Source organism: Siphonobacter sp. SORGH_AS_0500 (assembly GCF_031453245.1).
Lineage (GTDB): Bacteria > Bacteroidota > Bacteroidia > Cytophagales > Spirosomataceae > Siphonobacter.
Genome location: NZ_JAVIYT010000001.1, coordinates 4,698,529 through 4,756,199, shown reverse-complemented (window position 1 = coordinate 4,756,199; position 57,671 = coordinate 4,698,529). Strand labels below are relative to the sequence as shown.

Genomic DNA, 57,671 nt, shown 5'->3' with positions numbered 1-57,671 from the left:
AAAAACGTATTAGGTCTGGGCTATACCTATAATGAAAAAGAGAAATGGAGCACATCTATTTTTGGAAAATACCTTTACCAGAATACCCCCGGTCAGCAGGCGTTTAATAAACTGGGATTCGGGGCTGCCGTCAGCTATTTCATAACACCCAGCCTCCAATTGAAGGCATCGTATGAACGTGCCAACCGTCTACCCGAGGCAAACGAACTTTTTGGTGACGTAGAGTTAGTACAGGGTAATCTTTCGCTGAAACCCGAAGAAAGCCAGAACATTAATGCCGGATTTAGTTACGGTTTTGCTGCCCGGGAAGATCATCGCTTTCTGATTAATGCCAACGCGATTTATCGGTATTCCTACAACTACATCTACTCCAGGCTAAATCAAAACCAATCCGCCTTAATACTGGATAATTTGGATGGTGTGTTTACCATGGGTGGTGAAGGCGAACTGCGGTACTCCTATAAAAAGTTTCTCACGATAGGCACAACCCTTACCTATCAGTACCTGCAAAATCAGCAGCAATACGTATACGATAACAATAATAATCTGGTATTGAGTCCGGTATACAAAGATCAGATGCCAAATATTCCCTACCTGTTCGGGAATGCGGATGCTTCGCTCACGCTACGAAACCTGGGACAAAAAGGCAACGTGCTCAACATTGGTTATAACCTGCTCTATGTGCATGCCTTTTGGTTATACTGGCCTAGTCGAGGGGGCAATGATGGTGGAGATAAATATGGAATTCCCATGCAATTATCTCATGATCTCAACGCCGTTTATAGTATCAATAATGGCCGATACAATATTGGGCTGGAAGTAAGAAATCTTACGGACAGACGACTTTATGACAACTTTAGCTTACAAAAACCTGGTCGTGGCTTCTACGTGAACTTACGCTATTTCTTTAATTCTTTCAAAATATAATGTGCATGAAATTAAGATCGACCCTCGCTCTGGCGGTTGCGGCTGGCCTGCTGGCCTCTTGTAGCTCCAAAACTGAAACTACCCCGGCAAATTCTGGGAATTACATCATTACGGTTAGTCCTGCGGCTACCACAGCAGTAGCAGATTACTTACTTACGGCTAAAAGCCTGGATAAAGACACGATCTCAACCAAAGGAAATGGCATAGAGCAGGATGGATCTTATCGGTATTATGTAACGCACAACGGCAAGTTCTTTAGCATGCTGTACGGACAGCAGAACCCAGGAGCCGTTACCGCTTACAATATCCAGGATGGAAAGCTCAATAAGCTAACTAATTTCCAGACGGAAACGGTGCAGGCTTTTGCTCCGGTAAATGATGATTTGTTACTCTTCAAAATTTCGAGGAGTTTGACGGCCCCTACGTCAAGCTGGTACAAAGTCAATACCAACAGTCTAACGATTACTTCTGAGGGAACAGTCAATACGCTGGAAATGACTAAACTAGGGGAGTTAGCACACTTTACCTGGATTAAACAGGTAGGAACAAAAGTGTTTGCCCCCTATCAAACCATCTACGACCGCAGTTTCAATACCAAATATCCTGATCAAGGTTCTATCGCCATTTTCAATTATGCTGATATGAAACTGGAAAAAGTAATTACAGATACGCGTATCAGCTTCATTGGTCGCTATTTCCAGGATGGTCTTTCGGTACAGGAAAATGGAGATGTATACGGATTCTCTCCCGCTACTGCCATCACCGATGGGAAAATGTCGACGACCAAGCCTTCAGCGATTGTAAAAATCAAATCAGGTACGACGGAATTTGATCAAAGCTACTTCTTTGACGTAGAAGCGGCCAGCGGTGGCATGAGCATTACTTCGTGGCAATATTTAGGTAATAACACGTACGTCGTCAACGCGGTGGCTAAGTCAGAAAAAACTTCCGCTTACGCAGCAGGCGTGCGGATAGGGATTGTGAACGTAGTTGATAAAACCTACAAAGCAGTTACGGGTTTGCCCGAAGCCGCAAGTATCTCTGAAATAACGACTAACAACTATACCCCGAAAGATGGTAAAACGGGCTACGTTGGAGTAAACCTGAAAGACGGTACTAGCTACGTTTATAAGATTGATGCCAGTACACAAACGGCTACGAAGGGTTTACGAGTGGAGGGAGGAACCATCACGGCTATTCAACACCTGGACTAAGCTTTCAGAATAGGATTACGATAGAACCGGAAGATACGCAGGTCTTCCGGTTCTGTCGGTTTGTAGAGATAACTGACCAATCATGACAATCTCCTTATGGTAAGTACCTTATTTCTGATTCAATTTGTCGCTTTTTACTTTTGGCAACTTACTTCGGCCTCGAACAAACGACCCGTCACGGGGGGATTTTCGGCCTATATGCTCAGGGATAGATCCCGAACCCGTTTCATTGGAGGAGTACTAGTTCTGGCGGCTTTGCTGGGTTTTATCTTCACCTGGGGCATCGCCAGCGGCATCCTTGGTTTTATCGTGGGATTGATGGGCGTGGGTTGTCTTTCGGTAGTGATTGACCCTTTTAATTACCTGCGGGTGCAGGGGCTTGCAGCGATCTACGTGTGTTGTGTCTTACTGGAAATGACAATTTAACTATGCCTGCCAACAAAAAATACCTGACTAAATCTCCCTGGATTAAACTCTCTAAACTATTGGCTGGTTCGCTGGGTGGTTACCTGGTTACCCTCAGCTTTCACGCTGCCCTGACTCGCGTGTTTCCCAAGGAATACGTCATGATTACTTCCTTCATTACGGGTTATCTGCTCTGGGCGACGCTTTTACTAGTGGCGTTTCTCATCCCGAAAGCCTGGAAAACCTGGGCTATTTATGTGATGCTAATCGGTTTGTTTTCAGGAATTTACTTCATTTAATTGGCTATGGATAACCGGAAGTATAACATTTACTTTAATACGCACACCATCAGCGGCATTATCATCTGTGCCATTTTGTATGTGATGTTCTTTGCAGGTTCGTTCTCATTTTTCAAAGACGATTTGGCATCCTGGCAAAAAAACGAGTCGTATGTAAGTCACAAAGGAAAAATTACGAAGGATTTCAACTTCATCCTGGACTCTCTTTCCAGGCATCATACCCTCAAAGGACGGGATGTGGATTTTACCATTCAGCGTCATTCGGTGGGAGCCTACGTCGCCATGAGTACCTCGCACGACCCGGTCGTGCAAAAGATGAATAAGCCCAAGAAAAAGCCGGAAGCCAAACGCGGCGGCGGTCGGGGCAGACGCGGTGACGAGGACTCCGCTTTCTTTACTTATAACTTCAGCCAAAAGAAAGAAGCAGATTACGCCTCTTCTTATACCATAGGCGAATTTTTATATCGCTTGCACTTTCTGGCTCAGCTCAATCAGGTTTTCCCTTTCCGCATAGGGGTGCCTTTTGGGTATATGCTGGCGGGAATTATTTCTTTCATCTTCCTCTTCGCCCTGATTACGGGTTTATTACTGCATTGGGATAAACTAAGGTCTAACTTCTTTACCTTCCGACCCTGGAGTAAATGGAAGACAGTCTGGACCGACTTACATACGGTTTTAGGCGTAATTGGCTTTCCCTTTCAGCTCGTTTTTGCCTTGACGGGTATTATTCTGATCTTTAATTCATTTTTCATTATTCCTTATACCAAGCTGTTTTACCAGGGAAACGAAGAGAAAATCTATCAGGATTTGGGCTATGGAGTAAAGGCCGAGTATCCCTACGCAAACAAGCCTTTAATGGCCTCCTTCGATATCAATGGATTAGTTAGTCAGGTCCAGCAGCAATGGCAGAAAAGTGACATTAGTATGGTGGCCATCCGTAACTATGGGGATGAAAACATGCACGTTATTGTGCAGGCTAAAGCCCATACCGATGCTCAGTTGAATGGAGAAGGAGAAATCATTTACCGCGTTCGTGATCAGAAATTTATCTCTGAAAGCTCGCCACTGGAAATGCCTTCGTACATCCAGACAGTTAAAGGGTTCATTTACCACCTGCACTTTGGTGATTTTGGCGGAAGACCCCTTCGGGTTATCTATTTTGTACTGGGTATTATGGGGTGCCTGGTGATTAACTCGGGGGTCATGATCTGGCTGGTAGCTCGGGATAAGAAGAACATTCCTGCTCGTAAACGTACCTTTAATTTTTGGACAGCAAACGTATACCTCTCTTCGAGTTTGAGCCTGTTACCTGTAACGGCTTTTACGATGATAAGTCTGTTATTCTTGGAAAAACCCGGACAAAGCGACATTTACCACTGGTATTTTTATCCCTGGTTAATCCTGAGTGTGTATTTCCTGGTTCGTAAAGATCTGGATCTGGTCAATCGTCAGTCTACGTTCTTGTCAGCAGTGACTTGTTTTCTCTTGCCCGTACTCGACGGCATCGTTCGCGGAAACTGGTTCTGGAATACCTTTAGCCGCCAGGCCTACGATATTCTTTTCATCGATGTATTATTCCTGATTCTTTCCCTGATGAGCGGATTTGTTCTCTGGAAAATAGTGCAGAAACAACGCCTTCAGCCCAGCGAAGAAACTTCAAAAAACAAAGTGGGTCAGATGAGTCACGCGTAGTCAGGATAAGGCTTAAGTCACTATATTAGTTAGAAAGAAAAGAGTCCATCTGATGTTTAGTTGGACTCTTTTTCTTTGCAGGCTACAGTTAATACTCTCACTGATTTATAGGTTGTCCTGAATGAAAGGCTGTAGGCTTCTCTCTTCGTTTGAGAGTATGTTAGGAAGAAGAGCTTACCCCTCGCTCTGTCATCCAGAGCGAAGCGAAGGACCTTATTACTATTAGGAAAGTAGTTGATCTTGAGGAAACGCCGCCGTCGCTCAGCTCTAGGCCTCTGGCCAGTAGGATGCGAATCCTTAGCTAGTTACAGAACATGTATTCTTAAATAAAAACATCCTTACTAACCTCCGCCAAAGCTGAGCGATGGCGAGAGAAGTAGGGTAAGTAGCCAAGCTAATCTATTCACAAGAAAGTAATTGAAAGGGAAATAAGGTTCTTTGCTTCGCTCTGAATGATAGGCTGGAGGTATAAAAACAAAAGAAAAAGCCAGCAGATAGACTCTTGCTGATAATGAATCTGTAAGTTTATTAACTAGCTGAATAATAGTTATTTGTAGAGATATACTAGCATTTTTGTGACTTTTTTAAGCAGTTTTCCTGCATCTTTTCCTTTCTTTACGGCCCTTCAAAAGCATTGTTAAGCTAAGCCTACGTGAAAATTTATGACAGAAGAGCAGGTCGTACAACTGGCTCCTGATGCTGCCTCGCTGAAAGCGGGAAAAGCTTTAGCCGTCGAAAATAAATGGGTTACTCTATCCTATAATTCTCGGGTTCTTTGGGGCGAAGTGCAGGGAAGTGGCAAGGAACCGTACCGAACGCAGGTTGATTTACAGCAAACCGCTTTCAAGTGTAGCTGCCCGAGTCGAAAATTTCCTTGCAAGCACGGACTCGGCCTTCTATTACTTTTTGCCAAATCCGCTCCCGGTTTTAAAAATTCGGAAGATGAACCCGCCTGGGTGAGTGAATGGATTGGTAAACGTCAGACGAAAGCCGAAAAAGCTGCCGAGCCTGCCGCTGAAGTTAATCCCGAACAAAAGGAAAAAGACCGGCTCAAACGCCAACAGCAACGTTACCAGAAAGTAGAGGCCGGGGTAGGGGAGCTTAGCCAGTGGCTGCGAGATATGGTGCGGACAGGAACCCTGAGCGTGCCCGAAAAGGGGCCTCGCTATTTTGAGCAAACCGCCGCCCGCATGGTCGATGCTCAGGCTACGGGTCTGGCCAATGGAGTGAAAGCGTTTAACCATATCGCTTATTCGGGTTCCAACTGGCAGAGTGAGGTATTGAAGCAATGCAGTCAATTATACCTTTGGACGCAAGCCTTTAAAAACCTTCCTCAGTTACCGCCTCCGCTTCAGGAAGATGTTAAAAATGCCATTGGGTGGGGCCGGTCTGCCAAAGATCTGGGCGAAGAAGCGGAAAGCGTCACCGACGACTGGCTGGTGCTGGGCCGCATGAGCCGGGAGGAAGATCGCATTACCGTGCAGCAGAACTGGTTGTATGGGTATACGTCGGGTCGAATCGCCTTGATTCTCAACTTTTCTTATCAAAATGCGGGCGTAGAAACGCCGCTTGTACCGGGACGAATTTCTAAAGCTACGCTCCAGTTTTATCCTTCGGCCTTTCCTTTCAGGGCTCTGGTTGCTGAGCACAGGGGTTATATAAATACATACCTCGAAGCAAATGCTTTCCCGGATTTTTCCGAAGCCGAAACGTTTTTAAATCAAATCTGGCAAGCTCAGCCCTGGGCCGATGAAATTCCCCTTTGGGTGGATCAGCTTCAACTCGTAAAGGCTGAAAATGACTGGTTCCTTCGCGATAACAAAAGCCAGGTAATGTCCATTGATTCGGCTTTTGATGAGATGAAAATTCTTCAACTGCTAGCTCTGAGTGGCGGTCAGCCCATGCGTTTAGCCATCCTTTACAGCGAGGGTTACGTATATCCTTTAGGCTTTCAACTGGATGCCACTTATCACCTTTTATCCGTTTAAACCATGAATACCTGGAATGAATTAGTGCAGGTAGCTTTGCTGGGAACGGAAAAAAGTAAATTTTCTTCCGAAAGCTTACCGCAGTCCATCCAAACACTACTGGCTAAGGCCGACCCGCAGGATCGGGAAGGTTTTTTTCTGACAGCAGCGGCCCTGACCTATCAATACGAGCGTTCAGGGAAAAAACGGGCCCTGATGGACTTACCAGCCATAACGCCAGCGGAACAGGAAAGCCGCCTGGAAGCTCCAAAGGAAGCCGTCGATTTACTAAAAAGGCTTCTCGATCAGCAGCCTTTGAACGCCACGTTACTGAGCCTTTACTTACAAAAGCTTCAGGAAAAAGACTGGGTGATCCCTAGTGCTCATTTAGTGCAGGTACTTAATGTCGAAGATGCTCAGGTTCAAAAATCCCTTCTTCCCGTTTTAGGCAAGCGGGGCGAGTGGTTACGCTCGTTTCATTCCCCCTGGCAACAGGCCGCCGAAACAGACTGGGAAAAAAGCTGGCAGGAAGGAAAAATTGCTGAACGAAAGAAGGCTTTGTATGCTTTTCGGGAACAAAATCCCACGCTGGCTCGCCAGCGACTGGAAGAAAGCTGGAGCGAACTCGCGGCCCGCGAAAGAAAAGAGTTACTGGAAGTATTATCCCTGAATCTTTCTAAGGACGACGAGGCCTTTTTAAGAGCCATTCAGCAGGAATTAAAAGGGAACAAACCTTTAACGCAGGAAACCAGACAGCTTATTTTTCGCCTATTAGCCCTTTTATCCGCCGGAGCCGAACAGCTTTTTTTGCAGCAAAACCTTCCTACGTACATTATTCGGGAAAAGAAGTTACTGGGATTAGTTTCTACGCCCAAGTTGGTTTTACCCGAAGGCGAAGACACTTTTTTCTCCCTGCAACGCTTTGCTCAGGACTGGGGCTTTTATGATAAAAATCCAGATTCTTATCAATACCAGAGTTTAAGTGATTACTGGTTTTGGGAAGCGGTAGCTTTGACCAATCCCCAAATTTGGCGTGAAGCCTTAAAAACGGACTGGGCAGGCGTGGTGAAATTCTTTACCATTGAAAACGCCAAGGCCGACCGTTCGGCGGCTCGCCATAAAGCTTTATTGCTCGCCTCGGTTCGCTTTAATGTGCCCGAATTATTTGTAGAAGCCTATCAAAAAGGCGTTTCCTTTACGGGCGTTACCACGTTCTCGCTTCAGGATTACCAGTTCATCTTGCAACGTATCCCTTTCCGGCAGTTATATCTCCAAAAAAATGAGCTGTTGCAGGGCTCGTGGTCGGCGGAGTTGAGTCGACACATTTTTCAGGAACTGCTTGAACTCGTGAAAAGCTCACACGTGTATCTGGACTTTGCCCGGCAGGCCAGTGAGTACTGGTATGAGTTTTCGGATGCTGAAATAGATGGATTATTACCCGAAAACACGCCTTCGTATTACCGTTCCGGTGAAGAAAAATTAGCTGCTCAACTGAAAGAAATTCTGAGTCTTCGCCGCTGGATTCGAGCTTTATGAGGAGTTGATAGTTCTGGGCGGCCGCCGCTGCGGTTATTGGTTGATAGGCCGTGTTTTGTAGCCCAATAATAGATCATTAACTAATTACAAGAACGTAATTCATTCTAACCTACTAAAATTTTACCATGAACGCTTTACGCCAACACGCCGAAGAGCAATTTGCCCACGAGTTAGAAGAACTTCAAAAGCAGGATAATGGCCAACGTCCCCCCAACTGGATTCTTACGCCTCAATCAGTAGTAACTTACTTAATGGGAGGTACGCTGAAAAATGGATTTGAGGTAAGTCCCAAATATATTGGCAGTCGTCGCTTGATGGAAATTGCGGTGGCAACACTGACAACCGACCGGGCTTTATTACTCTACGGTTTACCGGGAACGGCTAAATCCTGGGTTGCTGAACATTTGGCCGCTGCCGTTTCGGGGAACTCAACGTTATTGATTCAGGGAACCGCCGGAACGGGCGAAGAGGCCATTCGTTACGGCTGGAATTACGCCCGTCTACTTTCCGAAGGACCCTCCGAAAACGCTTTAGTGGTTACACCAATGATGCGGGCGATGAAAGACGGGAAAATCGCCCGAATTGAAGAATTAACCCGGATTTCCGCCGATGTTCAGGATACGCTGATTACTATTCTGTCCGAAAAAACGCTTCCCATTCCAGAGCTTAATACCGAAGTGCAGGCTACCAAAGGTTTTAACGTCATTGCCACGGCCAACAACCGTGATAAGGGGGTTAATGAGTTATCCAGTGCTCTGAAACGTCGTTTTAATACTGTGATTTTACCCGTGCCCGAAAGTATGAATGAAGAGGTGGACATCGTGCAGCGTCGGGTAAGTAGTCTTTCCAAAAGCTTGGAACTGCCCGCTGAATTACCTAGGCTAGCTGAAGTACAGCGGTTGGTTACCATCTTCCGCGAGCTACGTTCAGGGGTGAGCGAAGATGGAAAAACCAAACTTAAAAGTCCATCGGGTACGATGAGTACCGCCGAAGCCATTTCGGTAATGAATAACGGCATGGCTCTGGCGGCTCATTTTGGCGATGGTAGGGTAACGGCTGAGGATTTGGCGGCGGGCTTGATTGGAGCCGTCGTAAAAGATCCCGTTCAGGATAAAGTCGTCTGGAACGAATACCTGGAAACGGTCCTTAAAACCCGCGAAAATTACCGTGACATTTACCGGGCCTGTAAGGAATTAAGCCTATGAGGATTCATTTGCTTGGCATTCGCCACCACGGGGTGGGTTCGGCCCGGCAGGTGCAGCAGCGGCTGGCCGAAGTACAGCCCGATCTGATTCTGGTGGAAGGTCCGCCGGAACTGACCGAACTTTTACACTGGATGGCTCATAAGGAGCTAACGCCTCCCGTGGCCATCCTGGCTTACGATGCGGACGATCCGCAGAAAGCCGTTTTTTATCCCTTTGCCGAATTCTCACCCGAATGGATAGCGGTTCGCTATGCTCAGGAGCAGTCCATTCCGGTTCGCATGACGGATATGCCTTTGGTGCACTCGCTGGCTACCAAAGCGGTTGAAAAGCTCGATAAACTTGAAAATGCCGAGCAGCCCCAGCGGCGGGTTTTTCCATTGGAAGAGTTGGCCCGGCTTGCGGGCTATGATAATTACCACGACTGGTGGGAAGAACGCTTTGAACAGGATATGAGCCAGGGCGAGAGCGAAGCGTATTTTCAGGCCGTTGAGTTAACGATGCAGGCCAGCCGTGAAGCTGAAGAGGGCATCGATCGAACAAACGATGAAGTTCGGGAAGCATTTATGCGACAGTCGCTTCGCGAAGCTCAGAAAGAAGGCTTTGAAAACATTGCCGTCATTTGTGGAGCCTGGCACGTACCAGCTTTGGGTGATCTGAAGACGACGAAAAAAGAAGATGCTCAGAAGATCAAAGGTTTGGCTAAAACCAAAGTTCGCCTGACCTGGATTCCCTGGACCAATTCCCGTATGAGCTGGTGGAGCGGCTACGGAGCAGGCATTCACTCGCCGGGATGGTATGAACACCGCTGGAAAAACCCGGATGATCTTGGCGAATGGTGGTTAACAAAAGTGGCCCGTTTGCTTCGAAAGCAAAAAGTAGACGTTTCTACGGCTCACGTCATTGAAGCATACCGACTGGCGGAGTCACTGGCCATTCTTCGCAACTTACCCAGAGCAGGACTTCGTGAATTAAATGAAGCCACCCAGTCGGTCATGTGCATGGGTGAAGGCATCCTAATGCGACTCGTGCAGGATGAGCTTATTATGGCTTACCGCATGGGAAGCGTGCCTCAGGAGTTACCAAAACTGCCAATTCAAACCGATTTTGAAACAAAAGCAAAGAAGCTTCGGCTCGAAATTCGGGAGGATCGCAAATACCTGGAGTTGGACCTTCGCAAAGAACTGGATCTGAGTCGGAGTATTTTCTTGCACCGTTTGCGGGTATTAGACATTACCTGGGCAGATTTGGTTCGAACTTCCAGTAAGGGAACTTTCAAGGAAGGCTGGCAACTGAGCTGGCGACCCGAGTCGATTCTCGAATTGATTGAAAAAGCCATTTGGGGTAATCGGATTGAAGACGCAGCTACGCAGTTGTTGTTCGATCAAAGCAAAAAAAGCACCTCCATTACCGAATTAGCTGCCAAACTCGAAGCGGCCATCCCCGCCGAGTTATTCGGAGTATTAGACGGATTAATTACCCGTATTAGCGATTTGGCTACGGTTTCAGCCGATATGCAGGAGCTGATGACGGCCTTAACGCCGCTAGTAACCGTAAGTCGCTATGGAAACGTTCGTAAAACGGATTTCTCGGCCTTAATGCAGGTCGTTGAAAGTTTGCTAACCCGCATCTGTATCGGCTTGCCTACGGCCTGTTATGGACTGGATGATGACAATGCCCGAAAAATGTTTACGCTGATTCGTCAGGTGGATGAATCAGTGATGCTCTTAGAGATCGAGCCGCTTCTATTGGAATGGCAAAATACGCTGAAAGTATTAGCCGATAAAGAGCAGATTCCGCCGCTGTTAAAAGGCGGTAGTAGCCGTTTACTATTTGATCGCCGCCTGCTCTCGGAAGAAACCATGGCTCAGCTCTTTGAACAGGCTTTGTCCAAAGGGTATGAACCCGCTTATTCGGCGGCCTGGCTGGAAGGTTTCTTAAAAGGGAGTGGACTCATCTTACTTTACGATCCTATTCTCTGGAAGTTACTTTATACCTGGGTAGCCGACTTAGATAACGAGGTATTCATCGAGCAACTGCCCGTCTTACGGCGAACCTTTGCCGAATTTGAAGCTGCTGAACGCCGAAAGCTGGGGGAGAAAGCCAAGAGCTTACCCGCATTACCCACTCGGACGGTAAGCCTGACGACGGATGATTTTGACTTTGAACGAGCCGAGGCGAGTCTACCCACTATGGCGGCACTTTTAGGATTGATGTAAGCAATGGAAAAGCAAGAAGAAACGCTTAAACGCTGGCGACTCTTACTCGGAGGCCAGAACGCGGACGGAACGGGCGTGAGCCTAAACGACCAGGAAAAGCAGATTGATGAAGCTTTATCGGCTCTGTATGATTTTGAACAACGAGGCAAGTTTGAATACGGACCTAACCAGAAAGGGGGCTCGGGGGCTTCGCAGCCTAATGTAGCTCGTTGGCTGGGAGATATTCGCCAGTATTTTCCTGCTTCGGTCGTACAAGTCATGCAGCAGGATGCTTTGCAAAAGCCGGACCTGCAAAAAAAGCTACTTTTCGAACCTGAAATTCTGGAGCAGGCCACGCCCGATGTACATCTGGTAGCTACATTAATGGAACTGGGAAAACTCATTCCTTCCAAAACCAAAGACACGGCTCGCCGGGTGGTCCAGAAAGTGGTGGATGAATTGCTGGAAAAGCTTTCACAGAATACCATTCAGGCTATTACCGGAGCTTTAAATCGAGGTGTTCGGAACCGTCGCCCCCGGCTCAATGAAATGGACTGGCCTTCGACGATTCGTAAGAACCTCCGTCATTATCAGGCAGACTATAAAACCATTATTCCCGAAGATCTCATTGGTTTTGGACGCAAAACCCGCCGCAGTTTAAAAGACGTCGTTTTGTGTCTGGATCAATCGGGTTCGATGGGAAGTTCGGTGGTGTATTCGGGCATTTTTGGCTCGGTTATGGCCTCCATTCCTTCGATAAAAACCCGCATGGTCGTTTTTGATACCGAGGTTGTGGATTTGACCGAAGATTTAAATGATCCGGTAGATTTGCTCTTCGGAGTTCAATTGGGAGGTGGAACAGATATTGACCGGGCTCTGGGGTATTGCCAGACGGTTATTCAAAAGCCTAACGATACGATTCTGGTATTGATTACTGATTTATACGAAGGCGGAAATCAGCAGCAAATGCGGCAACGCATGCAGGAAATTGTGGCTTCTGGCGTACAATTAATCTGTTTGCTGGCTTTGAACGATGAAGGAGCTCCGTATTACGATGCGAGAAACGCGAAGTTTTTAGGAGATTTGGGCGTTCCGGTTTTCGCCTGCACTCCCGATCTTTTTCCCGAAGTGATGGCTGCCGCTATTAACAAACAGGATTTAAAGCAGTGGGCGGGCGATCAGGACATTGCTCTGAAGGGATAATTACGAAAGACAAAAGACATGCAACTCATTGCTGATAGTGGTTCTACAAAAACCGACTGGCGGATGCTGGCCGATGACGGAAGTGTGGGACAAGCCCGTACGGTTGGATTTAATCCTTTTTACCAAAGTTCCGAGCAAATCGCTCATGAATTAAAGCTGAGTTTGAAGCCTAAAGTAAAAGAGCTGGTAACGGCTATTTTTTTCTATGGAGCAGGGGTTACGGGAGCCGAGAAGGCTCAGGTAATCATGGATGGATTAAAGGACGTTTTCCCGGAAGCTGAACACATCGAAGCCCATTCCGATATGCTGGGAGCGGCCCGGGCCTTGTGTGGGCGGGAAAAGGGCATTGCCTGCATTTTAGGAACGGGCTCTAACACCTGTCAGATTGAAAACGGTGAAATCACCCATAAAGTAGATACCCTGGGCTTCTGGCTGGGGGACGAAGGTAGCGGCGGTTATCTGGGGAAAACGCTCGTACAGACCTATCTCCACAAAGAGTTACCCCAAGCCTTACACGAAAAATTTGAAAAGCGTTACCCAAACCTAAACCGGGACGTAGTGCTGGAAAATGCGTATCAAAAGCCCTTTCCCAATCGCTATTTTGCCGGATTTTCCAAGTTTCTCTTTGATAACAGAACTGACGCCGCAGCCTATCAGATTGCAGCGAATGCCTTTGGTTTATTCTTTGAAAAGTACGTTCAAAAATATCCAGACTATTCAAACTACCGGGTTAGTCTGACGGGCTCAGTAGCGTTTTATTACTCGGATATTATTCGAAGAGTCGCCCGGGAAAAGAATATTACCATCGGTGTAATCATGGAAACACCCATTGCCGGATTGACGCTTTATCATCAGGGGAAATCATAAAAAAAGGCTGTTGAACATTTCTTCAACAGCCTTTTCATTAAGAAAGATTGGTAGTGTTTTCAGTGGATTCCAATGCTACCTTGTTTTCGAGTAAATCAGCTACCGTGTTTTGCTCTAATACGTGAAGGTTGGCATCCCGCCAGTTTCGCATGACATTTCGCAGCGTACAGGTGTGCTCATCGGCACAATCATCGCATTTCCCGTAGAAATACAGCGATACGCATAGGGTAGGCGAAATAGGTCCGTCAATGATGCGTAAGACCTTTGCAAAACTTACTTCCTCGGGTGGAATTCGAAGCATGTATCCTCCTCCTTTGCCTTTTTGACTTTGGAGTATGCCATGATTGCGTAGGTCCAGCAGGATTGCCTCCAGAAATTTCTTGGGAATTTTTTCCTGTTCGGCAATGTAGGAAATCAAAACGGGCTTTTGGTTTCCGTACTCCTGACCCAACACTTTCAGGGCTTTAAGAGCATATTTGGCTTTTTTAGAAATCATAATGATGAAGTAACCTTAAGAGCGGTTCTTTGTCAATTTTGCTTTGAATCTACGAAAAGTTTACCATATCTATCATTTCCCTAGGACAGAAAGGCTTCCCTGTTCGATGAAATTATATAATTCTTATTAAATACTTTCACTTCAGACTAAGCCTTTTACATCCCCAAACTCCGGTTACGTCAATTTATTTTATATAAAATGAAAGTTCTAGTAGACTTTTCCGAATGAATAACGACATTTAGTGAGAAAAAATCCATTTTTTTCAAGCATACGTCTTGGGAAACAGAAAATTCTGGCTAATTTTGCCGCTCGATTCTGAAAAAATGAGTTATCCGTTGTCTGTTTCGTAACAACGGCTCGGACGGATAACAGGTAACCAAATAAATAAATAAGGCAATGAAAAGAACTTTCCAACCATCAAATCGCAAGCGTCGCAACAAGCACGGCTTCCGCGAGCGGATGAGCACTCCTAATGGTCGTCGTGTATTGGCAGCTCGCCGTGCCCGTGGTCGCTGGAAATTGACCGTTTCTGACGAAAAACGTCACAAACAATAGTCAATAAAGATTTTCCGTACAAAAAGGACGCTTGCCCAGGGTAAGCGTCCTTTTTGTTTTCAAAGTAGAGACGCGACTTCATCACGTCTGGTTTCTCCTGCAAGCAAGTTAGGGAGTTACCCATGGCCTCCCGCCCTGGCTGGTGTCTTCACAGCCATTAATAAGCACAGTGGTTGGTGAGGACACCAACCATGGTAGAAGATTTTCCGTAAAAAAAGGACGCTTACCCTGGCAAGCGTCCTTTTTGTTTTCAAAGTAGAGACGCGACTTTATCGCATCTGGTTTCTCCTGCAAGCAAGTTAGGGAGTTACCCACGGACTCCCGTCCTGACTGGTGTCTTCACCAACCAGGGCGGAGAAAAGGTGGCTTTATTGCCTTTAAATTGTTAATAGAGGCGACAAAAGAACCTCATCAATTCTTTTGCTGACCGTTTTCAAAGCGGGCGGCTCCCAGTTTATTGCCCTTGGCATCGAAGAATTCTCCTTCTCCTGTCAGACTAATCATTCTGCCATCCGTAAACGTGCCTACCAGTTTGCGTCCATCGCCAAAGCGGTATTCTCCCTTACCAGCCGGCATACCTTTGGCATTGTAGGCACCATGCCAGCCGAATTCAGGATGAAAACGGCACAGGAAAGTATCGGGATTTTGCAATTGAACCACAATCTCAAATTGATCGGGATTGGCCTGTACATAGGGTACCAGGTAACGAGGCGTCGAGGAATAACCTAGGGCATCAATGACGACAAAATCAGCTTTTCGCTTGATTAAGTAATCGTGAAAATCCTTTTGGTTTTCGGTAAATGGGTAATTGGTAACGTAGCTATCCGAAAAAACAATGAATAGACTTGGCTTTCGGCAGATAACCATGGAGTTTTTTGGAGCGTATTCCCGAATCCAGGCTGCTGCTTGAAAATAGTTCTCGTGTGCCGGATCGTAATTGGGAACCCGGGCAAATTGTCGTAAATACTTAAGTCCCGAGCCTTCCCGCGTTTCGGTAGCCGTTTGCCCCACGAAACTCGGAACAAGTAATAAAAACAGGAGCGGCACCAGCGTTTGAGTAACTACACGATTCGTAACCTTTACTTTCGCAAGAGCTAAAATGATGAGGTAATACAGTCCATAAATGCCACAAAAAACAAAGAAAGGCACGATGTGAATCATGAGTCGATTCCCCGTCCAGACTTCAGGGTAGATGAGTAGTAGGGCAAAAGTTGCCAGTCCGTATCCGGCAATTAATAGCCGATACTGCTTGAGATGGTACCAGCCCAAAGCCATAATAGCCAGCAGTACCAAACTGCCGATCCATTCTTCCGAAGACACGGGTACTGAATAATCTTCTACGTTGGTGCTTAGCGTGGCCGTGGGAATTTCCCGGGTCAGGTAACGCTCGGTATTATGATAAAATCGCTCGACCCAGCCGCTAAAACCCTGCACGGTGCCTTCTTCAGGCCGCAACGGATTAATCATCTGCATATCGCGAAGGTGACTATCACCGCCGAGTTTGGAAGCCCGAATTTGCCAGGGCAGAATTCCCAGAAAAAAGACTATGGCCATTAACCCAATGTGCAGCCATTTCTTACGAAACAGCAGGTAAAGCCCTACGCCCGCCAATATCATCAGACCCGTTTGCCGGACGTAATACGAACAAACGACACCAATCATAAAACCCCAGAAGTAAGGATCTTTCCAGGCGGGGCGACTTAAATCAGCTCGTACAAAAAGCCAGATGGAGAGCAGCGAGATAAAGAAGTACGTCAGCTCGCTCATCATCATGGTGGAGTATTGAAGAATATGGAAATTCAGCAGTACCAGTAAAGCACTAACAAAAGCCAGGTGAATGTTGCGACTCATGCGGCGGAATAAGTCGAACATCAAAAGAATAGAGGCGATGAGAAAAACGCCGTTGAATCCCTGAATGGTAGTGGTTTTGGTCGAGAAAAACTTCATAATCATGGCAATTACGAAGGGATAACCCGGCGGGAAGTGATTCGCTGGTACTTTTTCTGGCCCGGTAATACCCACGTAGCCGTCCCCCTGAGCGATGGCTTTCCCGAGGATATAATAATCCGTGGCATCTCCGGTAAGGGAGATTTTCTTGTCAAAAATGTACTGAAAGACAAACCAGCCAATGACAATTAGTAAAAAAGCATAGATAAAGAGTAATAGCTTTTCCGAAGAAACCCCCAGGGTAGCCGCAGGGGTGGGGTGGGGGGAAGAAGGTGTAGTGGCTTTATTTTTCATTCATGAACCAGCTTTCGATCTGCCCAAAGATACAATTGAATTCCACACAACTCGAAAGAAGTGGGAACGGCCTTTCGATGAAGTAAAGAAGAACTTTTGCCGATTTGATTCTCAAACTCGTCTACGGAGTCGAATAGTTTCCCTAAAAACTGCTAAACTCGCAGTTAGATTGCAAAAAAATGGCCTCTCCACGTCGCATAACATTATGATTTTCCTCTTCGCTTATACTCTAAATTAAACATTTCAAAAATGAAGTCTTCCGTACGGATTCAATTAATGATCATGATGTTTCTCCAGTTTTTTACCTGGGGGGCCTGGTATGGTCAGGTAACCAAGTACCTGGGTACGACGCTCGGAGCGACGGGTGAGCAGCAGGGGGCCGCCTTCTCGACTTTTTCCATTGCCATGCTTATTGCTCCTTTTTTCGTGGGGATGATTGCCGACCGTTATTTCTCGGCTCAGAAAGTGATGGGTGTGCTGAATTTGCTGGGGGCAGGTGTTTTGTATTTTTTAACTCAGGCCGATAATCCCGATACGTTTTTCTGGTTGATTCTGGCGTACTGTTTAACCTTTACACCTACGCTGGCTCTGGCTACTACCATTGCCATGAATCAGATGGCGAGTCCTGAAAAAGAATTTCCTAACATCCGGGTAGCGGGGACAATAGCCTGGATTGTAGTGGTTAATATCATTGGTTCGCTCGGCGTAGGGGATCAGGTAACGATTTTCCAGTTTGCTATGCTTACTTCGCTACTACTGGGAATTTTCTCATTCTTTTTACCGGACACGCCTCCCAAGGCGGCGGGGCCGGCCCAATTCTCTCAGATTCTGGGTACGGATGCCTTTGTATTATTTAAGGATCGCTCGTTTGCGATTTTCTTTTTGTCTTCGATTCTGATCTGTATTCCTCTTTCCTTTTACTACGCCATGGCCAACCCTTCCTTAACGGATTCTGGCATGGCGAATGTCGAAAACAAAATGTCTTTAGGGCAGGCTTCAGAAGTTATTTTCATGCTTTTATTACCCTTATCCTACAGCCGCCTGGGCGTGAAGTGGACCTTCATTGTTGCTTTAATCGCCTGGATTTTACGTTTCCTTTGTTTTGGCTTTGGCGATGCGGGTTCGGGAGAATGGATTTTATACCTGGCGATTATCCTGCACGGCGTATGCTATGACTTCTTCTTTGTAACGGGTCAGATTTATACGGATAATAAAGCCGGTGAACGCATCAAAACTCAGGCACAAAGTCTGATTAGCTTTGCTACATATGGCGTGGGTATGGGCGTTGGCTCGTACATTGCCGGTGTTTTAAAAGATACGTTTACAACATCGACAGGCATGAACTGGAGTGGTTACTGGATGGTACCCGCGGGCATTGCTGCCGTTATTTTATTACTATTCATTGCCGTTTTCCGGGAAAGAAAAACCGAAATTAATGCATAAGTAACCGTTGGTTGTAAGAACAAAAAATCCCTCGCTAGTAGTTAGCGAGGGATTTTTTGTTCTTACCTAGAGGTTTGCCTAAAAGGCTTCGACTTCCGTTCCTGCGAGTGGAATAGTAATAGTGAAACTGGTTCCCCGGCCCACTTCTGATTCTACGTCGATGCGGGCTTTGTGCGACTGAATAATGCTCAGTGTTGCCGCCAGACCCAACCCAATGCCATTGTTTTTTGAAGTGAAATAAGGCTCGAACAAACGACCAAGGTTTTCAGCCGGGATGCCTGAACCATTGTCTTCCACGGAAATGTAACAGAAGTCGCCTGCCACATGATTCTGAACGTGCAGAATGCCCTCTTCGGGCTGCATGGCTTCAATGGCATTGACAATGATATTAAGAACGGCAATTTTGACTTTTTCTTTGTCTACCTTAATGAAGCAGTCTTCGCCGTAATCTTTTTGAAGCGTGATGTTTTTAAGTTGAATTCGATCCAGTGCCAGAGCCAGTGTTTCATCCAGCAACTGATGGACAGAAACATCGGCCAGGTTGATCTCTGCCTGACGAGAAGAATTCAGTAGCTCTGAAATCAAATCATTGATGCGTTGCGAGTTGCGTTTGATGATCTGCGGGTACATCAGCAGATCTTCTTCCTGCATACCCGTCAGTAACTCATCGGCTGACAGGTTAATATTGGTCAGCGGGTTGCGAACTTCGTGAGCCAGCGTGCGAACCAGACGAGCCGTAGCCGCCAGTTTTTCCGTGAGTAAAGTATCGCGTTCTGCTTTTTTACGGGCTGTGATATCATGCACAATACCCTGAATTTGTTTACTACCAAAACCATCGGTTTGTAAACTGGCGTAGATCGTACAGTAACGTTTGTCACCCTGACTGGTTTGCAGAGCTACTTCAAAATCTTCAATTTCACCAAACTGCTCCAGCATCGTCATGAAGAGGGCATAGCGTTCGGTACTTTCAAAGATTTCTGCCATCCGTTTTTTCGTGAATTCTTCGGGAGTATATCCGAGTAATTCACTACCGTTGGGATTGACATACAGAAATTCACCCGATGTATTGGCCAGAAAAATCATCTCCCGCAATTGATTAAATAAACTGCGGTACTGGCGTTCACTATCACGTAATTTATTAAGTGTGGTGGTCCGCTCCAGGGTGTAACGAATGCAGCGTTCGAGTTTTTCAGCGTTCAGATCACTTTTTACCAGATAATCCACGGCACCTCGACGAGTAGCTTCTTCGTCTACTTTGCGATCGCCCCGGCCCGTAAGTAAAACCATGGGTGTTCGCAGGCCAATCGCATTGGCCTCTTCGATGAGATCAAGCCCTGTTTTGGCCCCTAGGAAGAAATCAACGAAAGCGATGTCGGGTTGCTGCTCTTTAAGTTTAGCCAGAGCTGTAGAATAGCCATTGGCCCAATCCAGCGTAAAGTGATTGCCCGGAATATCCCGTAGCGAATCGCTGGTGAGCAGATAATCATCCTCATCGTCATCCACAATGAGAATCTTTGTAAAGTTATTCATAAGTCCTCCCTGCTCGCCAGAGAGCATTTGGTGGTGAAATAGATTAATCGGAAGTTACAGGTATCTGAACAATTTCAAACCAGTACTTGCCAAGCGATTTAGTAACTTCAATAAAGTCCCGGAAGGTAACAGGCTTAGTAATAAAGCAGTTAACACCCAGGTCGTAACTTCTTAAAATATCTTCTTCTGCATGAGAAGTCGTGAGAATGATCACTGGAATCCTACGAAGGTCGGGATGAGATTTGATATGCTTCAGAGCTTCGCGTCCATCCATTCGGGGCATATTCAAATCCAGCAAAATTAGGCCCGGTCTGGGGCTTAATTTCGGATTCTCGTACTTCCCTCGTCTTAATAAGTAATCGAGCAACTCCAGACCATCTTCTACAAAATGAATTTCATTGAGTATAAAGTTTTCTTCTAGTGCTTCCTGAGTCATCTCCCGGTCTTCTTCATCGTCATCAGCGATAAGAATCACGACCGGCTTCTTCTTACTAATCGTTTCCATAACACTTTTATTCTAAAGAAGAATACGTGTCGTCTGTATACACTATTTTCTTCCTGTTAAATGACAGTAACTTGCTGCTCAGGAAGTAGGAGTACGAAGGTTGTTCCCTGTCCGCTTTGGCTGGTGGCGTAAATAGCCCCCCCATGATTCTCCACAATTCGTTTGCAAATGGCTAGGCCCATTCCTGCTCCTTCATATTCTGAGCGGCCATGTAATCGCTTGAAAAGTGTAAAAATCTGTTCCGAATACTTCGATTCAAAGCCTATGCCGTTATCGGCAATGGTAAGCTTGTGGAAATTCTGACCCACTGGTAAACGGGCTTCGGCAATTTCTTGACGCGAAGCGGGTAGGGAGTTAATGGTAATGGTTAAAGAACGTTCGGGACTATTAAACTTCAGGGCATTACCAATCAGATTCTGGAATAGCTGGTGCATCTGAGTGGGTAAGGCCAGAATGGTTGGTAAGGACCCGATGCTGACGCTTGCCTGAGTTTCGGCAATACGCAGCTCAAAATCACTCAGTACATTCTTCACTACATCCTGAAGCTGAACGGGTGTAAAAGGCTCTTCGGGACGGGAAGCCCGGGAGTAGCTCAACAGGCTATCAATCAAAAGCTTCATGCGTTGGGTAGCCCCAAGCATCCGGGTTAGGTAATGAGCACCTTCGTCGCCTAAATTTTCCCGGTATTTGCTATTGATACGCTCCCCGAATGAAGTAATTTTTCGCAGAGGCTCCTGTAAGTCATGCGAAGCAATGTAGGCAAATTGTTCCAGCTCAAAATTAGACTGGTCTAGTGCCTGCATTTTATTTTCCAGCTCTTGCTGATACTGAACTTTAGCCGTCAAATCGGCTGTGATTCCTACTAAATGTAATTTCCCGGTAACGGGATGAACCTGCGTACGGCCCTGTGAAAGCAAAACAAGTTCTTTTCCTTCGTAATTCGTTACGCGATATTGAGCTCTGAAGGAAGTCTGATTATCAATGGCTTCTTGAATAAGCTCATAGGTATGTTGACGATCAGGCTCCAAAATTTGCTGAATGTACCAGTCAAAATTTAGTACCTCTTCGTCATGAGTTGGGATGTTAAAAACATCATATAAGCCCCTGGACCAGTGGATATAACTTTGGCCTATCTCCCAATCGAACGTACCAAATTGTAATAAAGATTCAGCTTCCCGAAGGTAAGAAGTACTATCATAAAGCTGAGACATAGTAAAAAGGGCAGAAGTTTAGAAATAGTTACGGCTCATCATACCCTAAAAAGAGCATGATGAGCCGTAAGAACTTAAGATAAATGGTAATTCTTCATTTTGTTATAAAGCGTTTTCCGGTCAATACCCAGAAGTTGAGCGGCTTTGCTTTTATTGAAGTTTACCTGTTTGAGCGTCTTGAGAATCATGTCATATTCCGCTTCCAGTGCTGCCGAACGCAGGTTGGGCTTTTCGCCTTTGTTGGCATCGGGCGTAGCAATGGCAATGGGAGGTTCTGTATAATAAGGCTGAGTTGGAATAACGGGAATGACCTGAGGTTGCTCTGGTACATACGTGGGCATCGGGGCCGAGTTATCCATGGATTGCAGCTTATTGAAATGGACAATTTCAAAAGGCAGGTCGCGAGATTGAATAGCTTCGCTATCGGTTAATAACGTAGCCCGTTTGATCACATTTCGCATTTCGCGTAAGTTACCCGGCCACTCGTAACGCATGAACAAATCCACAACGTCTTCGGCAAATCCACGCACTTGCTTACCCAATTCACCATTGGTTGCCTGAAGGAAATAATCGGCAAAGGTCATAATATCAGCGGGTCGTTCCCGTAGGGGCGGCACGTCGATACTAAACTCATTGAAACGATAGTAAAGGTCTTCTCGGAATTTTCCTTTTTTCGCAGATTCAATCAGACGTTCGTTGGAAGCAACAATGATGCGAACATCAATCGGTGTTTCTTTGGTGCCGCCCAATCGGCGAAGCTTCCGCTCCTGCACTACCCGCAATAAAGAAACTTGAACGTCGTAAGGCAAGTTACCTACTTCATCCAGAAAGAGAGTCCCACCGTGAGCTTGTTCAAAGTGTCCAATTTTCTGATTTAAGGCACCCGTAAAGGCTCCCTTTTCGTGCCCAAAAAGCTCGGACCCTGCCAGCTCTTTAGAGATCGCTCCACAGTCCATTGCGACAAAGGGACCACCGGAACGTTTACTGCGTTTATGAATCTCCTGAGCAACGGCTTCTTTTCCTGAGCCGCTTTCTCCGTAAATGATTACGCTATAATTAGTCGGTGCTACTAAATCAACCTGACGATAAAGATATTTGGATTCAGCACCATTTCCGAAGATGTATTGCTCTGAGCCTGAAGGCCGTTTGGCAGGTGCCTGGGTTGGAGCTCCCGAATCATTCGTCGCCGAAGGAGGCGGAGCCAGCGTGCCAGCTGCACTTTGCTCAAGGGCCTTACGAATGGTTACTAAAATTTCATCGGGAAACAGAGGCTTCGTTACGTAATCGTATGCACCCTGTTTCATTACATTAACGGCAATCTTAATATCTGAGTAACCGGTAATGATGATTACAGGAACCCTGGGAAACTGCTCTTTAATGCGAACCAATAACTCACCCCCATCCATATCGCCGAGGCGAAAGTCGGTCATGACTAGATCGGGTTTAAAATCAGTTAGTGTTTCAAGACCAGAGGTTCCATTATGAGCAATGGCGACCTCGAAGCCGTTACGCCCCAAGAATCGCCGTAGAAGCAGACAAATGTCCGTATCGTCGTCAATTACTAATATTCTCTGCATAAAAACCTGCCATTGCCCTCACTTAAAAAGAAGTCCTCATATTCCTTAAAGGAGGACTTATGTGTTTATCGTTAATACTATTGCTTTCCAAAACAAGGCTGACCTGTTATACGCCACGCCGGAACTGGGCCGATTGAATACCAAGCTGGTCGCGGTATTTGGCAACCGTACGCCGTGAAATCAAATAACCCTGGGTAGCCAATAATCGCATCAAATCAAAGTCATTGAAAGGATTACGTTTGTCTTCACAGGAGATATGTTCGACCAGAGCCTGTTGGATGGCCTTGTTGGATACTTCCGTTCCGTTCTCAGTACGGATACCTTCTGTGAACAGATCTTTCAGGTGAATAAGTCCGAAAGGAGTCTGAGCATATTTACCGGAGGTAACCCGGGAAATGGTCGAAATATCCATACCAATGCAATCGGCTACGTCTTTGAGAATCATAGGCTTAAGCAAACGCACATCCCCTGTTTCAAAGTAAGGACGCTGTAGCTGAACCAGAACCCGCATGGCTCGATGCATCGTGTTCTCCCGCTGACGAATGGCATCAACCAGCCACTGAGCTGATTGCAATTTATTTTTTAGGTAAGTAGCAGCACCGCGTTCACGGCTGGTGTCCACTAACCCAATGATAGAACTATTTACGCGAATATCAGGCCAGTTGCCGCGATTAAGTGCTACCTCGATTCTTCCATAATCATCATAGTGAAGTACATAATCAGGAATGATACCTCTTTTAATGACCATGGAATCGTTATTTCCGCCTACAATAGGTTTCGGATTTAACTTACCAATTTCAGCTAGAGCCAGGCGTAACTCGTCTTCATCAATTTCCAGGCTTTTACAAATCTTTTCAAAGTTACGATTTGAAAGCTCAGTAAAGCAGTTAGTAACGATTTCAACGGCCCGTAAGGAAGCTGGTGTAGCTCGACGGCTTTCGAGTTGTAATAATAAACATTCACGTAAATCCCGAGCTGCCAAACCAGCAGGTTCGAGTTCATCGTGAATGGCCGCAAGTACTTCTTCCACTTCTGAACCATCCACAAAAATTCCATGCCCGAATGAATAGTCATCGGCCAGAGAATCGGCATCGCTACGCAGAAAACCGTCGTCATCGAGTGAATCGATAATGAAATCGGCAATGCCACGCTGACGATCCTGTAGGTTCATCCACCGAATCTGTTCCTTGATTACTTCCCGCCAGGTTTCCTGTTCAACAATGGGAGTAGAGTAGAGGTCATCTTCAGCGTTAGGGTCTTGGCTTAAGCGTGTTTTATATTCAGGAATATCATCATTCGAAAATTCATCCCAGTCCCGATAATCTTCAACATTGGTCGGCGTCTCATAATCTGACGAAGAATCGTCGTGACTATCAGACATCTCCATTTCGTCGGTAGATTCATTTTCATTAGCTCCTTCTTCCAACAGAGGGTTCTCTTCCAGCTCATTACGAAGGTGCTGTTCGAGTTCCAGGGTAGAAAGCTGAAGGAAATTCAGGAACTGTATCTGCTGAGGGGCGACCCGTAGCGTTTGTTTTTGGCTTTGTGATAAATTAACAGACGTGCTCATAGAGTGGCTTGGATCATTAAGGCGGTAACTGAAGTACTTTACCTTATCATAAAGTCAAGCCATGTATTTCATTTTGAAAGTTATGTTGCATATTCGATACGAAATTAGAGGACTTAGCATACTTTTTTTGTTGATAATCAAGCGGTTTATACAATTATTTAAATTTTAGGCTTGATTTAACTTTCATTAACGGAAGTTTTCAGGGAACAGTAACTGCTTCAAATCCCCTCCTCCTATTTCCCCATGTTGTAGAAAATTTACCACTAGGTTTTGCCCTTTTTATAGATGAAGTCATCTAGCATCTGGTTACTTAACATTGCCGCAGCTTCCGCAATTGCTATTTTAATTCTATTAACTTATCTGGGACTGGATCAGGTGAAATCAACGGCCTGGTTTAGCGAACGCGTAGAGCATACCTATAAAACTATTAATGAAAGTGAGCAATTACTGGCTCACATGAAGGAAGCAGAATCCAGTAATCGGGGATACATGATTACCGCCAGCGAAACGTTTTTAAAAACGTATAAGAAGGCCCGTCGGGAGTATAACCTTTCGCTTAGACGGATGGCCAATCTAGTAATAGACAACGCCCATCAGATGAGGCGTTTGGCTATTTTTGAAAATTTAAGCCGGGACAAATGGCTGACGATGGATGAAAACATTCGGCTGCAACCCACCGTGAAAAAGCAGAATCTGGATGCTAATGTTCTGAAAGGTAAGGCCATCATGGATGCCATGCAGAAGGTCATTCTGGAAATACAGCAGGAAGAAAGTAAGCTTCTGCAAAGCCGGCTTAAGGCCCGGCAACGGGAGTTTAGTTTAGCACCAGCTTACTTGCTGATTCTGGCTCTATTAGCCGTTTTGTTATTAATCATTTCGGCAGGAATGCTGAACATAGAATTAAGACGCCGTCGTGCCACCCAGAAAGATCTGGAAAAAAAGATAGAAGCGTTAAACCGCTCAAACGCCGAGCTGGAACAGTTTGCTTATATCGCTTCGCATGACTTACAGGAACCTTTACGTAAAATAAGAGCGTTTGCTGATCGGTTACTGATTCGTCAGAAAGACAGTTTGTCTGAAGATGGGCAAACGATGCTTGACAAAATTTCCAATGCTGCCGAACGCATGCAGGGGCTGATTAACGATTTACTAACCTACTCGCGAATGGTAAGTCGGACGGATACCGCTCAGGTCGTTAATCTGAGCAGCTTGTTGGAAGAGGTCAAGGCGGATTTATCACTGATGATTTCAGAAAAAAATGCTCAGATTGACTGTGATGCCTTACCCACGCTGCTGGTTTATCCTACACAGATTCGGCAATTGTTTCTGAATTTGTTGAGTAACGCTCTTAAATTTCAACAAACGGGCATTAACCCTCGAGTAAGAATTAGTTACAAACAGGTAACAGGCCAGGAGATTCCTAACATCGATACGGATCTCAAAAAAGAGCAATCGTATCATCGCATTCGGATTAGTGACAATGGTATTGGCTTTGAACCCGAATATGCCGAAAAGATTTTTATCATCTTTCAGCGACTGCACGCCAAGACAGCCTATGGCGGTACTGGTATAGGCCTGGCTATTTGTCGCCGGGTGGTTACAAACCACGAAGGGTATATCTTTGCCGAGGGAAAACCCGGAGAAGGTGCTATCTTTACTATTTATTTTCCTATGGAAACCACCAGTCAGGAATTAGTAAATCCAGTCTTGGTCACGGGAAAGAATGAGCGAACCTATTGAATAAAGTGAAGGCTTTTTGTGCAAAATATGAATACTCAAATTCCTATATTGGTTGCCGATGATGACGAAGATGATCGTTTCCTGATTAAAACTGCGTTTCGCGACAGCCTGCTTGTAAACGACATCTTCTTTGTAGCAGATGGGGTAGAGCTCATGCAGTTTCTTCACAATGAAGGAGCTTATGCAGATCGTGGACGCTTTCCCAGACCCGGCATTATTTTTCTCGATTTAAATATGCCGCGTAAGGACGGCTGGGAGGCATTAACTGAAATTAAACAGAATCCGGACTTAAAAGCAATTCCTGTGGTTGTATTGACTACGTCCAATTCAGAGCGGGATATTCTGAAAACCTACGAATCAGGAGCTAACTGCTACATTACCAAGCCTATTTCTTTTGATCAGTTACTTCAGATCGTAAAGAGCTTCGGGCAGTTCTGGTTGAATATAGCTTCCGTACCCGGTAAATAAAAAAGCCAATTCGGGGAAGAATTGGCTTTCTTGCTAATTAAAGCGGCGTGCGAATGTTCAGATCAGGCGAAGTCAGAGGGAGTGTCTCAATAACTATGGCTTCTTTAGGTTCCGGGTCATGGTCTTCCGTCACATCTTTGAGCCAACTGAAGAACTTTTCCTTTAAGCTTTTTTCAGGTTTCAGGCTAATCTTAGCGGGAAAGGCTGGTCTTTCGTCCGTAACATTCTTTACCCATATAAGTGACTTCTCCAGAACCTGAGGACCATTTGAATTCAGAAAGTTCGTCGTTACCCGTTTAACCGCAAAAGGCACTAACATCCGAAGCGGCCAGGCGGCTCTTCCCAGGGGAGTAAACTGCAAGGCGAGATCTATACCTCGGCCAATGCCGTTACTAAACAGATTATTTTCAGGCTTGGCCATAAGACCAGAAACCGTGTTGATGACTTGCCGGGCTGGATTGATATCGTCTTTGATGCCGTCAAATTGACGTTTGATCTGTACCTTGGACACTTCAAGCTGATTCTTCAGCCGAGCTCTTTCCGCCTGCAAATCTGATAAATTTTCAATTTTTCTTTCCATAATAAGCTGAGTAAGGACTATCGTTTGTCTAACTATTATTTTTCTTCAGGCTTATAATAAAAGCGTTTGATGAAGGTATTAAGGATAGGGATTTTAATAAACTTATCCCGAATCATAAATAATACAAGTGTAATCAGGGCATAGCCCAACGCTACCAGACCAAACCCTGCGGCCACGCTACCCGTACTTTCGCCAATCCACCAGGCCAAAGCAATACTTCCAAAAAGGACAACCATTCCACCGAAAACCGATAAAATGATTATTGCAGCTAGAGAAGAAACAATATCTGCTGTTTTGTCGGCGGTCTGAAGCACTGCCATATTCCAGCGTGCTTCAATATATTCAGTAATACGTCCAAATAAATCCTCAGCAGATTCACGTATATCTTTCAGAGATTCCATAGATTAAATGCGGGTGAAACAGATAGATTTTGGTTCAAAAGAATCATTTTAATAAAGGAGAATCACTTCAAATCGCGTGGTGAAGAACAAACGGGGAACCCAAATCTGAGTTCCCCGTTTGTACATAGACGAACCGATCGGTAATTAGCTCAATTGTTCGTTTACTTTTTTCTTAGCTACATCAGCTGTATCTTCAGCTTTGCTCTGTAATTCATCGAATTTAGAACGAGCTTTGTCTTTCAGATCTTCAGCTTTAGAAGTAGCCTGGGTTTTCAGGTCGTCTAAAGAAATTTTGCCTTTCTGAATAGCTTTCAGAATTTCATCGGCAATATCGTTTACTTGTTTTTTTACTTTTCCACGTGTATCAGTTCCTTTATCGGGAGCGAATAACAGACCGATAACGGCACCAGCTGCGGCTGCAGTTACAATTCCCAAAAAGATTTTTCCATTATTTGACATGATATCCTCCTGTTTAATTTGTGAAACTTTTGATTCGTGTTGATAAATGAAACACCCGTGCCACCGCAAGACAATATAGGGATAAATACTTTGAAAATAGGTATAAAAACGCTTTTATTAATAAAGGAAGATATTTATAATGGTGATTCCTGAATCCCCATTTCGTCATCTTAGAAACGAATTAAGAACAAAATGGAGCAGATTGGGGAATTTTTCACACAGAATTGCTTTGGTATATTATTTTAAAAATACTTCCCGGATACCGCACCGTACAGGTGTTTTAGGTTAGGTGGAAGATCGGCATTGGGCAAATCCACCGGGTTTGCCCAATCTTTTTTAATCACGTCCTATTAAGAATTAAAATAATAACTAACAAGTAACACGGATGACTTAGGATATTTCCTATGTTTTAACTTATACGAGATATGCCCACGTATCTTCAGAGTATATATGGTAACAATATGAAGGTTTTAATCGTAGATGATGAAGAAGACTTATGTATGTTGTTAGGCAGCTTTCTGCAAAGAAAAAAAGCCGACGTAAGTTATGCTAACAACCTTCGTAGTGGTTATGAACAACTAATGAGCGTAAATCCAGACGTTGTTTTTCTTGATAACAACCTTCCTGATGGTACGGGGCTTGATGCTTTGCCTAGCTGGCGTCGACTATATCCTGGCAGTCGGATTGTAATGATTAGTGCGATGAGTAATCTTCGCGAAAAGGCATTAGCCTCAGGAGCAGACGCTTTCCTGGAAAAGCCACTTAGTTTTAGACTAGTAGAATCTGTTTTAGACTAATACAACCTATCACTTGATTATTGATACGAAGCTCGGGCATCTAGTCTGAGCTTTATTTATTTTTACGAATACAGGACATCGTTAGCATTTTTTCTACTAAAAATGATACAATCGTTGTACGAATAAGGAGCAATACTAGAATCTGCATTGCTCTTTATTCGTACGCTGACTTTCATCGGTGAATCTATACCCCAAAATGAGGTGATGGGGATTATTTTTCTACACTAAGTACATTTACTTATGATCGATGCTTTCTTTGGTTTCTTCTATCGTGCGATCAGTTTTGCGTTTAAATTCCTGCCAATCCGATTGAACTTTTAACTTTAGTTCTTTCAGAGAAACATCTAGTTTATCACGTTCTAATTCCAGCTTAGCCTTACGTTCCTGCCAGCGAACTTTCTCTTTTGCCTGAGCTACTTTAATTTTTCCATCAATTCGGTCAATTTCATTCTGCAACGCCGACTTTTGATCCTGAAGTTTTACTTTTAGTTCCGTACGCTCTGCTTCGAGATCTTCTTTGCCCTCTTTTGTCTCCTGGCGAACATCTGAAGCAATATCATCGTAAGCCTCTTTAGTTTTCTCAGCAGCTTTGTCGGCAGCATTTTCAATTTTATCCTGAGCTTTCTGGGCATCGTCAGCTACTTTGTGTTTGTCTTTCTGAGAGCAGGCGATGAATGAAGTGCTCAATAACAAAACTGAGCTGAGGTAAATGAAGGATTTTTTCATGATTAAATAAGTAGAAATAAGGGAGATACGTTAAACTACTTACTTAAATAAAAAAAGCGTACAGCAAAGGTCAGTAGGGCCGTGTACGCTTTAACGAAAGATTATAGATAAAAGGAGTGTGTAATTAATTCTACATTGCTCTGTCAATTTTGCTTAAGAGGAAGCGGAATGCGTAAGGGCAGAAGGCTGTACGGCCTGTACATCGACCTGTAAACTGCGGAAATTTACCCCTCCAAAATAAGAAGCAAATGCTACATCGGCAGCATCACGTCCGTACGCTACAGCTAATCGATTGCCTTTAGGCTCCGATTGCGTGGCGTCGAAGGTATACCAGCGATCTCCCACATAGGCTTCAAACCAGGCGTGTAAGTCCATGGGATCAAGTTTATACAGATAACCCACCACCATTCGGGCCGGAATATTGAGACTCCGGCAGAGAGCAATGCCCAAGTGAGCAAAATCCCGGCAGACGCCCACACGTGTCTTAGTAATATCCACGGCAGAGGTTGAGGCGTTCGTAACGCCATATTCATAGCGGACATTCTGATGTATCCACTGACGAATGGCTTCTACCTGAGCATACCCCAAGGAGTAACCTTTAGTAATATCGGCTGCCAGCCAGCCTAGTTTATCTGCTTCACAGTAGCGACTTTGAAGCAGAAACTGCATGACCTCATCGGGAACATTAGACACAGGAACCCAGTCGGCATTCATATGAATGTCAATCTGATCGGCACAGTCGGCAGTGACTCTTGATTCAAGTCGAAAAGGTCCGGGAGGAATCATCAGTCGCTGGCAAAGATTACCGTATGAATCAGTGTATTCGGTAATGGGAACAAGCGGGTCTACGATGTATTCTTCTTTAAGCACAAACTGGCCTACGCCACTGCGAGGACGTAGCATAAAAACAGCTGGAACCAGATAGAGAGCTTCCAGTTCAATTTGACAACTAGCTTCAATAAGCATATAGGGGTGGTGTTAATCAGAGGAGATAACCTTGAAAAAGCTAAGCCAGTTTTTCAGACTAGGCTTTTGGGTAAAAATAAGAAATAGGTGGCACTAAATTTTCAAATAAATGGGGATGTGTTGCTCAAAATGCTCTAATTCCAGGCTGAAAATGCAGATTTTATAATTTCTTAACTTCCCACACGCATGGATTCGAATGAACAAAGACAGATATTGAATTTTTTATATGCTGTTTGTAGTGATCGACTTGAGCAATACCGAAACGCTCAGGATGAAATTAAAGAACCCCATTTTAAGGAATTGTTTAGCCACTGCGAGCAGGAGTCGGCGGAAATGATGTCAGAAATTCATCAGTTACTGGAGCAACTGGGACTGGAGTGGGAAGAACAAAGCACTCTTTCCGGCGATTTGCACAACCTTTGGATTGACTTCCGCTCTAAACTTTCAGGACACGATACCAAGGCTATCTTAAAAGCTTTATTATGTGCAGAAGAAGCAAATCTTGCCAAGTATGCACAGGAATGCGACCAGATACAACTCAGTGAGGATAGCGTACAAACCCTATTACTCAAACATTACGGGGAATTGAAAAATGCTGTGCAGAGGCTTCGGGACTTCATTGAAAAACACGAAAAAGCAACGGAATTGCATTCAGAATAAAAACGCTTATAAATGAAAAAAAGACACGTTCCTGAAGAGCGTGTCTTTTTCATTTTTGCCAAGTTGTAAGTAAAACGGCGGGAGATATGGTAAAGTTTCACCTTTGAAAAATAATGCGATTATTTTCAGGAAAGTTTTTCAATTCGTCCTGTTTTATAATAAATCGCCCAAAAACCGCAGGCGGCCATGACGCAGAAGGTTACCATCAGCCACCAAACCATAGTAAAACCCATCCGGCTAATGAACTGCGTTCCGATTAGCGGAGCCGAAATCTGAGCGATGGACCAAGAGGCAGTATAGATAGCCGTGTATTGGCCACGATTGTGGGGTTTTGCCCGTTGTAAAGCATAGGTATTCATAAAAGGCATGGCCAACATTTCAGCAAAAGTGGCCGTTATCATCGCAATAACTAACCACCAGACGCCAAAGGTGACATTGAAAATAAAGTAGGAGCAAGCCACTAGTATACTTCCCATAGCCATCAAGTGTAGAGAAGGGTACCGATTTTCGAGTTTATGAACCAGCACCATTTCAATACACACAATCAGGATTCCATTCAGGGCCATTAAGGTACCGATCTGGTCTTCGGGTAAATGATACACCTGTTTATAGTACAGCGGAACAGTGGAAAATAACTGGAAAAAGCTGATGGCAAACAAGGTCACAAAAATCATGAAAACCAAGTATTTATAATCCCGGTAAGCCGAGTCGGTAGGGCTGGATTGTTCGGTGACTTCTTCGGAAGAACGGGAAGTTTTAGGTAAGATCAACCGGAGGAGAATAGCCGCGGCGATGCAGGTGCAGCCGTCTACCCAGAATAAAAGTGAGTAATTAACCGAAGCCAGCCACCCACCCACCGCCGGTCCTACTGACCAGCCCAGATTTAAGGCCAGACGATTTAATGAATACGAACGCGTTCGGTTTTCGGGTCTACTATATAATGCTACTGAAGCCGTCACGGCGGGGCGGAACGCTTCGGCTACGCTGCCCAGAACGAAAGTACCCAGACAAAGAGCTTCGAAGGATTGAAGCTGACCCACAACAATGAACATCAGGCCACCCAGGCCCAAACTCATCCACATGACGTTATAGGCTCCCAGTCGGTCGGTTAAGCGTCCGCCCACGAGGGTTCCAACGATGGAGCCTACGCCAAAAAGAGCCATGACGACGCCGGACTTATCAATGCTTAAATGCAGGGATTCCGTTAAATAAACTCCCAAAAAAGGAATTACCATGGTGCCGCAGCGGTTAATAAACATAACGGCTGCCAGTAACCACACCGATCGCGAGAGGCCACTGTAGGCTGAGCGATATAACTGAATGATCATGATCAAAGGGGGAAAGAGCGATAAAGATAATCATTCCCGGAGGTCTGTTCTTGTCGGGACGTTATTTTTGAAAACCAGTCCATAACTAACCAGTCATGAATAAAGATGCTTTACTCCAGGCGGCTCACTTTTGTGCCTACCAGGAACGTACCGTGCAGGATGTCAAACAGAAGCTCAAGAGCTGGGATGTATCAGAAGACGACTCCGAAGAAATCATCGGGCGGCTCATCGAGGATGGATATTTGAGTCAGGAACGTTATGCCCAGTCGTTTGCCCGGGGAAAATTTAGAACCCGGCAGTGGGGACGTTTGAAGATTGAACAGGAAATGCGTCGGAAAGGTCTCGATAGCGAAGATCGAAAAACGGGATTAGAGCAAATTGATGAGGAGCAGTACCTGGAGTCTTTAAAAAATCTGTTGAAAAAGAAGGACGCTTCCCTGAAAGATGAGGATCCCCGCGTTCGCAAGCAGAAGCTGGTTCGCTTTGCTCTGGGGAAAGGCTACGAGTCCGGTTTAGTCTGGAAAATTCTTGGCGAAGACTGGGAATAAGTGGCTCGGAGTTTTTAATGCATTAGGCCTCAAAACGCACGTTAAAGATGGATTTTGGTAAGGTTTCACCCGAAAAAATAGATCAGATAAACTTTCAGCTTCCACCGGATCATCCGGTGACAACCCAGGTTTTAGAAGCAGCCCCAACGCCGAACGAATTTCGGGCCTATGTAGGTTGTCCGGTTTGGCATGAAAAGAGTTGGTTTGGTAAAATTTATCCCTTTGGATTAAAAGAAAAAGAAGCCCTGCCACACTATACCGAGCAGTTCAATACCATCGAACTCAATACAACGCATTATCAGATTCCAAGTGATGAGACGATTGAACGCTGGAAGAAGGCGGCTACGCCGGGCTTTACGTATTGTCCTAAATTCCCGCAGGTCATCAGTCATGAGAAAGAGCTCTTAAACGCCGAGGAGGCCACGGCTTACTTTTGCCAGCAAATCCTGAAGCTGGGCGAGCACCTAGGGATTCCTTTCTTACAGATGGGCCCGGCGTATACGCCTCAGAAGGGAAAAGGGCTGGTAGAGTTTTTCAAACAGATCCCTTCCGGGCTATCCATTGCCATCGAGTTCAGGCATGCGGACTGGTTCAATCAGCCCCGAATCTGGGCTCGTACCTGCGAAGTGGTGGCTGAAGCGGGCCACGCTCTGGTCATTACGGATGTTTCTGGCCGGCGGGATGTTTTGCACCAAAGTCTGACGATTCCTAAAGCGGTGTTACGTTTTGTGGGTAATGAGTTACATCCCACCGATTACAGCCGAACGGATGCCTGGATTGAACGATTGAAAACCTGGAAAGAAGCTGGGTTAGAGGAAGTATACGCCTTTATTCACTGCGGTCAAAGTGAATGTGCTCCTGAATTGGCTGCCTATTGGGTGGAACAGTTCAATACGCACTTAAAGACGGATATAAAGCCACCTCGGTTTCTGCCTAAAGTTGACCAAATGGAGCTGTTTTAGTGCTAAAACAAGACCGTTGAATAAGTTTATTGGTACTTACCTAGCTATATACTAAAAGGCTTGGCTATTTTATTGATATTTATTAATAAATTGGTTGATCATACTTAAATAATTTGTATTTAGTACGATCACTAATTATGAAAAAAAATATTTTATGGATTAGTTTATGGCTATTGTCTCTAGCCAGTCTACAGGCTCAGCAAACGCTGGTAGTAAATGAGATAATGGCTTCTAATAGCCATTCAGCTAGTGATGGTTCTGGTGAATTTGAGGACTGGTTTGAGATTTACAATGCTTCCTCCACTACCATCAACCTGGCCGGATATTATCTATCAGATGATGCCGCTAATCCAAAAAAATATAAAGTTCCTGCGGGCTCAGGCACTACCCAGATTCCTGCCGGAGGGTTTCTGGTTATTTGGGCTAGTGAGGCCATAAATCGTGGACCTTTGCATACTAACTTTAAGTTATCAGCTAATGGTGAACAAGTAATTATTACTTCTCCCGATGGTATAACTACGGTAAACAGTGTCACGTTTGGCTCGCAAAAAACGGATGTTTCTTACGGACGAAAACCGGATGGCAGTAATGACTGGCTTTATTTTGTAAACCCTACTGCCGGATCTAGTAATAATGCAGTGGCGGGTTTGGCTGAGCTTTTGAAAGCACCTAGTTTTTCGCAACCGGGTGGTTTCTACGCTCAGAATATAAACCTAAGTATTTCTTCACAGGATCAGGGGACTATGATCTATTATACGCTGGATGGTTCAGAGCCAACCCCAGATAATTTAACGGCAAAAACCTTCACGTATAAAAATCAGTATCCTGAAGGGCCAAATCAGGGCTTTGGTCCTTTATTATCGGCTAGTTATCAGTCTTATGTTTATACCGGTCCTCTTACCATCAGTGATCAAAGCTCTAGTTCGAACAAACTTTCCGTAAAGTCATCTACTGCTAATTATGACCCGAATTTTTATTTCCCAACGAGTCCGGTTTTTAAAGGAACCGTAGTAAAAGCCAAGGCTTATAAAGCCAACGCCTTACCCAGTGAAACAATTACCCAAACCTTTTTCATTACTCCCAACCCCAATCGGTATAGCATTCCCGTAGTTTCAGTTTCACTGGAAGAAAAACACTTGTTTGACTACAATCAGGGTATATACACGGCTGGTGTCACCTTTGACAATAAACGAATTGAGGATCCTAATTTTTTTGCGACAGAATTCTGTACCAAAGGAAATTTTACGAACGAGGGAGAGGCTTGGGAGCGAAACGGTAACGTAGAGTTTTTCTCTACTAATACTACGGTAATCAATCAACCTGTTGGTTTACGAATTCATGGGGGATGTTCCAGTAGTATCTTCAGAAAAAGCCTGCGTTTATACAGTGATAGCGAGTTCGATTATCCTTTATTTACCGACCGGCCCTCTACTTTAGCTCATAAACGACTGATTTTAAGAAGCGGGGGTAACGATTACAAATACTCTTTACTAACGGATGCCTTTATGCAGAAAATGGTAAGGCATTTACCCGTAGCTACGCAGGCCAATCGGGCAGCAGTGGTCTTTTTAAACGGTGAATATTGGGGCGTTCACACGCTTGACGAACGTTACGACAAATATTACTTTAATAAACTTTACCGGGTTGCAACGGATTCCTTGGATTTGCTGACACTATCCCTTGGTATAGAGGTTGATGAAGGCGATCACACCACCTATGATGCCTTTTACAATTACTTTGCTAATAACAATCCAGTAAACTATACCTACGTGAAGACCTTAATGGATGTAGAAAACTTCACGGATTATTACATTGCTGAAATCTTCAGTTCTAATACCGATTGGCCTCATAATAATCAGGTTTTGTGGCGAAAACGAGTGACTCCCGGCACGCCAACCAATCACTATGGTAATGACGGACGCTGGCGTTGGGCATTGAAGGATATGGACTATGGTCTGGGACTGATGAATCAGTCTAACCATAATACGCTGGCAACAGCTACGGATAACGGTGTTTTTGGCGGTTATACTCGTTACCTGAGACGCTTGCTTGACATTGATGAGTTTAAAGTCTATTTCATCAATCGCTTTGCCGACTTACTCAATACCACCTTCAACCCAACACGGACGAGTGCAATGCTGACGGAAATGAAGAACGAATATAGTCCAGCTATGCAGGAGCATTTTACACGTTGGCCAGAAGGAAACACTTATCAGGGATGGTTGACGAATGTAGAAAAAATCAGGACATTTATTCAGCAGCGACCTGACTTTGTGCGGGAGCATATTCGTAACAAATTTGGATTGCCCGCTAATTACAACTTGACGCTGGGGGTATCTAATACTGAACAAGGATACATCAAAATTAATACAATAGAGTTAGTGCCCAGCACGGCGGGGGTTAGTCAAAACCCTTATCCTTGGACGGGAAGTTATTTTCAGGGCAATCCCATTAAGGTAACGGCCCGGTCTCGGGTGGGTTATAAGTTCATGCACTGGAAAGAAGCGAATACTATCATTAGTACGGATAGCGTCTATACCATCGCAAGTTTAAATTCAGCCCGAAGTCTGGAGGCCGTTTTTGCTTCAGATGCGGTAATTAAAGTAACGCCTACTCCCTACGCCTTGGCTCAATGCGACTATCGGATGGAAAGCTGGTCTTCTTCAGCCACAGCTGGTACGTATCCGCCCCATATGCAGTTTGTACATATGTCAACAGAAGATCCCACCCTTGTCGCTACGGTAGCGGATACCGTACTGGGTCTTTACAATCATACCTCTCGTACGCGACTTAACGGATTGAATGAAAATGGGTTTTCCTTTATTAACACTAGTGTTGATAATACCAATCCAGGGTATATACCTGGTCGTTTAGGCGGTGCTTTATTGGCCTTAAACACCCAAAATATAACCGAAGCTCAGGTGCAGTGGACGGGTGGAACCGTAACGGCAAATACTCGTCCCTATCGTATTCGTCTGCGGTACCGGGTGGGTAATAGTGGAGATTTTCAGGATTTACTCGATAACCAGAGTAATCCAATAGAATACGTTCGTAACATCACTGGACATAGTCAGATGATTGGGCCAGTGGCTTTACCCACGGCAATTTTGAATAAACCTTATGTGCAATTACTCTGGCAGTATTACTTCATGGGTACAGGTTCGGGGGCTCGCGATCAATTACGGGTAGATGACATCATCATTACCCGTGGCAAATGCGAAAGTGTAGCTTCGGGTATCTGGAGCGTTGCCAGTACCTGGAGTTGCGGTCGAATACCAACGGTTTGTGATGCCGTTACGATTCGATCTGGGCATACCGTAAAAGCTCAGAAACTGGTCACGTTGGGTAAAAGCCTTCAGATTGAAAACGGCGGAGTTCTTCAATATTTTGAACCTAACGCTACGCTAAACGTTTCTACGAATCCGTAGAATTATCTACAGGAGCAACCTAATTCTCAAAAAATACTCTACTTTTGCCCTATGAATTGCACCGTATTTCATCATCATCCTCACGCATTAATCCGCTCCAACAGGCTGATGTGATTCCGGTTTCCTGATACTGTCACTACCGAATAACAGATATGAACGCCTGATTCCAAGAATCGGGCGTTTTTTTATTCATTTCTCTGAATCAAAGCAATGAAAACCGTTATTATCAAATACAACGCCGGTAATGTACAGAGTGTGCGTTACGCTCTGGAACGAATCGGGGCGTCTTACCTCTGGACCGACGACGAAGAGGAAATTCGTTCGGCGGATAAAGTCATTTTCCCTGGTGTAGGCGAAGCTTCCACAGCCATGGCATATTTGAGGGAAAAGGGTCTGGATCAGGTTATTCCGACTTTAAAACAACCCGTTCTGGGAACTTGCGTGGGCATGCAATTGATGTGCCGCTTTTCCGAAGAAAATAATACGGACGCACTAAATATTTTTCCAGTGGATGTCAAACGTTTCCCCAGCGGGTCGTTGAAAGTGCCGCACGTGGGATGGAACAACCTGTACGACCTGAAGTCGCCCTTAACTAGCGGGTTAACGGAAAATCCCTTTGTCTATTTTGTGCACAGTTACGCGGCCCCCGTTAATGAATACACGGTAGCGACTTGTGACTATGTGGTTCCGTTTTCGGCCATGTTGCATAAAGACAATTTCTATGCGGCTCAGTTTCACGCCGAAATCAGCGGTAAGGAAGGACAAACCATTCTGGAAAATTTCCTGGCTTTATAATCAAACGAACCAGACGTGAGGAATCACGTTTCTACAAAACTATAACGTAACGGAATGTACATTATTCCCGCAATTGATTTGATTGAAGGCAAGGCCGTTCGATTGACTCAGGGCGATTATTCCCAGAAGACGATTTATAATGCCAATCCGCTCGAAGTGGCCAAAGAATTTGAAGGAGCCGGACTGATGCGTTTGCATTTAGTGGATTTGGACGGAGCTAAGGCCAAAAAGGTGATTAACTACAAAGTTCTGGAGCGGATTGCCAGTCAGACTTCTTTACACGTGGATTTTGGTGGGGGTGTTCAGTCGGATGAAGACTTAAAGATCGTTTTTGAAAGCGGGGCCAGACAGGTAACAGGGGGCAGTATTGCCGTAAAAAATCCAGATCTGTTTGAAAGCTGGCTGAGCCGCTTTGGTGGAGAGAAAATGATTTTGGGTGCAGATGCTAAAAACGAACGCATTGCGGTGAGTGGTTGGGAAGAAGGTACCGAACTTTGGGTCTATGATTTTGTGAAAAACTGGGAGGAGAAAGGTATTCAATACATTATCTCTACCGACGTAGCCAAAGATGGCTTACTTCAGGGACCCAGTTTTGACCTTTATAAGAAATTGCAGGAACAGTCCCCCGAGCTGAAGATTATTGCATCGGGTGGGGTAAGTAGCATGGATGATTTAACCAAACTCGCCGATATGAATGTGTACGGTGTGATTGTGGGCAAGGCTATTTACGAAGGAAGAGTTACCCTAAGTGATTTACGTACGTTCGCTTAAAGAAAATCAGGCATGTTAACCAAACGCATTATACCCTGTTTAGATATCAAAGATGGACGCACGGTAAAAGGTACCAACTTTGTTAATCTTCGCGACGCGGGTGATCCCGTTGAACTGGGAGCCCTTTACGCTGAGCAAGGAGCCGATGAACTCGTCTTTTTGGACATTACTGCCACGGTGGATAACCGCAAAACCCTGGTGGACTTGGTTCGTAAGGTGGCCCAGCACGTCAATATTCCTTTTACCGTTGGCGGCGGTATCAGTTCGGTTGAAGATGTTTCCGCCTTACTCAATGCCGGAGCCGACAAGATCTCCATTAACTCGTCGGCGGTTCGCCGTCCCGAGCTAATTGATGAACTGGCTCTGCAATTCGGTTCGCAGTGCATCATCGTCGCCATCGATACTAGGGAAATTTCGGTGCCTGTTCAGACCATCAGTCACCAGGAAAGAGTAACCGACCGTTTTGGCTCCGAACGTGTTAGCTCACACGATGAAAAGCTCATTATCGAACACATTGTGCATACCCACGGGGGAAGAAAGCCTACCGAGCTTCGCACGATTGCCTGGGCCAAAGAAGCTCAGGAGCGGGGAGCAGGGGAAATTTTATTAACCTCGATGGACGCCGACGGTACCAAAGCTGGTTTTGCTCTGGATTTAACGGCTACCGTTTCAGGAGCGTTGAGTATTCCGGTCATTGCTTCGGGCGGGGCGGGAAACATGGAACACTTCCAGCAGGTCTTTACTACGGGTAAAGCTGACGCAGGGCTAGCGGCCAGTATTTTCCACTTCCGCGAAATCGGTATTCCGGATTTAAAAAATTACCTTAAAGATCAGGGTCTTCCCATTCGTATCTAAGTCATGGAATCATTGGACTTTGCCAAGGCGGGGGGGCTTATTCCCGCTATTATTCAGGATGTTCTTACGAATAAAGTTCTAATGTTGGGCTTTATGAATCAGGAAGCCTATGAAAAAACCCAGGCTGAAAAAGTAGTTACTTTTTTTAGCCGGACTAAAAATCGTCTTTGGACGAAGGGGGAAACCTCAGGTAATTTTCTGAACGTCAAGGAAATTCGGGTGGATTGCGATCAGGATACCCTGCTAATTAAAGTGGAACCCGTCGGCCCGGTCTGTCATACAGGAGCAGATACCTGTTTTTCGGAAGAAAATCCTCGTTGAAATACATTACACGTATTAATAAAATCTATTATGTCAGTTGAGTTTTTAAATACTCTGAAAACCATCATCCGCGAGCGGAAACTATCGCCATCCGAAAGCTCGTATACGGCTAAACTTTTCGCCCGGGGCACAAATAAAATTGCTCAGAAAGTAGGAGAGGAAGCTGTGGAATTAGTAATCGAAGCCATGTCAGCTAATGACGAACTCTTCAAAAACGAAGCTGCCGACTTACTTTTCCATTACCTGATTTTACTGGAAGATCGCAATATTGATCTCGACGAAATCATTGCTATTTTAGAGGAGCGTCACCAGCAGCGGAAGTAAAATCGACGATTCTGAGGCGGAGAAGTAGATTTGGTACGAAATTTTTTTAGTAGTGCTTAAACTTTAATCCTTCTCCTTATGGGTCTCATTGTTCGATTATTAATTAATGCCGTTGTGGTATACCTGGTGGCAAGTTTTCTGCCGGGGGTATCCGTTGCCGGTTTCGGTACTGCTTTAATCGTTGCCGTTGTGCTGGCATTACTAAACACCTTTGTTAAGCCTATTTTACAGATTCTAAGCCTACCCATTACTATCCTGACATTAGGTCTGTTTCTATTGGTAATCAATATTTTAATTATCAAGCTAGCAGCTGCTCTCGTCGATGGTTTCTACGTAGAGAACTGGCTGATTGCCTTGATTTTCAGTTTTATAGTCTCGCTGGTTTCGAGTGCTCTGGGAGCGGCGGCTGAAGATTAGTTGCTTCTAGATAAGTAACCAAAGAAAAACCTCTTGAAACGGAAATCATTTCCCAGTTTCAAGAGGTTTTTTGCTGTACGTATAAGTCCATCCTGTAAAAAGCGAATAAGGCTAGTCCACAAAGGATAAGAAATAAGAGCAGGCGATCAAGTGTAGGTCAACGCATCAGAAGATGGCAACCCTAAAAGCTAGGCTAACTTAACATCAACGGCGTTAAGTCCTTTTTTACCTTCCTGAACGTTGAAAGTTACCTGATCATTTTCACGAATATCATCATTGAGACCGGTGATGTGTACGAAAATATCTTCGCCACCTTCGGTAGGAGTAATGAAGCCAAAGCCTTTCGATTGGTTAAAGAATTTTACTGTTCCTTCTTGCATGGTAATGTTTAATTAAATGAAAAATTGATTGATATTTTTTGATATGGTTCCGGTGTTAGCGTTTTGAGTCTAGTGTTCAGAAACGATAAGCAGAGCACGTACGCTGGTATTTTCATAGCTGGGTTATTGCAAAACCGGGATACGGGAACCAATGAGTTTTTGAATGTTAGTAAAATCTGCCTTTTCTTCCTGATCACAGAAGGATATGGCAACGCCGTTCATGCCCGCCCGGCCTGTTCTACCAATGCGGTGAACGTAGGTTTCAGGCACGTTGGGAATTTCGTAATTCACTACGTGTGGGAGTTCTTCAATATCAATACCCCGAGCAGCTACATCGGTAGCTACCAGCACACGGATACGGCTATCGCGAAAATCACTCAAGGCACGCTGCCGGGCGTTTTGCGATTTATTACCATGAATGGCTGCCGCGTGGATTCCCATTTTGCTTAACTGCTTGACCAGTTTGTCCGCACCATGTTTAGTACGGGTAAAGACCAAACTACGCAAAATGTCCACGTCCTTCAGTAAATCAACAAGTAAACGGGTTTTCTCGTTTTTGTTGACAAAGTAAACCGCCTGTTTCACTGTTTTTGCCGTAGAAGAAACGGGGGTTACATTAATTTCAACGGGTTGTCTTACGATGGTATTGGCAAATTTTCGAATACTGGTGGGCATCGTTGCTGAGAAAAACAGCGTCTGTTTTTTGACTGGCACTTTGGTAAGTACTTTCTTCACGTCATTCACAAACCCCATATCCAGCATTCGGTCGGCTTCGTCTAATACTAGTATTTTAATCTGAGAGAGACTAATCAATCCCTGTTGAAGCAAATCCAGCAGGCGGCCCGGCGTAGCAATGAGAATATGTACCCCTCTTTTGAGAGCAGCCACTTGCTTACCCTGAGGGACTCCGCCAAAAATAGCCAAGTGTTTTAGAGGCAAATACTTACCGTACATTTTAAAATTATCATCAATCTGAATAGCCAGCTCCCGGGTCGGTGTCAGGATCAAGGCCTGAATACCGGCTTTGGGACTCGAATTTGAATGAAGTAATTGTAAAATAGGGATGGCAAATGCTGCCGTTTTTCCGGTTCCCGTCTGAGCACAGCCAATAATATCACTGCCTTTTAAGATGGTGGGAATGGCCTGGGCTTGTATTTCCGTGGCCTGGGTATATCCTATCTCGCTAAGGGCTTTATAAATAGGAGATATAAGGTTAAATTCCTGAAAGTTCATTAATGTATGTACCGAACTATCGGTTTGTTATTTTGATGGATTAACGGGCCAAAAAGCCCATTGAATAGTAATAAAATCACCTCCCAAAACTATCATTTGATTGATCGTACCATTTGAATATTCTGACTAATGGATAAACGATTGGTTCAATTTTAATGGTGTGGAGGTAACTTGCTTTTTTACTATTATCCTTGATAATCAACAAAATACACCAGTAAATAATGAACTATATGCCTAAACCAGGCTTGCTTTTATATGGACTGAATGGTTTTTTACTGCACAAATGCAGATAAATGACTACTCTTTAGTGCAGTCTAAATACACACAGGGTTTAAATAAATTTGATTTTATAAAAGGGACAACTGAGGAAGCGAAAACTGCTTAGAGGGGAAGAAAATATTCCGAGCTAGATCAGAAGTAGCAAAGGCAGAAACTTTTATATGGTAAAGTTACATATAATTACCACAATGATAACTATCGCTTGTAATTTATAGTTCAATTTAAATTTACTTTTCTTTTTCATCCTCTGATTAAGGATGCTTTCTATTACAGAAAAGCCCGTTTAATCTTTATTTCATTAATCATAATTCACCTGAATCCACAGCGTTTTTACCCGGCCCTGATCGTCCACGCAGGAGATTTTTACCTTTCCTGCCGAAGGCTGACAAAAGACGGATTGCTGAGGAGCCGCCGAGCCGACTAAAACATCATTTACATACCAGTAAAGTGTCTTGGTATCGCTGGCCGTCTGGGCCGTTAGAGCTAACCGGGTCTGGTCTTTGCGGTTCAAACGGTAGGTTGACCCTTCCACTGGATACGTAATTTTCAGCGGAGAAGCATTCCCAAATACCCGGGTGCAGGAAGGATTATGCGGCGGAATTTTTTCGTAGGAGATATGGCGGGCTTCGTAATACTGCGTAAGCTGAGGCGGATCATTGGGAAGAAAAACCTGCTCAACGCCCGTTTCAGGCATGCAGTAAGGACAATAACTCATGCGACGCCGGACATCCAGCCAGACGCTTTTTTTGTGCTCGCAGACTTGGGTGCTGGAAACGCCCGGCAAGTAATAATCTTCGATTTGATGGGTACAGAAAGAACTGGGAATTTGCCCCGTTTCCTGACAAACCATTCGGTGCGAAAGTCCTTCGGGCTGAGCGAACCACTGAGCCGTAGAGTTATAATCAATGCTATTAAAGATCTCGAACAAAAGCGGCGTGGCAATATTGGCTCCGTTAAGTTCGGGCACGCCTTCGCCGGAAAAATTTCCTACCCATACACCAACGGTATAGTGAGCGTTATATCCGATACTCCAGGCGTCTTTCTTACCAAAAGAAGTACCCGTTTTCCAGGCAATGCGGGGCAGCCGGTAGGTGTAGGCGTAGTTATTAGGTAAATCGGGACGAGTAGGCTGGGTAAGAATCTGATTAATGAGAAAATTCGCTTCTTCACTAATCAGCGAAGTGGGGTTATGAAATTCTGGTTTTTGCAGGTAATAGGCTTTGCTAAACTGGCCCTGATTGGCAAAGCTGGCAAATAGGGTGGTTAACTCTTCTAATGTTACACCGCAGCCGCCCAGAATCATGGAGAGGCCCAGTTTGGAGGATTGCTTTTGAATGGTTTTGAATTCCGCTTTTTTGAGTTTTTCGAGGAAAGCTGTCGTTCCCAACTGGCTTAATACCTGAACGGCGGGGACATTAAGCGAATTAGCCAGGGCAAATTCTACGCTCACTTTGCCATGAAACTGCTGGTCAAAATTTTCGGGTTCAAACCCCTGAAAGTTGGTAGGAACGTCGTAGAGAATCGACTTGGGCGTAAGTAAGCCCGCATCAAAAGCCGTCGCGTAAAGCAGAGGTTTAAGCGTGCTACCGGGTGAACGAATGGCTCGAATCCCATCCACCTGTCCGCCGTCAGTGTTATCATTAAAGTCGGCAGAACCTACGTAAGCTTCCACGGCCATCGTACGGTTATTAATCACCAGTACAGCCGCATTGCGGATGTTCATCGCTTTCAAGCGGCTGACGTAGTTATAGGTTAACTTTTCAAGCGTGGATTGCCGGGCTCTTTGAAGGGTGGTTTTGAGAATGGGAGTATATGGAAGTTCACTTTTTAGTCTGAGGGCCAGGTGCGGAGCCGATTGTGGAGCGGCTACTCGTTTGGCCAGTAAAGGCTCGGCAATGGCATCCGTAATCGTTTGCGAATCAAATAACTTTTCTTCTTTGAAGTGTTGTAGCCAACGGTTTCGTTCGCTGAGTAAATAGGTGTTACTCTTACCGGGGCGAAGGCTGCTGGGGCGGTTGGGAATAATCGTCAAGGCCATTACTTCGGCCAAACTTAAGACTTCGGGAGGCTTTTGAAAATAGAGTAAAGACGCTGCTTTAATTCCCTCAATGTTAGAGCCGTAAGGCACCAGATTAATGTACAACTGAAGAATTTCATCTTTGCTATAATGGGCTTCGAGCTGAAACGCCCGCAGAATTTCAATGCCCTTACTCAGGTACGTGCGAGGGCGAGGTTCAAGCAACCGCACCACTTGCATGGTAATGGTAGACGCTCCCGAGCTTCGCTTGTTGCGGCTGAGGTTTGTAGAAAAGGCCCGGACCAAAGCCAGCGGATTCACTCCCGGATGGTAATAAAACCAACGGTCTTCTTTATGGATAAGGGTTGTGCGAAGCGTAGGGCTGATTTCTTCAAGTTCGGTATAAAGTCGCCATTTATCCTCTTCATTGAGAAAAGCGTGCAAAACCGAACCATCAGCCGCCTCTACCAGAGTGGAATACCGTGGATTTACCCGGAAGGGCAGTAAAAAATCCAGCAACAGGAGTGAGGCTGCCGTTAATAGAAAAATCCATACTGCTTTAGTGAACCGCATGGAGAACAAAAGGGGCTATAAATCGTCTACTACGTAAGTCTGAGCGGCCAGATCGTGCACGCACTGATGTAAACGGTTAAAAAGACCGAAGACGTATACCATATAAAAGTAGCCGCTGATTTCCTTCACTACGTTACGAAAAAGTGAATCTTTATAGGACAGGGGTTGCCCCGTTACTTTTACTACCTTCAGCTTTAGAATGCGTTTGCCAATAGTAGCCTGGTATCGCGAGCTTTCCTGGAGAAAACGGTAAAAGAAGCTAACGGGGATGGCAATCATCAGAAATTGGTAATAGACTTCGTAAAAGGCTTCAGGATTGGCATTAACCTGTTGAATATCCAGATTGAAGAGGGGAATACCTACCAAATACGCTAAGAGAAAGGAAAGAATATTAATCAGGATATTGTCAATTAAATTGGCCAGAAAGCGATTTCCTACACTTGCCAACACCAAATCTTCGGGATTCTGCATAAACTGAGCTAAAATGAGTCTACAAATGTAAAGGCTTTTAGCGGCCAGCAAAGCAGTTTTTTTAGGGTTAAAGCAGAATTTATTAGCCTATTTATTGACTTTCCAGTCTATATGTATTCTCTTTGTGTACGAATAGTTGCTTTGCTAATTATTTACTTATACTTCATCAACAGCGGTTCTACAACTCCCTTTGCCTGAATCGTCCCAATGATTTGGGCATAGGGCTTGTAGGACTTTCTCGCTCGACTTTCCTGATTCTTCCCACGGATAAAGACGTTTGTTACGGGCCTTTTAGCTAATACCCTAGGCTAAAGTGTCTATTTTTAGTTTTCAAATCCTACATTTGAAGTTAAATCATTCGGCAGCTACCCCTAACTGCTTCATCAACGACACCGACTTATCATGACTGCTTCCGATCAACGAGCCTACTTTTTTAAAATTGACACGACTATTAAAAAAGTCCGTTATGTTTTTCAGAAGCGATTGGATGAATCGGGCATGGAGCTGACGGTAGACCAATGGGTATTACTCGATCATATTCAGCATTTTCCGGGCATTAGTCAGAATGCACTGGCTGACAAAACGGCCAAGGATAACCCTACCGTTACCCGAATTCTGGATATCCTCGTTAAAAAAGGCCTCATTGAGCGGCGGATGGCTGAAGAAGATCGCCGAAAATTCAATCTGCACTTAACCCCGGCGGGCCTAGATAAATTTCATGCCGCTTTCCCCGTAGTAGCCGAGGTAAGGAAAATCGGCTGGGCCAATCTTTCCGATCAGGATTTCGACGATTTAGTACGAATCCTCGACACTATCTATCTCAACATCACGGGTTAGTTCAATTTTGAAGGAGTGAAGGGGGGAATGAGTGAATAAGTAATGGAGAATTTTGAGGGATGTGATAGCAAAGATGAAAGGGCATTAGCACTGTTCGTCCGCGACTGTCTTTCAGAGCGAAAAACCTTCTTACCCTTCAAAGCCGCCCCAACCGCAGGAGTTCTCTCACTACATCTAGTCTAACAGAGGTAATTTGTTAATGGGTAATTTTAAGTGATCCCATGCGGCTAATGAAATCAATGGATGACAGTCACTCCACTGCATTTAATCATTCTCTCACTCTTTCATTCAAAATTGCTGAAGTTCAACATTTGTCATCACGCCATAACTTTCATTTTGCAGCCGATCCAGCGAAGTCACTACGTAACGGTAATTCCCTGGGTTGGGGGGAGTATCGGTGTAGGAAAGCCGTGAGGCGTTGAGAATGGCCAGTATTTTAGAGGCGTTATTCAGAGCAATGGGTTCGTTATCCCGGAAGCGGTACACCACAAATTGCCGGGGTCGTTCACCATCAACGGCGGCAGGAGGTAACTGCCAGTTCATGATCACCTGATTATCCTGCTTGCGTACTTCAAATTCCTGCGGGGGTAAAGGCGGTGTTTTGTCCTTCCAGGGCATGGTTGGTACTAACGCTGGTAAGCGGTACAGATCCTGACGCAGGGTGTCTTGAAAGCCCTGATAGTTATTAATCAGCGAACGCGAGCTAAAGTAAATGCTACCCTGAATTTCCGGGTGTGTACGGTTAAATCGAATCTGAATGGGCATTTCGTCGGCTTTCTCCCAGCCGTTTTCTCCGTTCATTCGATAGGCTCCCTGTCCGATGTAAAGGTGCTTGCCAAAGCAATTTTTTCGCCACCATTCCACTAATGGCTGATAGGGCACGAGTTTATGATTGCGGTGAAAATAGACTTGAGGAGCAATGTAGTCGATCCAGCCCATTTTTAGCCATTTCCGCGTATCTGCGTACAGATCGTCATAGGAACTGAGACCACGGGTTTCGGAGCCGTCGGGAGCCAGCGAACTACGGTTTCGCCAGATGGCAAAAGGACTAATCCCAAACTTAACGTAAGGCTTATGAACCTTAATGGAATCCGAAATCTGATGGATTAACTGATCGATGTTATCCCGCCGCCAGTCGTGGATGTTGGCAAAACCGGCTCCGTATTTATAAAAACTAACCTGATCGTTTAAAACCTGCCCAACTACGCGGTAGGGATAAAAGTAATCGTCAAAGTGAATGCCGTCGAGGTCATAATTCTTAACGAGGTTAACCACGATCTGGGTAATGTAATTGCGAACTTCGGGAATGCCGACATTGAAGAGTTTCATACCGTCGTAGCTTAGCATCCAGTCGGGATGCTGGCGGCTGACGTGATCGGCAGTAACGTTGGGATGACCTTTAAAAACGGCCCGGTTGAGGTTAAGCCAGGCATGAAATTCCAGCCCTCGGTTATGCGATTCCTCGATCATGAATTCCAGCGGATCATAGAAGGGCTCGGGAGCTTTGCCTTGCTGGCCCGTGAGCCACTTAGACCAGGGCTCAATGGACCCTTTGGCGTAATAGGAATCGGCAGCATCGCGAACCTGCACAAACAAAGCGTTCATGCCCGATTTCTGGTGCTGATCAATAATTTGTCGAAAGGATTGTTGCTGAGAAGCCGTATTATAATCTCCCGGCTTAGGCCAGTCAATGTTATTAACCGTGGCTATCCACACGGCCCGAAGCTCACGCTTGGGAGAAATCTGCTGAGCACCAACTTGCCCACACACACATAACCAGAAAACGAAAAGCAGGCGTACACTCATTAAACCAGAAAGGATCGGATTGAATAGCAAAATAAGAGTATTCACGGTGACAAAACACCATAAATAGGGTAAAACTGCTTCTACCTAAAGCTATTCATGAAAACCGCTACTCCCCTGAAAAGGTTATGAGTAGCGGTTATTCTTTTTCTATTCCAGCTCTGATTTGGGGCTGATAACAGCCGGACGGCGTCTGGCCCGGCGTTCTAACAGCAGAAATAATGGAGGAATTAATAAGGGAGCAAAAAGGAGCGTGGAAGTAAGTCCACCGATGATTACAGTAGCCAGGGGCCGCTGCACATCCGAGCCAATTCCCGAGGAAGTAGCCGCCGGAACCAGACCAATGATCGCGACAATCATAATGGCCATAATTGCCCGAAGCTGTTCTTTGGAAACTTCGTAAACGGTTTCAAATAAATCACCCCCTGCCGTTTTCGCCCGATTAAGGGCCGAAACTAGTAAGACACCTGCCATAACTGAAATCCCGAAAATCGACACAAAACCTACCCCAGCCGATACATTGAAGTTATATCCCCGCATCAGCAAAGCGGTAATGCCGCCACCTAAGGCAAAAAGAATACAGGTTAACGTCAGGAAGGTATCCTGGAAATTTTTAAAGAGCAGGTATAAAAACAGGCTTACCACGACAACCGTCAGCGGAATGGTTAATAAAAGTTGCCCGCCGGCTCGTTCCAGGTTTTCATACTGGCCGCCGTAGATGACTTCGTAGCCTTCGGGAATGCTAACCTTGCCCTTGATCTTACCCTGTACTTCTTCTACAAAGCCGCCCTGATCCCGACCCCGAATATTGGTGCGGACGGTAACCATGCGTTTACTATTGATGCGGTAAATGTTGGTTTGGCCCTGTACATACTTAATGTCAGCCAGCTCGCTCATGGGAATTAAGGCACCTGAGGCCGCCGGAACCTGCAATTCCCGAATCACGTCAATTGAGTTACGGCTTTCGGGGGTAAAACGAATGACTAGATCATAACGGCGGTCTTCATCGTAAATCGTGCCCACATCCTTACCGCCAATGGCCGCTTCAACCATGGTTTCAACGTCAGAAACATTGACGCCGTAGCGGGCCGCAGCCTGTCGATTCACCTGAATGGAAAGCTGATCCTGTGGGCCTTCCTGTTCAATATTTACCGCCACTGCTCCTTTGGTTTGTTTGACGATGGCAGCAATGCTATCGGCTTTGGTGCGGAGCAAATCCAGGTCATTTCCCACGACGGAAATAGCTAAATCTGCCGCCGAGCCCGTTACAATTTCCATAACCTGATCAATAATAGGCTGTCCCGAAGAAAAGAACGAACCGGGAAAGGTATTCTGAAGCTCGGTTTGAATCCGGGCCACGAGATCTTTTTTTCGTAGACTATCCGTCCAGGTAGCGTAATCCTTTAATCCCACGAGAATTTCGGTTCGGTTGGGAGGGAAAGGGTCGGTTCCCGTATCATTTCTTCCGGTTTGGGTAATGACAAAATCAACGGGGTAATTTTTAGCAATAATCTGCCGGATTTTAGGAGCAATTTTGGCGTTTTCCTGAATGGTAACGCCCGAAGGCATAAACGAACGCAGGAATATCGAGCCTTCATCCAGTTCAGGAAGAAATTCCGTTCCCAGTTTAACGCCCATGCCAATCATCACAAAAACGACTGCGAAACCGATGGTTAATACTAGCTTAGGTCCGCGAAGTAAGTGTGTGAGCAACCGAGCGTAGCCTTTTTCGAAGGGATTCAGCAGGAAGTTTTTATGCTCTTTTGCGGGCTTAGCCGACGGGTCCAGCGATTTTTTAAAGGCAAAAGATACCAGCACTGGGATAAAGGTGAGAGCCGCCAACATGGAACCTACTACGGCAAAAGCCAGGGTTAGGGCCATGGGTCGGAAGAGTTTTCCTTCTACCCGCTGCATGAGCAGAATGGGTAAATAGGCCAGAATGATAATGGTTACGGAAAAGAAAATTTCCCGACCTACTTCCTGAGCTGCCGAGAGGGTAAGGGGAATAATGCCCCGCTGTTTTTCTTCCTGCGTGGCCGAACGATACCTTCGAATCAAATGCTCAACCATCACGCAGGCTCCATCGACAATGATACCAAAGTCAATTGCTCCTAGGGAAAGAAGGTTAGCTGGAATGCCCGCAATTTTCATGAGCATGAAGGCAAACAGCAGCGAAAAGGGAATGGTAATGGTCACCACCAAAGCCGCCCGGAAACTACCCAAGAAGAGGACCAAAAGTACAATGACAATCGAAATGCCCTCAAACAGGGTATGGGCTACCGTTTCTAAGGAGTGATCAATTAAAAAGCTCCGGTCATAAAGCACCCGTAGGGTAACGCCTTTGGGTAAATCACGAGCCTGTAATTCGGCCATTTTGGCTTTCAGGGCTTCCAGAGCTTCGCTGGGGTTTTCGCCCCGCCGAAGCACGACGATGCCTTCTGTTGAACCCGTAATGTCAACTTTAGCTTCTCGTACATTATAGCCCAGAATACCCGAAGGAGCTGGCGGAGAGATTTCCACCCGGGCTACGTCGGATAGGAAAACAGGCACGCCGTCAATGGCCGTAAGCACGATGGTTTCAATGTCCTTGGGCGTTTTTAAAACGCCTAATCCCCGCACGGCAAAGCCCTGTCCGCCCCGGTCAATGAGGTTACCGCCCGTGTTCTGGTTATTTTTGCTGACAGCCTCCATGACGTCCGTAAGCTTGAGATTGTACTTTCGAAGCTTGGTGGGGTCTGTTAGGATATGAAATTCTTTTAGTGGCCCGCCGAACGTTACCACATCCGCAATGCCGGGAACTTGCAGTAACTGCGGTACAATTCGCCAATCCTGTAAATCCCGAAGTTGCATGGGCGTATAGGTTGGCGGAGCTTCCACGACGTAACGGAAAATCTCGCCCACGGCGGTGGTCAGCGGAGCTAGCTCGGTGGTTACTCCATCGGGCAATTCGGCAGCGGCAATGCGTTCAAGAACCTGTTGTCGGGCAAAGTAATCCGTGACGGTTTCGTCAAAATTGAGCTGAACTACTGATAACCCAAAAATCGTACGTGATCGGCGATCCGTGACGTGGGGGGTGTTATTAAGAGCCCGTTCAATGGGAATGGTGACTTGTTGTTCGACCTCTTCGGCTGCTCGTCCATCGTACTTGGCAATGACAATGACGTTGGTATCGGCAATGTCGGGATAGGCTTCGATTTTGAGCATTCGAAAGCACCAGTATCCCAGACCCATCATGGCTGTTGCCAGGGCAATAACCACCCACCGATTCTTGAGGGAAAACAATAATAAACTGCGAATCATCGGGAATGTTAGCAAAGACTATTGGCCCAAAGCCAAGGGTCGGTTAGAAAATTTCTATGGGGTAAGCAATGATTTGAATCCGGGGAGAAAAGCTGCGAATCTCGCGAAGGGTAGCTCTTACCTTTTCCGTTTCTTCTTCAAACAGAATCACCACGGGCGGCTCGTCAAAGGAAAACAAAGCTCCGGGCTGAATAATGCGATGGTTCCCAATGCCACTAATGCCTTCAAACACCGAAGCCTGAGCAATGTCATGAGCGACCAGCCATTGCAGTAAGGTTAAGTATAAGGGATGCCCGTGAGCATCCATTTCGTCTTTATTAAGTAAAATCTGAGCCTGAAGCATCATGGTAGTTTTCAGTTTTCTGTTAAGAGTTTGCCGTTTTCGAATTAGTAAATACTAGAGGTTAGGAAAACTTGCCCCTTACTCATTCTATCATTCACTCCTTCAACATTAAAGCCCTAAAACCCGAAGCTGATGCCTTTGAGCTGCATGACGTTTTCCGTTACCACCTGTTCTCCGGCTTTAAGACCCGAGAAAATGACCAGGGCGTTACCCGTTTGCTGGCCCGTCGTTACCGAGCGGCGTTCGTAGGTCAAGGGCTTGGTTTCCACAAAAAGATAATCCTTACCCTGAATGGTCACCACGGCGGACTGGGGAACTGAAAGGTAATTCCCTTCGGCCAGACCAAAACGTACCGTGGCAAACATGCCGGCTTTGAGTTTTCCGCCCGCGTTATTAACCAGAATACGAAGTTTGATCATGCGGGTCTGAACATCAGCGATTTCGTTAATGGCCTGAAGAACTCCAGAGAATTCCTCGTTTGGGTAAGCGGTAAAGGTTAGCTTGCAGCTCTGACCTTTTTTCACACGGGTAAGCTGACTTTCGGGCACCTCGCAAACCACCCAGGCCGTTTGAGGACGTGCTTTTAATAATAGTTCTGCCGGAAAACCACCCATTTGCAGCCGGGCTTCGTGCTCAATGACGGCGGCTTCTTCGTTATCCAACTGGGTTTCGGCTTCGAGTACATCCCGTCCCGTTCCGGCTCCGTTAGCGGCCAGATCTTTGGCCCTGCTTACGTTGACTTTAAGCGTTCGGATGTTAATGCGGTGTTGAAGCAGTTGTGTGTAATGAGCAGCTAGTTGGGCATCATTAAAGAGAACCAGGTTTTGATTTGGGTTTTCCTGAGAAGCTAGTACGGTCGCCGCTACCTGAGCCGGTGCTTCAAAATGAGCCACCAGATTACTCGTGCTGGCAGTAATGGTTTTAAAGGCCGAAGCCATTTCCTTCGTAGGTAAAATGAGTACTTTGCCGTCCTGCTCAACGGTGGGGCGTAACAGTTCGGGTGGGGCTTTCTTTTCGGTTTTCTGACAGGCCATTATGCTCAGAAGCAGGGCCAAAGCCGCGATATATTGATTCATTACCATTGAGAGATTAATCCAGAACTGTATAAGACGTCAACAAAACTTTTTCGGTATTCAAACAGGGCATCGTAATAGGTCTGACGGGTGTCATACCAGGTACGCTGGGCTTCGAGGTAATCCACCAGCGTGGTAGCTCCCTTGAGATACGCATAGCGAACCGAAGCCAGTACTTTGTCCGATTGTAGCAAAAGCTGCTCGTATTGCTGAAGGGTTCGCTGATGATTTTGAAAGGATGTTAAGGCATTTCTGAGTTCGACGCTGATGCGTTTTTGGAGAAAAGTAAGCTGATCCTGAGCCTGTTGTTGAAGAATTTTAGACTTCTGAATTTCCCCCTGATTCCGGCTAAAAACGGGTAACTCAAAAGTCAGGAACACACCCGCGTAGGGGATGGCATTCTGTGGGTTCCAGATGGCTCCCATTTCATTGGCTGGTTTGGCCAGTACCTGTTGAAGCTCCCTATTTCGATTAGCCGCTTCCAGACCACTGCGGGCGGCCAGTACGTCCGAACGCTGGTTCTGGGAATACGTTAATAAGCTATCTACGCTGAAAGGTGAAAGCATGGGATCGTTAATGTCAAGCTGGATACTATCGGGCTGACCCATCTGAATGGTAAGCTCGGCCAGTTCATTCCGATACAGTTGTCGGGCCGTGCGAAGTTGCAGGGCATTTTGCGTAGAAAGCACTTCCGTCCTGGTAAGGTCCGTTGTACTAACTACCTTATTGCGGAGCCGCACCCGGTTGAGATAGACCAGGCTATCCAGGTTAATCTGGGTTTGTTCCAGAAGCGTCACCTTCGTAGACGCGTACCAGGCATCCAGCCACAAAAGAGCCGCATCGCGAAGTACATTCCTTGAGGTTTCCTTGACGTTATTGGCTGACAATTGAGTAAGCCCCTGAGCCAGACTTACTCGTCGGCTGCGTTTACCGTAAATATCAAATTCTTTGGTAAGCTGGAGCCAGAACTGCCGATTTTGGCGACTTAAGAAGGTACCATCGTTGGGCAAATGCCGAGGAGAAAGTTGAAAGAGGGTTTGATTATTCAAGAAAGGATTACTCTTCAATCCAGCCGTAATTTCATCCGATTGGGTTGCGGCAACATCCAGATTTTGCAGTCGTAGGGTAGGGTTACTCTGGCGAACTTGTTCGAGGGTTTTTCGGAACGAGTACAGCGTCTGGCCCCAACTGGAGCTCACCACGAGCATTACCAACCCGATGGTCAGTGCCTGTATTCTCATGTATTAACGTTTTTGGGGATAATAAATCAGGATATGCACCAGTCTAAAACAGACTGATGCCTGATAGCCGAGATAAGACGTTAGAAGGCTATGAAAGTCAAATGGCCGCTAATTTCGTTTTTGGAAGTGGAAAAGGATGGTTTGGTAGTGTTAATTTTTGATGAAATAGTGGTAAGGAAGTGGTTGGGTTTGGGCGTATTACGTCTGGCAAAAAGAGCAGATTTAAGGGGCAAACGCAAGTAATGTAGATTAGAAGAGTATTAAAAAACCTGGTAAGGTGATAGGAGAGCAGAGGGAGTAAAAGGCAGAAATGAAATCGGATCGTTCAGGTTCTGAAAAGTATTCAAAAGTATTTTTCCAGAACATAAAACAAAAAAACGGCATTGATGGAATTCAATGCCGTTTTAGAGATGTGGTAAAGGGCGGGTTCGAACCGCCGACACACGGATTTTCAGTCCGTTGCTCTACCAACTGAGCTACTTCACCTTATTTTCTTGTCCCTGACTGGTGTGTTTTGGGACTGCAAAAGTAGTGACTGAAATAGCCGAATGCAATACCTGTCTGAAAAAATTTCCCAAAAAAGTTGTTAATGATTGATTATCAGGATGAAAAATTTTCAAAAAAATCTAAAAGCCGGATCATAACTAAAAGTTGCTCAATCAGAACTATCCCCGTATGTTTGCACACAGTCTAAAATAGATGCCATATTTTTGATAACCGCTGAATAATCAAAATCAATAGGTAGGAATTATTCACACAATCAAAGAAGCGTATTACTAGTTAAGTCATGAATATAATTATTCCCATGGCGGGGATGGGCAAGCGGATGCGGCCTCATACGCTCAGTATTCCTAAACCTCTTATTCCTATTGCCGGAAAACCGATCGTACAGCGTCTGGTAGAAGATATTGCCAAAGTTTGTGCGACTCCCATCGATGAAATTGCGTTTGTCATTGGTGATTTTGGACAGGAAGTAGAGCAACGCCTGCTGGCCATTGCCGAGTCAGTAGGAGCGAAAGGACGCATTTGTTACCAAAATGAGCCTCTGGGTACAGCTCATGCTATTTTGTGTGGCGGTGAAAGCTTAAAAGGTAACGTGATTGTTGCCTACGCAGATACATTATTCCGGGCGAACTTTCATCTGGAAACGGAACAGGATGCCATTATCTGGGTGCAGGCGGTGGAAGATCCCAGTGCGTTTGGCGTGGCTCAGGTCAATGAAAACGGCGAGATCATCGGCTTCGTTGAAAAACCCCAGACCTTTGTTTCAGATCTGGCCATTATTGGCATTTATTACTTCAAGGATGGAGAAAACCTGAAGAATGAATTACAATACCTGGTGGATCATGACATCAAAGTATCAGGGGAATATCAATTAACCGATGCCATTGAAAACATGCGTCGTAAGGGAATGAAATTTATTCCCGGTCAGGTGCAGGAATGGCTTGATTGCGGTAATAAACAGGCAACGGTTGAAACCAATCGCCGTTACCTGGAATTTGTGAGCGATCAGAATCTGATTCACCCTTCGGTGAAACTGATTAATTCCGTCGTGATTCCTCCCGTTTTTGTGGGGGAAAACGCCGTGATTGAAAATACCGTGCTGGGCCCTCACGTGTCGGTTGGAAAGAAAACCAGCGTGAAAGACTCCGTGATCCGCAATTCCATCGTACAGGAAAATACGGTGATTGAAAGCGTAAATCTGGAGAATTCAATGGTGGGTAATTTCGTGCATTTGACCAGCAAAGCTGCGGATCTGAGTGTAGGAGATTACAATTCCATTACAGTATAGGAATGCTCTTCATAACGACTGAGTAATCAACTTTTTAGTTGAAAAATCAGACTGATTTTATTAATACTTTTGCTATTGAAATTATCTTCACTGGCGAAAGTATTAATTGTATCTGACCCTTCGTTGATGAAAACGAAGGGGGAGGAAATGTAGGTAAGGGTATTCCCTTCAAAGAAACATTTACGGGCTACTAACCAAAGTACCCCTTTCAAAGTTTATCTATCAGCGTTAGTAATTCCGCTGGCCATAGATTGCCTCCAGTGAGTTTAAGAAGTTTCGAGCTAAACCCGCACAGCTGTGTATGAAAGCAATCGCGTTAGGGATAGTAATGGCTGTATTGAGTTTGCCAGTTTCCGCTCAACAGAAAAAAAAGAAAGAAGCCCTCACTTCGGAACAGAAGGCAGAGGCTGAACGGGTATTTACGGAGGGCATGAAATTCTTCATGCAGGATGAATATGATCAGGCCATTCCCATTTTTGAAAAAGCCCTGGAATTATCGCCTGACAATTCGGGAATTCAGTTTTCATTAGCCAAATCTTACGAGAAAAAAGGCGATACGGACAAGGCGTTGCCACTGGCCGAAAAGTCGTTCATTGCTACGCCCGAGAATCGGTACTCAACGTTATTGTTAGCGGATTTATACGAGAAAAAAAACAAGTTTGCTGAAGCGGCCAAATTGTATCAGCTCTTGTTTACCCGTTACCCCGACAATGCCGAATACGCTCTGGAGCTAGCTTCCCTCTATATGCAGCAGGATCAGTACCCCGAGGCTTTGAAGGTGTATGAGCGGCTGGAAAAATCGTTAGGGATAACCGAAGAAATTAGCCGTCAGAAACAGTTGGTATTACTCAAACAGGGAAAAGTGAATGAAGCCGTTTCTGAAGGGCAGCGTTTGATTAATTCCGATCCCGGTGAAGTAGAATACCTGGTTGAGCAGGCGGAGCTTTTAATGACGCATGACCGTTCGAACGAGGCCATCCCGGTACTGGAGAAAATTCTGCAACTGCAAAGTAATAATGCTCAGGCTCACATCATGCTGGCTGAGTTATACCGCAAAAAAGGCGACCTTAAACGCTGCAATGAAGAGTTAGCCAAAGCCTTTTCTGATCCTTCGCTGGATGCGACAACCAAGGCCCGCGTGTTGA

Annotated in this window: 49 protein-coding genes, 1 tRNA gene and 1 pseudogene (2 of these 51 only partly in view); 28 read left to right on the top strand and 23 right to left on the bottom strand. The window is 45.4% G+C overall.

What is annotated here, in order from left to right; genetic code table 11:
• The 11 genes from QE357_RS19935 to QE357_RS19885 all read left to right on the top strand — a co-directional run.
• Positions 1-927, top strand: the final stretch of a protein-coding gene (locus QE357_RS19935) for a TonB-dependent receptor (protein ID WP_309711180.1). It extends 1,413 nt beyond the left edge of the window; only the last 927 of its 2,340 coding nucleotides appear in the window; the start codon falls outside the window, past its left edge; it ends in the stop codon at positions 925-927.
• A 5-nt stretch (positions 928-932) separates the two neighbouring features.
• The gene (locus QE357_RS19930; RefSeq protein ID WP_106637033.1) at positions 933-2,141 is read left to right on the top strand and encodes a DUF4374 domain-containing protein; all 1,209 of its coding nucleotides are present in this window, start codon (positions 933-935) and stop codon (positions 2,139-2,141) included.
• A 96-nt stretch (positions 2,142-2,237) separates the two neighbouring features.
• Positions 2,238-2,567, top strand: coding sequence for a hypothetical protein (locus QE357_RS19925; RefSeq protein ID WP_106637032.1), 330 nt, complete (start codon positions 2,238-2,240; stop codon positions 2,565-2,567).
• 2 nt (positions 2,568-2,569) lie between these two features.
• Positions 2,570-2,845, top strand: a complete 276-nt coding sequence (locus QE357_RS19920; protein WP_106637031.1) for a hypothetical protein — start codon at positions 2,570-2,572, stop codon at positions 2,843-2,845.
• A 6-nt stretch (positions 2,846-2,851) separates the two neighbouring features.
• Positions 2,852-4,537, top strand: a complete 1,686-nt coding sequence (locus QE357_RS19915) for a PepSY-associated TM helix domain-containing protein (protein ID WP_309711173.1) — start codon at positions 2,852-2,854, stop codon at positions 4,535-4,537.
• A 662-nt stretch (positions 4,538-5,199) separates the two neighbouring features.
• On the top strand, positions 5,200-6,525 hold the full coding sequence (locus QE357_RS19910) for an SWIM zinc finger family protein (protein ID WP_309711170.1): 1,326 nt from the start codon (positions 5,200-5,202) through the stop codon (positions 6,523-6,525).
• A 3-nt stretch (positions 6,526-6,528) separates the two neighbouring features.
• Positions 6,529-8,040 (top strand): DUF5691 domain-containing protein, encoded by a 1,512-nt coding sequence (locus QE357_RS19905; protein ID WP_309711167.1) that lies wholly within the window; start codon positions 6,529-6,531, stop codon positions 8,038-8,040.
• 125 nt (positions 8,041-8,165) lie between these two features.
• A complete protein-coding gene (locus QE357_RS19900) occupies positions 8,166-9,245 on the top strand; it encodes an AAA family ATPase (protein ID WP_307141517.1) in 1,080 nt (359 codons plus the stop codon).
• Complete coding sequence (locus QE357_RS19895; protein ID WP_309711163.1) at positions 9,242-11,461, top strand: DUF5682 family protein; 2,220 nt, start codon at positions 9,242-9,244, stop codon at positions 11,459-11,461. Before QE357_RS19900 ends, QE357_RS19895 begins: the two co-directional genes overlap by 4 nt.
• Positions 11,462-11,464: 3 nt before the next feature.
• Positions 11,465-12,643 carry a VWA domain-containing protein gene (locus QE357_RS19890; protein WP_309711160.1) on the top strand — a complete coding sequence of 393 codons (1,179 nt, stop codon included), beginning with the start codon at positions 11,465-11,467 and terminating at the stop codon, positions 12,641-12,643.
• A gap of 18 nt (positions 12,644-12,661) precedes the next feature.
• On the top strand, positions 12,662-13,510 hold the full coding sequence (locus tag QE357_RS19885; RefSeq protein WP_309711157.1) for an N-acetylglucosamine kinase: 849 nt from the start codon (positions 12,662-12,664) through the stop codon (positions 13,508-13,510).
• Positions 13,511-13,547: 37 nt separating this feature from the next.
• On the opposite strand, the gene QE357_RS19880 is transcribed toward QE357_RS19885, so the two are convergent.
• Entirely contained in the window at positions 13,548-14,006 is a 459-nt protein-coding gene (locus QE357_RS19880) for an Rrf2 family transcriptional regulator (protein ID WP_106637024.1), read from the bottom strand.
• A gap of 396 nt (positions 14,007-14,402) precedes the next feature.
• Here QE357_RS19880 and rpmH point away from each other — a divergent pair, with 396 nt between their 5' ends.
• A complete protein-coding gene (gene rpmH, locus QE357_RS19875) occupies positions 14,403-14,561 on the top strand; it encodes a 50S ribosomal protein L34 (RefSeq protein ID WP_093208143.1) in 159 nt (52 codons plus the stop codon).
• 411 nt (positions 14,562-14,972) lie between these two features.
• On the opposite strand, the gene QE357_RS19870 is transcribed toward rpmH, so the two are convergent.
• On the bottom strand, positions 14,973-16,802 hold the full coding sequence (locus QE357_RS19870) for a phospholipid carrier-dependent glycosyltransferase (protein WP_309711145.1): 1,830 nt from the start codon (positions 16,800-16,802) through the stop codon (positions 14,973-14,975).
• Between the two features lie 249 nt (positions 16,803-17,051).
• Between QE357_RS19870 and QE357_RS19865 the strand changes: the two genes are divergently transcribed.
• The gene (locus QE357_RS19865) at positions 17,052-18,245 is read left to right on the top strand and encodes a nucleoside permease (protein ID WP_106637021.1); all 1,194 of its coding nucleotides are present in this window, start codon (positions 17,052-17,054) and stop codon (positions 18,243-18,245) included.
• 78 nt (positions 18,246-18,323) lie between these two features.
• Here the strand turns inward: QE357_RS19865 and QE357_RS19860 are convergent, their stop codons facing one another.
• From QE357_RS19860 to rpoN, 5 genes are all read right to left on the bottom strand, one after another.
• Positions 18,324-19,775 carry a hybrid sensor histidine kinase/response regulator gene (locus QE357_RS19860; protein ID WP_106637097.1) on the bottom strand — a complete coding sequence of 484 codons (1,452 nt, stop codon included), beginning with the start codon at positions 19,773-19,775 and terminating at the stop codon, positions 18,324-18,326.
• 43 nt (positions 19,776-19,818) lie between these two features.
• Positions 19,819-20,280: a response regulator gene (locus QE357_RS19855; protein ID WP_106637020.1), complete on the bottom strand. Its 462-nt coding sequence runs from the start codon at positions 20,278-20,280 to the stop codon at positions 19,819-19,821.
• A gap of 56 nt (positions 20,281-20,336) precedes the next feature.
• Complete coding sequence (locus QE357_RS19850; protein ID WP_309711137.1) at positions 20,337-21,491, bottom strand: ATP-binding protein; 1,155 nt, start codon at positions 21,489-21,491, stop codon at positions 20,337-20,339.
• Between the two features lie 74 nt (positions 21,492-21,565).
• Positions 21,566-23,068 carry a sigma-54 dependent transcriptional regulator gene (locus QE357_RS19845; protein ID WP_309711133.1) on the bottom strand — a complete coding sequence of 501 codons (1,503 nt, stop codon included), beginning with the start codon at positions 23,066-23,068 and terminating at the stop codon, positions 21,566-21,568.
• Positions 23,069-23,174: 106 nt separating this feature from the next.
• Entirely contained in the window at positions 23,175-24,638 is a 1,464-nt protein-coding gene (rpoN, locus tag QE357_RS19840; protein WP_309711130.1) for an RNA polymerase factor sigma-54, read from the bottom strand.
• 285 nt (positions 24,639-24,923) lie between these two features.
• Between rpoN and QE357_RS19835 the strand changes: the two genes are divergently transcribed.
• Together QE357_RS19835 and QE357_RS19830 are read left to right on the top strand one after the other, a co-directional pair.
• Positions 24,924-26,378 carry a CHASE3 domain-containing protein gene (locus tag QE357_RS19835; protein WP_309711127.1) on the top strand — a complete coding sequence of 485 codons (1,455 nt, stop codon included), beginning with the start codon at positions 24,924-24,926 and terminating at the stop codon, positions 26,376-26,378.
• A gap of 27 nt (positions 26,379-26,405) precedes the next feature.
• Positions 26,406-26,846 (top strand): response regulator, encoded by a 441-nt coding sequence (locus tag QE357_RS19830; RefSeq protein ID WP_106637014.1) that lies wholly within the window; start codon positions 26,406-26,408, stop codon positions 26,844-26,846.
• A gap of 37 nt (positions 26,847-26,883) precedes the next feature.
• Here QE357_RS19830 and QE357_RS19825 read toward each other — a convergent pair whose 3' ends face one another.
• From QE357_RS19825 to QE357_RS19815, 3 genes are all read right to left on the bottom strand, one after another.
• The gene (locus QE357_RS19825; RefSeq protein WP_309711124.1) at positions 26,884-27,426 is read right to left on the bottom strand and encodes a hypothetical protein; all 543 of its coding nucleotides are present in this window, start codon (positions 27,424-27,426) and stop codon (positions 26,884-26,886) included.
• Between the two features lie 35 nt (positions 27,427-27,461).
• Positions 27,462-27,827, bottom strand: coding sequence for a phage holin family protein (locus QE357_RS19820; protein WP_106637011.1), 366 nt, complete (start codon positions 27,825-27,827; stop codon positions 27,462-27,464).
• 144 nt (positions 27,828-27,971) lie between these two features.
• Positions 27,972-28,286, bottom strand: coding sequence for a YtxH domain-containing protein (locus QE357_RS19815; protein ID WP_106637010.1), 315 nt, complete (start codon positions 28,284-28,286; stop codon positions 27,972-27,974).
• A 425-nt stretch (positions 28,287-28,711) separates the two neighbouring features.
• On the opposite strand from QE357_RS19815, the gene QE357_RS19810 reads away from it, so the two are divergent.
• Positions 28,712-29,083, top strand: coding sequence for a response regulator (locus tag QE357_RS19810; RefSeq protein ID WP_106637009.1), 372 nt, complete (start codon positions 28,712-28,714; stop codon positions 29,081-29,083).
• A gap of 234 nt (positions 29,084-29,317) precedes the next feature.
• On the opposite strand, the gene QE357_RS19805 is transcribed toward QE357_RS19810, so the two are convergent.
• Positions 29,318-29,809 carry a hypothetical protein gene (locus QE357_RS19805; protein WP_106637008.1) on the bottom strand — a complete coding sequence of 164 codons (492 nt, stop codon included), beginning with the start codon at positions 29,807-29,809 and terminating at the stop codon, positions 29,318-29,320.
• Between the two features lie 153 nt (positions 29,810-29,962).
• The gene (locus QE357_RS19800) at positions 29,963-30,775 is read right to left on the bottom strand and encodes a transglutaminase family protein (protein WP_106637007.1); all 813 of its coding nucleotides are present in this window, start codon (positions 30,773-30,775) and stop codon (positions 29,963-29,965) included.
• Positions 30,776-30,961: 186 nt separating this feature from the next.
• On the opposite strand from QE357_RS19800, the gene QE357_RS19795 reads away from it, so the two are divergent.
• Positions 30,962-31,435 (top strand): PA2169 family four-helix-bundle protein, encoded by a 474-nt coding sequence (locus QE357_RS19795; protein ID WP_309711112.1) that lies wholly within the window; start codon positions 30,962-30,964, stop codon positions 31,433-31,435.
• A gap of 125 nt (positions 31,436-31,560) precedes the next feature.
• Here QE357_RS19795 and QE357_RS19790 read toward each other — a convergent pair whose 3' ends face one another.
• Positions 31,561-32,763, bottom strand: coding sequence for an MFS transporter (locus tag QE357_RS19790; protein WP_309711109.1), 1,203 nt, complete (start codon positions 32,761-32,763; stop codon positions 31,561-31,563).
• Between the two features lie 95 nt (positions 32,764-32,858).
• On the opposite strand from QE357_RS19790, the gene QE357_RS19785 reads away from it, so the two are divergent.
• The 8 genes and pseudogenes from QE357_RS19785 to QE357_RS19750 all read left to right on the top strand — a co-directional run bounded on the left by QE357_RS19785 (position 32,859) and on the right by QE357_RS19750 (position 41,184).
• Positions 32,859-33,311 (top strand): regulatory protein RecX, encoded by a 453-nt coding sequence (locus tag QE357_RS19785; RefSeq protein WP_307141507.1) that lies wholly within the window; start codon positions 32,859-32,861, stop codon positions 33,309-33,311.
• Between the two features lie 47 nt (positions 33,312-33,358).
• A complete protein-coding gene (locus QE357_RS19780; RefSeq protein WP_309711104.1) occupies positions 33,359-34,273 on the top strand; it encodes a DUF72 domain-containing protein in 915 nt (304 codons plus the stop codon).
• Between the two features lie 137 nt (positions 34,274-34,410).
• Positions 34,411-37,701: a CotH kinase family protein gene (locus QE357_RS19775; RefSeq protein WP_309711101.1), complete on the top strand. Its 3,291-nt coding sequence runs from the start codon at positions 34,411-34,413 to the stop codon at positions 37,699-37,701.
• Positions 37,702-37,911: 210 nt separating this feature from the next.
• The gene (hisH, locus tag QE357_RS19770) at positions 37,912-38,496 is read left to right on the top strand and encodes an imidazole glycerol phosphate synthase subunit HisH (RefSeq protein WP_307141505.1); all 585 of its coding nucleotides are present in this window, start codon (positions 37,912-37,914) and stop codon (positions 38,494-38,496) included.
• A 54-nt stretch (positions 38,497-38,550) separates the two neighbouring features.
• A complete protein-coding gene (gene hisA, locus QE357_RS19765; RefSeq protein WP_309711098.1) occupies positions 38,551-39,267 on the top strand; it encodes a 1-(5-phosphoribosyl)-5-[(5-phosphoribosylamino)methylideneamino]imidazole-4-carboxamide isomerase in 717 nt (238 codons plus the stop codon).
• A gap of 12 nt (positions 39,268-39,279) precedes the next feature.
• Positions 39,280-40,122: an imidazole glycerol phosphate synthase subunit HisF gene (gene hisF, locus QE357_RS19760; protein ID WP_106636996.1), complete on the top strand. Its 843-nt coding sequence runs from the start codon at positions 39,280-39,282 to the stop codon at positions 40,120-40,122.
• A gap of 3 nt (positions 40,123-40,125) precedes the next feature.
• Positions 40,126-40,767, top strand: a pseudogene (hisIE, locus tag QE357_RS19755) (bifunctional phosphoribosyl-AMP cyclohydrolase/phosphoribosyl-ATP diphosphatase HisIE).
• A 78-nt stretch (positions 40,768-40,845) separates the two neighbouring features.
• The gene (locus QE357_RS19750; protein WP_106636995.1) at positions 40,846-41,184 is read left to right on the top strand and encodes a phage holin family protein; all 339 of its coding nucleotides are present in this window, start codon (positions 40,846-40,848) and stop codon (positions 41,182-41,184) included.
• Between the two features lie 188 nt (positions 41,185-41,372).
• On the opposite strand, the gene QE357_RS19745 is transcribed toward QE357_RS19750, so the two are convergent.
• The 4 genes from QE357_RS19745 to QE357_RS19730 form a co-directional block, all read right to left on the bottom strand.
• Positions 41,373-41,564 (bottom strand): cold-shock protein, encoded by a 192-nt coding sequence (locus QE357_RS19745; RefSeq protein ID WP_106636994.1) that lies wholly within the window; start codon positions 41,562-41,564, stop codon positions 41,373-41,375.
• Between the two features lie 123 nt (positions 41,565-41,687).
• Positions 41,688-42,797 carry a DEAD/DEAH box helicase gene (locus QE357_RS19740; RefSeq protein ID WP_106636993.1) on the bottom strand — a complete coding sequence of 370 codons (1,110 nt, stop codon included), beginning with the start codon at positions 42,795-42,797 and terminating at the stop codon, positions 41,688-41,690.
• Positions 42,798-43,374: 577 nt separating this feature from the next.
• Positions 43,375-45,666, bottom strand: coding sequence for a penicillin-binding protein 1C (gene pbpC / locus QE357_RS19735; RefSeq protein ID WP_309711091.1), 2,292 nt, complete (start codon positions 45,664-45,666; stop codon positions 43,375-43,377).
• 15 nt (positions 45,667-45,681) lie between these two features.
• Complete coding sequence (locus tag QE357_RS19730) at positions 45,682-46,137, bottom strand: RDD family protein (RefSeq protein ID WP_307141501.1); 456 nt, start codon at positions 46,135-46,137, stop codon at positions 45,682-45,684.
• A gap of 402 nt (positions 46,138-46,539) precedes the next feature.
• Here QE357_RS19730 and QE357_RS19725 point away from each other — a divergent pair, with 402 nt between their 5' ends.
• Complete coding sequence (locus tag QE357_RS19725; RefSeq protein WP_309711088.1) at positions 46,540-46,974, top strand: MarR family winged helix-turn-helix transcriptional regulator; 435 nt, start codon at positions 46,540-46,542, stop codon at positions 46,972-46,974.
• Between the two features lie 288 nt (positions 46,975-47,262).
• Here QE357_RS19725 and QE357_RS19720 read toward each other — a convergent pair whose 3' ends face one another.
• From QE357_RS19720 to QE357_RS19695, 6 genes are all read right to left on the bottom strand, one after another.
• Positions 47,263-48,825 (bottom strand): glycoside hydrolase family 10 protein, encoded by a 1,563-nt coding sequence (locus QE357_RS19720; protein WP_232793708.1) that lies wholly within the window; start codon positions 48,823-48,825, stop codon positions 47,263-47,265.
• A 102-nt stretch (positions 48,826-48,927) separates the two neighbouring features.
• On the bottom strand, positions 48,928-52,077 hold the full coding sequence (locus QE357_RS19715) for a CusA/CzcA family heavy metal efflux RND transporter (RefSeq protein ID WP_309711083.1): 3,150 nt from the start codon (positions 52,075-52,077) through the stop codon (positions 48,928-48,930).
• A gap of 43 nt (positions 52,078-52,120) precedes the next feature.
• On the bottom strand, positions 52,121-52,423 hold the full coding sequence (locus QE357_RS19710) for a DUF190 domain-containing protein (protein WP_106636988.1): 303 nt from the start codon (positions 52,421-52,423) through the stop codon (positions 52,121-52,123).
• Positions 52,424-52,536: 113 nt separating this feature from the next.
• The gene (locus QE357_RS19705; protein ID WP_309711079.1) at positions 52,537-53,496 is read right to left on the bottom strand and encodes an efflux RND transporter periplasmic adaptor subunit; all 960 of its coding nucleotides are present in this window, start codon (positions 53,494-53,496) and stop codon (positions 52,537-52,539) included.
• Complete coding sequence (locus QE357_RS19700) at positions 53,496-54,734, bottom strand: TolC family protein (protein WP_309711077.1); 1,239 nt, start codon at positions 54,732-54,734, stop codon at positions 53,496-53,498. The genes QE357_RS19705 and QE357_RS19700 overlap by 1 nt, the downstream gene beginning before the upstream one ends.
• Before the next feature lie 413 nt (positions 54,735-55,147).
• Positions 55,148-55,220: transfer RNA gene (locus QE357_RS19695), tRNA-Phe, on the bottom strand.
• Between the two features lie 301 nt (positions 55,221-55,521).
• Here QE357_RS19695 and QE357_RS19690 point away from each other — a divergent pair.
• Both QE357_RS19690 and QE357_RS19685 read left to right on the top strand, forming a co-directional pair.
• Complete coding sequence (locus QE357_RS19690; RefSeq protein WP_106636985.1) at positions 55,522-56,526, top strand: sugar phosphate nucleotidyltransferase; 1,005 nt, start codon at positions 55,522-55,524, stop codon at positions 56,524-56,526.
• 301 nt (positions 56,527-56,827) lie between these two features.
• Positions 56,828-57,671: the 5' end (the start) of a tetratricopeptide repeat protein gene (locus QE357_RS19685; protein ID WP_307141497.1), read on the top strand. Its footprint extends 854 nt past the window's final position; only the first 844 of its 1,698 coding nucleotides appear in the window; it begins with the start codon at positions 56,828-56,830; its stop codon lies beyond the right edge, outside the window.

Excerpts from the sequence above, each read along its gene's own strand:
- QE357_RS19925 (WP_106637032.1), top strand. The coding sequence starts at position 2,238 with ATGGTAAGTACCTTATTTCTGATTCAATTTGTCGCTTTTTACTTTTGG.
- QE357_RS19865 (WP_106637021.1), top strand. The coding sequence starts at position 17,052 with ATGAAGTCTTCCGTACGGATTCAATTAATGATCATGATGTTTCTCCAG.
- QE357_RS19700 (WP_309711077.1), bottom strand. The coding sequence starts at position 54,734 with ATGAGAATACAGGCACTGACCATCGGGTTGGTAATGCTCGTGGTGAGC.
- pbpC (WP_309711091.1), bottom strand. The coding sequence starts at position 45,666 with ATGCGGTTCACTAAAGCAGTATGGATTTTTCTATTAACGGCAGCCTCA.
- QE357_RS19805 (WP_106637008.1), bottom strand. The coding sequence starts at position 29,809 with ATGAAAAAATCCTTCATTTACCTCAGCTCAGTTTTGTTATTGAGCACT.
- QE357_RS19850 (WP_309711137.1), bottom strand. The coding sequence starts at position 21,491 with ATGTCTCAGCTTTATGATAGTACTTCTTACCTTCGGGAAGCTGAATCT.
- QE357_RS19830 (WP_106637014.1), top strand. The coding sequence starts at position 26,406 with ATGAATACTCAAATTCCTATATTGGTTGCCGATGATGACGAAGATGAT.
- QE357_RS19730 (WP_307141501.1), bottom strand. The coding sequence starts at position 46,137 with ATGCAGAATCCCGAAGATTTGGTGTTGGCAAGTGTAGGAAATCGCTTT.
- QE357_RS19815 (WP_106637010.1), bottom strand. The coding sequence starts at position 28,286 with ATGTCAAATAATGGAAAAATCTTTTTGGGAATTGTAACTGCAGCCGCA.
- QE357_RS19790 (WP_309711109.1), bottom strand. The coding sequence starts at position 32,763 with ATGATCATTCAGTTATATCGCTCAGCCTACAGTGGCCTCTCGCGATCG.
- QE357_RS19740 (WP_106636993.1), bottom strand. The coding sequence starts at position 42,797 with ATGAACTTTCAGGAATTTAACCTTATATCTCCTATTTATAAAGCCCTT.
- rpmH (WP_093208143.1), top strand. The coding sequence starts at position 14,403 with ATGAAAAGAACTTTCCAACCATCAAATCGCAAGCGTCGCAACAAGCAC.
- QE357_RS19725 (WP_309711088.1), top strand. The coding sequence starts at position 46,540 with ATGACTGCTTCCGATCAACGAGCCTACTTTTTTAAAATTGACACGACT.
- QE357_RS19820 (WP_106637011.1), bottom strand. The coding sequence starts at position 27,827 with ATGGAATCTCTGAAAGATATACGTGAATCTGCTGAGGATTTATTTGGA.
- QE357_RS19930 (WP_106637033.1), top strand. The coding sequence starts at position 933 with ATGAAATTAAGATCGACCCTCGCTCTGGCGGTTGCGGCTGGCCTGCTG.
- QE357_RS19780 (WP_309711104.1), top strand. The coding sequence starts at position 33,359 with ATGGATTTTGGTAAGGTTTCACCCGAAAAAATAGATCAGATAAACTTT.
- QE357_RS19710 (WP_106636988.1), bottom strand. The coding sequence starts at position 52,423 with ATGATGCTTCAGGCTCAGATTTTACTTAATAAAGACGAAATGGATGCT.
- hisH (WP_307141505.1), top strand. The coding sequence starts at position 37,912 with ATGAAAACCGTTATTATCAAATACAACGCCGGTAATGTACAGAGTGTG.
- QE357_RS19810 (WP_106637009.1), top strand. The coding sequence starts at position 28,712 with ATGCCCACGTATCTTCAGAGTATATATGGTAACAATATGAAGGTTTTA.
- QE357_RS19880 (WP_106637024.1), bottom strand. The coding sequence starts at position 14,006 with ATGATTTCTAAAAAAGCCAAATATGCTCTTAAAGCCCTGAAAGTGTTG.
- QE357_RS19870 (WP_309711145.1), bottom strand. The coding sequence starts at position 16,802 with ATGAAAAATAAAGCCACTACACCTTCTTCCCCCCACCCCACCCCTGCG.
- QE357_RS19845 (WP_309711133.1), bottom strand. The coding sequence starts at position 23,068 with ATGCAGAGAATATTAGTAATTGACGACGATACGGACATTTGTCTGCTT.
- QE357_RS19715 (WP_309711083.1), bottom strand. The coding sequence starts at position 52,077 with ATGATTCGCAGTTTATTATTGTTTTCCCTCAAGAATCGGTGGGTGGTT.
- QE357_RS19855 (WP_106637020.1), bottom strand. The coding sequence starts at position 20,280 with ATGGAAACGATTAGTAAGAAGAAGCCGGTCGTGATTCTTATCGCTGAT.
- QE357_RS19905 (WP_309711167.1), top strand. The coding sequence starts at position 6,529 with ATGAATACCTGGAATGAATTAGTGCAGGTAGCTTTGCTGGGAACGGAA.
- QE357_RS19920 (WP_106637031.1), top strand. The coding sequence starts at position 2,570 with ATGCCTGCCAACAAAAAATACCTGACTAAATCTCCCTGGATTAAACTC.
- QE357_RS19690 (WP_106636985.1), top strand. The coding sequence starts at position 55,522 with ATGAATATAATTATTCCCATGGCGGGGATGGGCAAGCGGATGCGGCCT.
- QE357_RS19915 (WP_309711173.1), top strand. The coding sequence starts at position 2,852 with ATGGATAACCGGAAGTATAACATTTACTTTAATACGCACACCATCAGC.
- QE357_RS19895 (WP_309711163.1), top strand. The coding sequence starts at position 9,242 with ATGAGGATTCATTTGCTTGGCATTCGCCACCACGGGGTGGGTTCGGCC.
- QE357_RS19825 (WP_309711124.1), bottom strand. The coding sequence starts at position 27,426 with ATGGAAAGAAAAATTGAAAATTTATCAGATTTGCAGGCGGAAAGAGCT.
- QE357_RS19705 (WP_309711079.1), bottom strand. The coding sequence starts at position 53,496 with ATGAATCAATATATCGCGGCTTTGGCCCTGCTTCTGAGCATAATGGCC.
- QE357_RS19835 (WP_309711127.1), top strand. The coding sequence starts at position 24,924 with ATGAAGTCATCTAGCATCTGGTTACTTAACATTGCCGCAGCTTCCGCA.
- hisA (WP_309711098.1), top strand. The coding sequence starts at position 38,551 with ATGTACATTATTCCCGCAATTGATTTGATTGAAGGCAAGGCCGTTCGA.
- QE357_RS19860 (WP_106637097.1), bottom strand. The coding sequence starts at position 19,775 with ATGAATAACTTTACAAAGATTCTCATTGTGGATGACGATGAGGATGAT.
- QE357_RS19745 (WP_106636994.1), bottom strand. The coding sequence starts at position 41,564 with ATGCAAGAAGGAACAGTAAAATTCTTTAACCAATCGAAAGGCTTTGGC.
- QE357_RS19800 (WP_106637007.1), bottom strand. The coding sequence starts at position 30,775 with ATGCTTATTGAAGCTAGTTGTCAAATTGAACTGGAAGCTCTCTATCTG.
- QE357_RS19795 (WP_309711112.1), top strand. The coding sequence starts at position 30,962 with ATGGATTCGAATGAACAAAGACAGATATTGAATTTTTTATATGCTGTT.
- QE357_RS19890 (WP_309711160.1), top strand. The coding sequence starts at position 11,465 with ATGGAAAAGCAAGAAGAAACGCTTAAACGCTGGCGACTCTTACTCGGA.
- hisF (WP_106636996.1), top strand. The coding sequence starts at position 39,280 with ATGTTAACCAAACGCATTATACCCTGTTTAGATATCAAAGATGGACGC.
- rpoN (WP_309711130.1), bottom strand. The coding sequence starts at position 24,638 with ATGAGCACGTCTGTTAATTTATCACAAAGCCAAAAACAAACGCTACGG.
- QE357_RS19750 (WP_106636995.1), top strand. The coding sequence starts at position 40,846 with ATGGGTCTCATTGTTCGATTATTAATTAATGCCGTTGTGGTATACCTG.
- QE357_RS19785 (WP_307141507.1), top strand. The coding sequence starts at position 32,859 with ATGAATAAAGATGCTTTACTCCAGGCGGCTCACTTTTGTGCCTACCAG.
- QE357_RS19885 (WP_309711157.1), top strand. The coding sequence starts at position 12,662 with ATGCAACTCATTGCTGATAGTGGTTCTACAAAAACCGACTGGCGGATG.
- QE357_RS19900 (WP_307141517.1), top strand. The coding sequence starts at position 8,166 with ATGAACGCTTTACGCCAACACGCCGAAGAGCAATTTGCCCACGAGTTA.
- QE357_RS19775 (WP_309711101.1), top strand. The coding sequence starts at position 34,411 with ATGAAAAAAAATATTTTATGGATTAGTTTATGGCTATTGTCTCTAGCC.
- QE357_RS19910 (WP_309711170.1), top strand. The coding sequence starts at position 5,200 with ATGACAGAAGAGCAGGTCGTACAACTGGCTCCTGATGCTGCCTCGCTG.